The sequence below is a fragment of the Streptomyces sp. NPDC005648 genome (assembly GCF_040605395.1).
Classification (GTDB): Bacteria; Actinomycetota; Actinomycetes; order Streptomycetales; family Streptomycetaceae; genus Streptomyces.
In genome coordinates this window covers 1-51,439 of the sequence record NZ_JBEXCS010000073.1, presented here as the reverse complement: position 1 = coordinate 51,439, position 51,439 = coordinate 1, and the positions used below count along the sequence as shown (strand labels likewise).

Genomic DNA, 51,439 nt, shown 5'->3' with positions numbered 1-51,439 from the left:
GTCGACGGTGGAACGCCGGTCCGCCCTGGCGGCGAACCGGCTCTTCCTGCCCTGCTCCGCAGGAACTTCGCTCCCTCCCCCGGCTGAAGCCGGGGGTATCCACGAAGGAGAGACCCGATGAGCCGCTCGCCCGCCCGTGCCGCGACGGCCCGGCCGGTCTTCGTCGACCCGGTGAACATCACGAAGTCGGCGTGGTCCACGACAGCCCGGCCGGTGGCGCCGGCCCCGGTGACGACCTGGAACACGTCCTTGGGCCAGCCGCACTCGCGGGTCATCTTCTCCATGAGCAGCGCGGTCAGCGGCGTGCACTCGGAGGGCTTGAGGACGACCGCGTTGCCTGCGGCCAGGGCGGGGATGGCGTCACCGAAGGAGTTGATCAACGGGTTGTTCCACGGACCGATGACGCCGACGACGCCGAGCGGTACGCGGCGGGTGTACATGCTGCGCCCGAGTACAAACGGCGAGAGTGAACGGATCTTCGTCTCTGCGAGGTGGTGCCGTGCGTGCTTGGCCCAGTAGGCGAAGGCGCTGACGCAGTAGACGATCTCGACGATCGCGTCCTCTTCCGCCTTGCCGTTCTCCGCGACGATGGAGTCCGTGACCTCCTGCCTGTGGGTCAGCAACCACTGACGGCCACGTGCGAAGAGGTCCGCGCGGCTGCGGGCACTCAGTGCCGCCCAGCCCGGCTGCGCCCGCCGGGCTCGTGCGACCGCCTGCGCCACCTCTTCCGTCGACGCGTCGGTGACGTGGCCGACCACTGCTGCGGTGGCCGGATTGTCCACTGCGATGTGTGCGTCCGGCCGGGCGCCGTCTGGTGGGAGCGATCGAGTCTGAGCCACGGAAAAACTCCTGCCGGAACGTTGACTTCGGTTCGCCCAGAATGAGACGGTCGCCCGTACAAGTCAAGCGTCCTGTACAAGCGTCCAACTCTTGGGAACCCCAGGGCGAACCGTCACCGAGGAGCAGCTGGATGAAGCGGACGACATCGGTCGCGTTGAGCGGCTTCGGTGTTCCCGAGTCCCTGCGCTGGCATCAGGGGGCCCTGTGGTTCTCCGATCTGGCGCACGGCACGGTGCACCGCTGGGACGGCGACGGGGAAGCCGAGACGGTGCTCAAGGTCCCTGGCCGGGCCGGCGGGCTCGGCTGGCTTCCGGACGGGCGCATGCTCGTCGCTTCCATGGACGGAGGCGTCGTGTACCGGCTGGAGGCGGGCGGCGAGCTCGTCGAGCACGCGGATCTGCGGCACCTTGTGGGCGGCCCGGTCAATGACATGCTCGTCGATCCGCTGGGGCGCGCGTACGTCGGCAACTTCGGCTTCGACTACCACGCGTTCGCCCGCGAGCACGCGAACGCCATGCTCTACGCGCCGCCCGGTCCACCGAAAACACCGATCGCCTGCCTGGCCCCGGACGGGACCCTGCTGGGCGTGACGCGGCCGGTGCTCTTCCCCAACGGATGTGTCCTCACGGCCGACGGCGCCACCCTGGTGGCGGCCGAGACCCTCGCCATGCGACTCTCCGCCTTCCCCGTGCTCCCGGACGGCAGACTGGGCGAGCCCCGACCCTGGGCCCCGCTGATCTCACCGTTCCTGTGGCGTGCGGTGAACGATCCGGGACCGCTCGGCAGGATCACCCGGCGCGTCTCGGCACTCCTGGACCATCCGGCCATCGCCAAGCGCTCCGCCTCACCGATCGCCCCCGACGGCATCGCCTGGCACAGCGACGGCGCGACGATGTGGATCGCGAACGCTCTGCGCGGCGAATGCGTGCGCGTGGCCGAGGGCGGCCGTGTCCTCGATCGCGTCGCGACCAGCCAGAACACCCTGGGCTGCCTGGTCGCGGGGCTCGACGGTCGCACCCTGTTCGCGGCGACCGTGCCGACCGACGATCCCGTGCGCGCCGCCGAACTGAGCGGCGGCCGCATCGAGATGTTCCGCCTGTGAATCCCTCGGTGACAACCGGGACCGATTTTTATGTTGGACGATTGACTTGGACATACGACCAGGAGACTCTGTGGCCATGAGTGGAACGCCTCGAAACAGCCGGGTCCTTCTCGTCACCGGTGCGGCCTCCGGCATCGGCGCCGCGATCGCGCAGCTGGCGGTGGCACGCGGTCACCGGGTGATGCTGACCGATGTCGACGAGCAGGCCGTGCAGGCCCGCGCGCTCAGCCTGGGCGGCCGGGCCGCCGGCTGCGTACTGGACATCCGCGATCCGGCAGCCTGGGACAAGGCCTTCGAAGCGGCGGAGGCCGCGTTCGGTGCCGTAGACGTCCTGGTCAACAACGCGGGCATCACCCACACCGGCCACGCGCGAGACCTCAGCCCCCGGCAGCACCGCGACATCGTCGAGGTCAACCTGCTCGGCACCATCACGGGCACCTGCACGGCGATCGAGCGGATGACCGCGAAGGGCCACGGCCACATCATCACCGTCTGCAGCATGACGGCGTTCCTCCCGCTGCCCGGATACGCCACCTACTGCGGCTCGAAGTACGGGGTGCGGGCCTTCCACCACAGCGTGGCCCTGGAGGAACGCGACGGGCCCCTCAACTTCACGATCATCCATCCTCCGTCCACGCGCACGGGCATGCTCGACCAGGAGATGGCCGACCCCGCTTGTGCCATCTCCTTCGCCGAGAAGTCGTACGCCCCCGAGGACATCGCCGAGACCGTCGTCGACGCGATCGTCTCCAGACCGGTCGAGGTGGTGTTCCCGCCGGTGGGCGGTCGGGTCCAGCGGATCGCCGGTGTCTTCCCCCGCCTGATGCGGTGGGTGATTCCGCTCGCCGAGGCCAGGGGCAGACGGCACCGGGAACGCCTCATCGCCGCCAAGGCGGGCGCCCGCCGGCCCGGCACGGCACGGCCTTCGGACCGGTCCACCGTCTGACCCTCGCGGATTCCGGCCGCCGCTGACCAGGCCGGTCAACGTCAACTACCGAGAAAGGGTGCGGATGTGAGCGCACATGTGGTGTCCGGGCCGGACATGAAATCGGCCGCCTCTGCCCTCGCCGGACTGAGCGAGGTCCGGATGGCCCAACTGAACCGGGCCACCGAGCACTTGGATCCGCCGTTCGCCGTGGTGGACCTGGACGCCTTCGACGCCAACGCCGAGGATCTGACGCGCCGGACGGGCGGGCTCGCCACCATCCGGGTGGCGAGCAAGTCGCTCCGCAGCCGCGAGTTGATCCAGCGGGCCGCCCAGCGGGACGGCTACCACGGCATCCTCGCCTTCACTCTGCCCGAGGCCCTGTGGCTGGCAGAAGACCACGAGGACGTGGTCATCGGCTATCCGACCGCGGACCGCACCGCGCTGCAGCGGCTCGCGAAGGACGAGCGTGCGGCCGCCCGCATCACCCTCATGATCGACTCCGTGGGCCAACTGGACTTCATCGACCATGTGGTGGGCGCTTCCCGGCCCGAGCTGCGCGTGTGCATCGACCTGGACGCCGCGCTGGAACTGGCCGGCGGCCGCATCCACCTGGGCCCGTACCGCTCCCCCGTGCACTCCCCACGGCAGGCCGCGGCGCTCGCCCGGGAGATCGAGGGCCGCCCCGGGTTCCGCCTGGCCGGAGTGATGTCCTACGAGGGCCAGATCGCCGGCCTCGGCGACAACCAGCCCGGCTCCCCGCTCAAGCGGGCAGCGCTCCGCGCCATGCAGCGCCTCTCCGCCCGCGAGCTGGCCGACCGGCGCGCCGCCGCCATCGCCGCCGTCGAGGCCGTCGCACCGCTGGAGTTCGTCAACGGCGGCGGCACCGGCTCCATCGAACAGACCGCGTCCGAGCACGTCATCACCGAGATCGGCGCCGGATCAGGCCTGTACGGACCGGGGCTGTTCGACTTCTACCGGCGTTTCCGTCCGCGGCCCGCCGCCTACTTCGTCCTGTCGGTCGTACGCCGCCCGACCGACAGGATCGCCACCGTGCTCGGGGGCGGCTGGATCGCCTCCGGACCGACCGGCCGTGACCGTCAGCCCACCCTGGCCTGGCCCCAGGGCCTGCGGACGAACCCCCTGGAAGGCGCGGGAGAGGTGCAGACGCCGGTGCTCGGCACGGCAGCGCACGGACTGCGCCTCGGGGACCACGTGTGGTTCCGGCACGCCAAAGCCGGCGAACTGTGCGAGCGGGTGAACACCCTCCACCTGGTGTCAGGAAGTGAGCACGTGGGCCAGGTCCTCACCTACCGGGGCGAAGGACACGCCTTCCTCTGACCACTCCCCCGTCCTCGGCCCAGTCTCCCGGAGGCCCGATGCTCCCCGACTTCGACTCCCCCGCTCCGGCCCTTGCGGGCTCCGTCGGCCAGGCCGTCGCCCATGGACCGGCCGAACCCGTCACCCGTCGCTGGACGACGCTGTACGGCCTGGTCTGGTTCGGCTTCTGGATGGCGAATCTCGTCCCTCTCCAGCTTCTGCTCCCCCAGCAACTGGAGACGATCGACCCGCCCTCCAAGGTCTACGACTTCGCCGTGGTCAACGGTGTCTCCGGGCTGGTCGCGCTCATCGCCCTGCCCCTGTGCGGCGCCCTGTGCGACCGTTCCCGCAGCCCCTTCGGCCGACGCAGACTCTGGCTCGCCGCAGGCGCGATCGCCTTCGCCGCCGGACTGATCGTCACCGGCGCGCAGACCACCGTGACGGGTGTGGTGGTGGCGTGGGCTGTCAGCATGATCGGGCTCAGTGCGGCCACCGCCGGGCTCACCGCCGTCATCGCCGACCGTGTTCCCGAAAAGCAGCGCGGCATGATCTCCAGCGCCATCTACGGTCCCCAGGCCCTCGGTGTGGTCGTCGGCATCGCCCTCGTGTCGGCCTTCGGGCTGTCTCCCCTGTCCGGATTCGCGGTCATCGCGGCCCTGTTGATCGTCTGCATCGTGCCGTTCCTGACCGCTCATCGCGACACCGCTTTCCCGGTCGAGGCGCCGCTCAGCATCCGAGAACTGGTCGCGTCCATGGGCAGCTCACTCCGGAACCGGGAATTCGCCTGGGCCTTCGGCGGACGGCTCCTGGTGAATCTGGCCAACTCGCTGGGCACGTGCTACACGCTCTACTTCCTCACCGACGGCCTCAAGGTCTCCGATCCGGACGGCAGCCTGCTGGCCTGCACCGTGCTCTATCTCCTCGCCGGCCTGGTGGCCACCACTGTCGCCGGTGTGCTGTCCGACCGCCTCGGTCGACGACGTATCTTCGTCGCTCTTGCGGCGCTGCTCCAGGCGGCTTCCGGCTTCCTGCTGGCGAGCGCCCCGAGCCTCACCGTCATGCTGGTGGCATCCGCTCTCATGGGTGGTGGCTTCGGTGCGTACATGGCCGTCGACCAGGCCTTGATCACACAGGTTCTCCCCGATGCCGAGAGCCGGGCCAAGGATCTCGGCATCATGAACATCGGCTCGGTCGTGCCCCCCGCCATCGCTCCGCTGATCGCCGGCGTGGTCATCAGCTCGGACCGCGGCTACCCGCTCCTGTTCGCCCTCGTAGGCGCGGCCGCAGCCGTCGGAGCGCTCCTTGTGTACCGCATCCGTTCCGTCCGCTAGACGTGCGGAAGGCCCCCTCCGATGTTCTGTTCTGCACACATTCCTGAGACCCAGTTCTCCTGAGACCCAGTTCTAGGGACGGATCATGTCGCAAGTGCCGTCGGCTTCCGGTTCGCGCCCTGAGCCCGCGCTGGCCGTCCCCTGGGGGGTACGGGTCGCCGCTGAGGTCGGCTGGCGGCTGCTGGTGCTCGCCGGGACCGTGTGGGTGCTGATGCGGGTCGTCGGTGCGGTCCAGCTGGTCGCGTTCGCCTTCGTCGTAGCGCTGCTGCTGACCGCCCTGCTCGAACCCGCCGTCGCCCGGCTGAAGCGGACAGGGGTGCCGCGCGGGCCCGCGACCGCGCTCACCGCGATCCTCGGGTTCGCCGTCATCGGCCTCCTGGGCTGGTTCGTGATCTGGCAGGTCCTGGAAAACGTCGACAGCCTCTCCGAGCAGGTCCAAAGCGGTATCGAGGATCTGCGCCGCAGGCTGCTCGACGGCCCCTTCCACGTCACCGACAAGCAGATCAACGGCGTCGCTCAGAGCCTGGCCGATGCGGTCGGCGCGAACACGGACGCCATTACTTCGGTCGGCCTGGAGGGCGTGACGGTCGTCGTCGAGGCCCTCACCGGCATCCTGCTCACCTTCTTCTCCACCCTTTTCCTGCTCTACGACGGCAAGCGGATCTGGGAGTGGACCCTCAAGCTGGTGCCCGCGAACGCCCGGCCGGGCGTGGCCGGCGCCGGGCCGCGGGCGTGGGCGACGCTCACGGCGTATGTGCGCGGCACAGTGGTCGTGGCGCTGATCAACGCCTTCTCCATCGGCATCGGCATCTACTTCCTCGACGTCCCGATGGCTGTCCCGCTCGCCGTGTTCATCTTCCTGTTCTCCTTCATCCCGCTGGTCGGCGCTGTCGCCTCCGGCGCGCTGGCCGTGGTCATCGCGCTGGTCACCCACGGCGTGTTCACTGCCGTGATGACACTGGCGGTGGTACTGGCCGTGCACCAGATCGAAGGCCACATCCTGCAGCCGTTCATCCTCGGCCGCGCGGTACGCGTGCATCCTCTGGCCGTGGTGCTGGCGGTGGCCTCCGGCGGCATGACCGCGGGCATCGGCGGCGCGGTGGTCGCCGTACCGCTGGTCGCCGTCACCAACACATTCGTCGGTTGCCTGAAGGCATACTCCCAGGATCCAGCCCTACACACGCCCGAGGGCTCACACAGGGCGTAGCCCTGCCCGGCACGGATGCTCGTGCCCATGGGTGCCGGCCATCCTCACCCGGCTCGACGAAAGAGACAGGGGCACCCCCCGCCACACCCCCCGCCGCCGCGGAGCTCGCCTCCGCCTTCCCTTTCGCCCGTGGGATGTGTCGCGCGGTCCGCTCAGTGGAACAGGACGTGACGGGCCTTTGCTCACCCGCCACATTGCTCACGGGCACCCGTGCACGGCAGACCACCGAATGTACGGGGACCTTCGCTGATCGTCGGAAACTGGGGGAACGGCACATGGGCGTTGAGGGCAGCACCGACACCGCCGCGGCCGGGTCGGTCATCTCGTTGCCCAAGGGGGGTGGCGCCGTGGGCGGGTTGGGGGAGAAATTCTCGCCCGACCTGTTCACCGGGACCGGAAACTTCTCGATCCCGATCACGCTCCCGGCCGGACGCGGCGGTCTGCAGCCCCAGTTGACGCTCGCCTACAGCACCGGCAGGGGCAACGGACCCTTCGGACTCGGCTGGCAGCTCTCCCTGCCGGGCGTGTCCCGGAAGACCTCGCGGGGCCTGCCCCGTTACACCGATGCCGATGTGTTCGTGCTGTCGGGTGCGGAGGATCTGGTCGCCGTCGTGGGCGGCGCTCCGGGGCGGGTGCGCTACCGGCCGAGAACCGAGGGCATGTTCACCCGGATCGAGCACGTCGCCGACGCCACCGGCGACTACTGGGAGGTCCGCGGCAAGGACGGCTCCCGCACCAGGTACGGCACCCCGCGGCCGGCCGGCGCACCGGACGGCTGGCGGGACCCGGCCGCGGTCGCCGACCCCGAGGCGCCGGGCCATGTCTTCGGCTGGCGGATCACCGAGACCACCGACGCCCTCGGCAACCTGATCAGGTACTCCTATCTGCGCGATCTCGGTCGGGAACCGGGCCGGGTCTGGGACCAGCCGCTGCTCGCCCGGATCGACTACGCGGACTACGGCGACCGGACCGACCCGGCGTTCCTGGTCACGGTGGACTTCGACCACTCCCAGCGCCCCGACCCGTTCTCCGACTACCGGGCCGGTTTCGAGGTCAGGACGTCCCTGCGCTGCGACACGATCCGGGTGAGCACGCACGCGGCCGACGGGGTGGCACGGGTCGCCCGCGAGTACCGCCTCCGCTACGACCAGGCCGCCTTCAACGGCGTGTCCCTGCTGACCGACGTGACCTGCGTCGGCATCGACGAGGGGACCACGGACAACTCGACGGGCACTCCGGGGACGGGAGGCACCGGGTCGGGCGGGCCGGGGCCGGGGGACGGCCCGGGCGGGCCCGCGTCAGGCGGCGAGCCCTTCGCACCGACCACTGCACAAGCCGCGCCCGACGAGAACAACACGGTCACCCCTGCCGCCGCAGCGCCCGCCCCCGCCGAAGAGTCCCTCCCGCCCCTGGCGTTCGCCTACACCGACTTCGACCCGGCGAGCCGCGCCTTCGCCCCCGTGACGGGCCCCGGTCTCCCGGCCGGCGCGCTCGACAACCCGACATACGCGCTCGTCGACCTCCGCGGCGTCGGCCTGCCCGACGTCGTGGAACTCGGCGCCGCGCAACGCGTCTGGCGCAACGCCGGGAACGGCCGCTTCGAGCTGCCCAGGACACTGTCCGAGGCCCCGCCGTTCCGGCTCGGAGCGTCCGGTGTCTCGTTCCTGGACGCGGACGGGGACGGGCGTGCCGACCTGGTCGTCTCCCCCGCCGCCACGCCGGGCGCCCGCTCGGCCGGGGGCAGCGGCCCCACGGGGTATTTCCCGACGACGTTCGCGGGCGGCTGGTCACGGCATTCCTTCCGGCCCTACCGGCAGGCACCGAGCGTGAGCCTGGCCGACCCGAACGTGAAACTGGTCGATCTCGACGGTGACGGGCTGACGGACGTACTGCGTTCGGGCAGCCGCCTGGAGGCCTGGTTCAACGACCCGGATCCGCAACTGGCTTGGCGGGCCACCGCGGAGAGCAACGGCAGCGGGCCCGGCGTCGACCTGTCGGATTCCCGGGTGCGGCTCGCGGACATGACCGGCGACGGTCTCCAGGATCTCGTGCTGCTGCGCAACGGCAACATCTCGTACTGGCCGAACCTCGGCTACAACCGCTGGGGCGCGCAGGTGACGATGCGCGACTCGCCGCGGCTGCCCGACGGATACGACCCGCGGCGGGTGCTGCTCGGCGACGTGGACGGCGACGGCATCGCCGACCTGGTCTACGTCGACCGCGGCCGGGTGTCGCTGTGGGGAAACCGGTCGGGCAACGCCTGGACCGCCGAGCCGGTCACCGTCCACGGCACCCCGGATCTCGTCGGCTCGGACTCGGTCCGGCTGTCCGACCTGTATGGCACCGGCATGGCCGGGCTGCTGTTCAGCCGTTCGGCGGGCGGCCCGGGACGGAGCGGCGCGAACCTGCGCTTCCTCGACATCACCGGTTCCACCAAGCCGTACCTGCTGACCGGCATGGACAACAACCTGGGTGCGCTCACCCGGGTGACGTACACGCCTTCGACCCGGGAATACCTGCGGGACCAGGCCGATCCCGCGACCCGCTGGCGGACCACGCTGCCCTTTCCCGTGCAGGTGGTGACGAAGGTCGAGGTCGACGACCGGATATCGGGCGGCCGGCTCAGCACCGAGTGCCGCTATCACCACGGCTACTGGGACGGCGTGGAGCGGGAGTTCCGCGGCTTCGCGATGGTCGAGCACCTCGACACGGAGGTCTTCGGCGCCGCGCCCACCGGGACCCGCGCGGTGCCCTCCGAGCACTACTCGCCGCCCACGCTGACCAAGAGCTGGTTCCATCCCGGGCCGGTCGCCGCCGACGAGGCCGGCGACTGGACCGAACTCGACCTGCGGCACGAGTACTGGGCCGGCGACGCGCCGGTGCTGTCCCGCCCGGCCGCGCAGGACGCGTTCTTGGCCGCCCTGCCGCGCGACGCCCGCCGGGCCGCGCTGCGCGCGCTTCGCGGGCAGGTGCTGCGCACGGAGCTGTACGCCCTCGACGACACCGCCCGCGCGAGCCTCCCCTACACGGTGACCGAGACGCTCTCCGGGGTACGCGAGGAGTCCGCCCCGACCGCCGGCGAGGACCCGCGCCGGGAACGGATCTTCTTCCCGTTCACCCTCGGCAGCCGGACCACCCAGTGGGAACGCGGCACCGAACCCATGACGCGGTTCACCTTCACCACCGGCTACGACGCGTACGGCTTCGCTACCGGCGAGCTCGCCGTCGCGGTGCCCCGGGGCCGCGACCCGCTGGCCACCGCCCCCTCCCCCCAGCCGTACCTGGCCACCTTCACGACCACCGAATACGCCCGCCGCGACGACGCCGGCCACTATCTCGTCGACCGGATCGCGCGGACAACCGGCTACGAGGTCGTCAACGACGGCCGACCGTCCGTTTCCGACCTGCGCTCCGCCGTCCTGACGGAACTCGCGCAGGCCACCGCGGACGGCGTGTCCCTGCAGGTCATCGGCCACACCCGGACGTTCTACGACGGCGACGCCTACCTCGGACTGCCGCTGGGCACGCTCGGCGAGTACGGCCTGCCCACCCGCACCGAGTCGCTCGCGTTCACCGACGCCTTCCTCGACACGCTCCACCCCCCGGGCGACCCCCGGCCCCCGTACCTCGTGCCGGGCGGGGCTGCCTCCTGGCCGGCCGACTACCCGCCGGAGTTCCAGCGCCTGCTGCCACCGCTGGCCGGCCACGCCCACTACACCGACACCGACGTACCCGGATCGCCCGGCGGCCACTACGTGATCGGCGCGCGCCACCGCTACGACGTCCACGTCGCAGGAAGGGTGCCGCGCGGACTGCCGGTCGCGTCGCTCGACCCGCTGGGCGCCGAGAGCCGGATCGACTACGACCGGCACGACCTGCTGCCGGTGCGCGCGGTCGACCCGGCCGGGCTGGAGATGGCCGCCGCCTACGACTACCGGCTCCTGCAGGCCCGGGAGACGACGGACGCCAACGGAAACACCTCGGCCGTGGTCTTCTCCCCGACCGGACTCGTCACCGCCCACCTCGTACGCGGCAAGAACGGCGAAGGAGACCGCGACGCACCGAGCACCCGGATCTCCTACGACCTGCTCGCGTTCGCCGCACGAGGAGAACCCGCCTCGGTGCGCAGCACCCGGCGAATCCACCACGACGGCGACACCGGCGTCCCCACCGCCGTACGTGACGAGGTGATCGTCTCGGTGGAGTTCTCCGACGGATTCGGCCGGGTGCTGCAGTCCCGCGCTCAGGCCGAGGACACGCTGTTCGGCGACCCGGCGTTCGGCGGCGGCGTCATACCGGCCGGAGATCTGGCACCGGTCGGAGACACCACGGGGCGCACCCGCGGTCCGTCCGACCCGGACAACGTGATCGTCTCCGGCTGGCAGATCTACGACAACAAAGGCCGGGTCGTGCAGAAGTACGAGCCGTTCTTCTCCACCGGTTACGACTACGCGCCGACACCGGACGCCCAACTCGGCCAACGGGCACGCGTGTTCTACGATCCGCGCGGGCAGGTCGTCAGGACGCTGAACCCGGACGGCAGCGAACACCGCGTCCTGTTCGGCGTCCCCGCCGACCTGAGTGACCCGGACCGGTACACGCCGACACCGTGGGAGTCGTACACCTACGACCCCAACGACAACGCCGGCCGCACCCACCCGGACACCAGCGCCGCCTTCCAGGGGCACTGGAACACCCCCGCGAGCGCCGAGTTCGACGCGCTCGGCCGCACGGTACGCGCGGTCGTCCGCAACGGAACCACCGGCGGCGACCTGCTGACCACGGTCTCGGCGTACGACATCCAGGGCAACCTCGTCTCGGTCACCGACCCGCTGGAGCGCACCGCCTTCGCCTACACCTACGACCTCGTCAAGCGATGCTGGCGCGCCGACGGCATCGACGGCGGCCGACGCGACACCGTGCCCGATGCGCTCGGCAGCCCGGTCGAATCCCGCGACGCCAAAGGGGCGTTGACGCTCGCCGCCTTCGACGCGCTGCACCGGCCGGCCCGCGTCTGGGCCCGGGACGACGCGTCGAAGGCGGTGACACTCCGGCAGATCGTCGAGTACGGCGACGCCGGCACGCCGGGCCAGCCCGCCGCCGAGCGCGCCGCGGCCCGCGCGGCGAACCTGCTCGGCAGACCGGCACGCCATCGCGACGAGGCGGGCCTGGTCACCACCACCGCCGTCGACTTCAAGGGCGGCGTACTGGAATCCGCCCGCCGGGTGATCGCCGACGGCCCGGTCCTCGCCACCTACACCGCCGCGGCGGCGAACGGGTGGCGGGTGGCACCGTTCCAGGTCGACTGGACGCCGGCCGCGGGCCAGGACCAGGCCGCGCGGGACGCCGTACTGCTGGAACCGGCCGACTACGTCACCACGACGAGTTACGACGCGCTGGGCCGGGTCGTGTCGCGGCTGCTGCCGGCCGATGCCGAAGGCCGCCGCCGGGAGGTGCGGCCCGGCTACAACCGCGCCGGGGTGCTGGAGTCGGTCGCGCTGGACGGCGCCGCCCACGTGCAGCGGATCGCCTACGACGCCAAGGGCCAGCGGACCCTCATCGCCTACGGCAACGGCATCATGACCAGGTACGCCTACGACCCGCACACCTTCCGGCCCGTCAGGATGCGAAGCGAGCCCTACACGCTCGCCGACGGAGCGACGTACCGTCCGGCCGGAGCCGCGCTCCAGGACCACGGCTACGACTACGACGTCGTCGGGAACATCCTCGCGCTCCGCGACCGTGCGCCCGGCAGCGGCATCCCGGGCAACCCCGAGGCCCTCTCGACGACCGACCCGGCCCTGCGCGCGCTGCTCGGCAGCGGCGACGCCCTCAACCGCAGGTTCTCCTACGACCCGGCGTACCGACTGCTGTCCGCGACCGGACGCGAGCACCAGGCGCCCGCTGCCGGCGACCCGTGGTCCGGCCTGCCGCGCGGCACCGACGTGACACGGACCCAGGCGTACACCGAGACCTACGGCCACGACGCGGCCGGGAACCTGCTCGCCCTGTCCCACACCGGCACCGGAGGCTTCACCCGCGCCCACACCGTCGCCGCGGGCAGCAACCGGCTCCAGCGGACGACCGTGGGGAGCACACCGTACGACTACGCCTTCGACCCCAACGGCAACCTGCTGTCCGAGACCACGTCCCGGCACTTCGGGTGGGACCACGCCGACCGGCTGACGGCGTTCGCCACCCAGACCGCGGGAGCCGAACCCTCCGTGCACGCCCAGTACTTGTACGCGGCGACCGGCGAGCGGGTGAAGAAGCTGGTCCGGCGGCAGGGCGGGGCCGTGGAGGTCACGCACTACCTCGACGAGACGTTCGAGCACCACCGCTGGGCGACCGGGACCCCGAGCGCGGCCCAGAACAACCACGTCCACGTGATGGACGGGCACCAGCGCGTCGCCCTGGTCCGCTTCGGTGCGGCCCACCCCGACGACCGCGGCCCCGCCACCGCGTACCACCTGCCGGACCACCTCGGCAGCAGCACCGCCGTCCTCGACGGCACCGGCACCCTCACCAACCGCGAGGAGTACACGCCGTACGGCGAGACCAGCTTCGGCGGTTACACCGGCAAGCGGTACCGGTTCACGGGCCGGGAACGCGACGAGGAGAGCGGGCTCGCCCGTCACGGCGCGCGCTACTACGCCCCCTCGACGGCGCGTTGGGCCTCGTGCGATCCAACCGGCCCGGCCGGCGGTGTCAACCAGTACGCGATGTGCGGCGGTGATCCGGTCAACCGGACCGACACCCGCGGCACGGACTGGGAGTTCACGTGGGATCCACGGGAATGGGCTCCGCTGGAGTTCGCCAAGGAGGAGATCGCCCCCAGAGCGGCGGGCGCCGCCAAGGTGGTGGCCGGCGCGGGCGCCTTCGTCGCCGGAGCGGCGCTGTGCGAAACAGGGGTCGGATGCATCGCCGGCGGCCCGCTGATGGTGATGGGCGCCGACGTGGCCGGCTCGGGGGCCGTCCAGACGGTTCGAGGCGCGCCCGCACCCACCGCGTTGGGCACACTCGCCGGTCCTTCGGCCCAGCAGTTCGAGGAGAACGTGGTGGCGGCCGCCGGATTCGCTCATATGGCCGCACAGGGCTATGCGATGTGGCAGACCGGCCGGCCGCTCGGCCCCCCGTCCGCGCCGCCCCGGCCGGGCCCCGCACCGAGACCGACGGGAACAGGCGGCGGGAAACCGAGTGCCGGCGCCCGGCCGCCGGCCGGGCCACCCGCGGAGCCCACCTTCCTCAAGTCCAAGGCCCCCGAACCCGCCGCCCCGGCTCCCAAGGCGCCCCGCGCCGAACCCCCTCAGACTCCACGCTTCCGCATCGGTGAGGGGGTACGCAGGTCGGTGGCCCATCGGGAACTGGGCATGCCCTCCGTCGAGGCGGTCCACTCCACCACCCGTCAGCCCCTGGGCCGGATCCCCCTCGACCAGTTGCTGTCGCCGAAGCCGTCCGTCGCAGCGGACTCCCGGTACCTGGACATCCTCCGAGGCGTCGGCGGCGGCAACCCTCCGGGCGTGCCGGGCCCACCGCCCATCGCCGTGGAACCGGTGGCGCCGATGGCCGACACGAGCAACCTCACCCCCGTTCCGCAGGTGCGCCTCACCCGACCACGGTGAATTCGCAGGTCCTGTCCCTGCCCGTGCGACACGACGGCCAGCAGCCGAAGAAGAAGCCCCAAGACCGGATTGGAATTCTCGTGAGCGTCAGCGAATCCCCAGCCCCGGGCGGTGCCACCGAGCCGGCCCTGATCACCCAGACGATCCCCAAGGCGCCCCCGGAAGTCTTCCCGTCGGTGACCATCACCCCGATCACCGCCCGTGTGGTGGCGGGAGTCGCGACCGCGGTCACGGTGAACGCCGACCGGGGCACGCACTGGGTGTGGCTGTCCGGGGACCTCAGCTGGAACGACGAGCCGATGGTCACCTTCCAGGAGACCAGGATCAGCGTCGACGGCGTCCAGGTCATCGCCGACCACCGGGGAGGCGGCGGCACCGAGGCGGTGACCTTCCAGACCCCCGGCACGCACACGCTGGTGGCGTCCGCGGTGACCACCGACGGGACCGTCTACTCGTCGGCCCCGATGAGCGTGCGGGTCTACGCGGCCGGGCCGCCCGCGTTCACGGTGGCGGCACCCACGGCCGGCACGACGGTCAACCTGGACGAGGCCGGCAAGGACATCACCGTCCAGGTCACCACGACGAGCGACCAGTACCTCCCGCTCAACGTCAGTGTCACCTGGGACGACAAGGTGACGACCGGTCAGATACCCCTGGGCACCACCCAGTTCCAGACGACGATCCGTCTCGCCCCGATGCCGCTGGGAACACGGACCATCTCGGTCACCGTCGCGGATCCCGACGGGGCCGGCTCGACCAAAACCACCTCGGTGACCTGCAAGGACGTCTCCCCGGCGCAGGTGCTTGTCGACTATCCGCCGCAGAACGGCAACATCGTCGGCGACGACACGGGCGCGGCGACCGTCCCCATGCACGGCACGGCGACGGACCTCCAGAGCGGCATGGTCGGCGGCAGCGCCTCGGTGGCCTGGGCCCTGACACCCACCGGAACCAGGACGACGGCGACCCCGGCGGCCGCCGGGGACTTCAGGAACTGGACCGCCTCGGTGCCGCTGACGCCGGCCGGGTTCGGCGCGCACACGATCTACGTGTGGGCGACCGACTCCGCGGGCAACACGATGGCGGCCCCGCAGACCGTCCCGGTGACGGTGATCAGCTCGTACACCCCCAAGACGCTGGACGAACGGCTCAACGACCGTGAATACCTTGCCGCGTTGCTGTCGTTCACCCAGGAGCAGGTGACGTTGCCGGGGACCCCGCCGACGCCGCTGGACACCCACACCCTGGTCGGCGCCCTGCTGCAGCCCGTCGACCGTTTGAGCCAGCCGCTGTCGGCGGCCGTCGACCAGGGAAACCGCCAGATCAACCAGTTGCGGGTCCCCATCGAGGTGCTCCGCTCCTACATCGCCGCCACGAACACCTCCACCACACCGGGTGCGAACGGGGACCGGGCCTATCGCATCGCCGCGTACACGGCACTGCTCGCCGCCGCCGGGACCTCGTACACCGAACTGCGCCTGGCCCGGGGCGCCGACCCGGCCTTCCGGCAAGCCCTCGCCGCGCGGCTGGGCATCCGGCTGTCGGCGACCTCGCCCGACGAGCTCGACCTGTTGCTGCTGGACGCCACGGGTCCGGCCGAGTCGGTGCTGGAGACCGTCTTCGGACTGCAGGCGACCACCGGCGCCGACCCGCTGCGGCTGCCGTCGACGCCCTGGCTGCTGACGTGGCGACAGACCGCGCTCGCGCTGACCTGGGCCGAACAGGACCAGCACCCGACCGTGCCACCGGCCTACCGGGTGCTCGCCGACCCCGACGTGATCGCCGCCACCGACATCGTGGCCGGCCCCAACGGCGACCGTGTCCGTACGCTGCTCGGCTCCCGAACCCTGCTGCTCACCCTCTACCTGGCACAGCTCAACGACGCCCGGACGAAGGCCGCCGACCCCGTGGCCGGCCTCGCGGCGATGCAGAACCTGGCGCTGCCCGGCGTCGACCTCGCGGCCCTGGAGGCCAGGGACGGACGCGGCGAGGACATCAGCGCCGCCCTCACGGCGGCGGGGCTCACCCGCGGCGGCTTCCTCCACCTGCGGAAAGTGAGCAGGCTCGCGGCCACCGGGACCGTCACCACGGCCGAGTGGGGCGACGCGACGGCCGTGCTCGTCGGCGCGCACAAGGAGACCCTCTACGCGAGCTGGCGGGCACAGGAGTCCACGTTCGTGCTCTCCCCCGACTTCTTCGTGCTCACCAGCGCCACCGGGCCCACGGTCAGCCCCTACCGTGTCGACCCGCGTGCCCGCACGGACTGGCAGTCCACGCTGCGCGCCCGAATCACCCAGCGCCAGGACCTGACCGATGCCAACGACCAGGCCGTCGCGTCCGCCGAACGGGCCGCCCTGCCCATCCTGCGCGACGCCCTCCTGGCGGACCTCGCCCCCTCCACCACCGGCAACATCGGCGAGGAGATGTCGGCGCGGTTCTTCATCGACATCCTGGCCGGCGGCGCACTGCGCACCACCCGCATCCGGCAGGCCATCGAGAGCATCCAGTCCCTGCTGTCGGCCAAGCGCTCCGGCGAGCTGCCGGCCAACCATCCCGCGGCCGCCTGGATCCTGGGCGGCGCCTCCTTCACCGGCGCGTGGACGTGGATGGGCGAGAAGGAGAGCTGGCAGGCGGCCACCCTGGCGTTCCTGTTCCCCGAGCGCCATCTCGACCCGGCCCTGCTCGTCCCGGCCGCCGGGCCGCTGCACGACCTCTTCGAGACCGTACGCGGCGCGAGCGTCTTCAACGGCTCCGTGGCCGCGCAGGTGGCGAAGGACTATCTGAAGGCGATGAACAGGACCTTCGGCTACTTCGACCCGGGACTGAGCACCGCGCAGCGCCCGCCGGAACCGGACAACACGCAGATCTTCTGGACCGTACCCCTGCTGCTCGCCCAGCGGCTGCAGGCGTCCGGCGACTACCAGGCCGCGCTCGACTGGTACCGGCTGATGTACTCGTACGACGTCTACGACGCCGGGAAGCCCGTGTCCCTCTACGACCGGATCAACACCGAGAAGGTCTTCCGCCCCGACCTCAGTTTCCCGCCCGGCTGGACGACCGCGCTGGACCCCTTCACGCTCGTCGCCAAGCGCCCCGCGCCCTACACCCGCTACACCCTGCTGTCCGTGATCCGATGCCATCTCGACTACGGCGACGCCCAGTTCACCCGGGAGACCGACGAGTCGGTGGCGCACGCCCGCACCCTCTACGTCACCGCGCGCCGCCTGCTCCAGAACCCCGCGCTGCAGCCGCAGCTGCCGCTGACCTCCGGCGAACCGGCCCTGCCCATCCCCGACCTGGAGGTGCTGCGCAACCGGGCGGAGGTACAGCTCGCCAAGATCCGGCAGGGGCGGAACATCGCGGGCCTGCCCCGCGCCCAGGACACCGAGGCCGCGACGGTCGTCCAGCCGACCCCCTACCGGTTCAAGACCCTCCTCGAACGGGCCAGGCAACTCGCCGCCCAGGCAGCCCAGATGGAAGCCGGCTTCCTCGCCGCGCTGGAGAAGTACGACGACCGGAGCCTGCGCCTGTACGACGCGGTCAAGGGCATCGACATCACGGCCGCGCAGGTCGGCGTGGCGACGAGCCGGGTGCGGGAGGCCGCCGACGCCGTCCTCGCCGCGACGGCGCAGAGGACCAAGGCGGACACGATGGTCACGTCCTACGCGGCGGCCATAGACGCACCGCCCAGCCGCTACGAGCAGGAACTGCTCGCCAACTACGCCGACATGCGCGACATCAAGGACCACATAGCCGAGGCCGACACGGCGATCGCCATCGCGCAGGCCGCCTCCGCCGGGGCCAGCTTCGCCGACGCGATCTTCAGCGGGGGCGCACGCCAGGCCCTCGCGATCGCCATCGGCGCGACCGCCGCCGTCAAAGGCGCCTTCGAGCTGCAGCAGAACTCCCTCGAAGCGCAGATGCAGGCCAACCAGCTGCGGGCCGGCATCGAGCAGCGCAAGGACGAGTGGCGGCTGCAGCAGGTCGCCGCGCAGCAGGAGTCACTCGTCGCCGCCGCTCAGGTCACCACGGCCCGCGACCAGGTCACGATCGCCGTCCAGGAGCAGGCCCTGGCCACGCTGCAGCACGACCAGGCCGTGGCCACGCTCAAGTTCCTGGGCGAGCAGTTCACCAACGCCGACCTGTATCTGTGGATGAGCAACACCCTGGGCGGCGTGTACCGGTCCTTCCTCCAGCAGGCGACCGCCACCGCCCGGCTCGCACAGGCCCAACTGGCCTTCGAGCGGGCCGAACCGGCACAGACCGTGATCCGCAACGACTACTGGCAGTCGCCTGCGGAGCTGACGGCGAACACCGCCCAGGCCGACCGGCAGGGTCTGACCGGCGCGGAACAGCTCACCGCCGACCTGGCCCGGCTCGACGACTACGCCTTCAACTCCGCCCGGCGACGCCTGAATCTCTCCCAGACGTTCTCGCTGGCGCGTCTGATGCCGGTGGAGTTCATGGAGTTCCGCCGTACCGGGACGCTCGCGTTCGCCACACCGATGTCCCTGTTCGACGCCGACTTCCCCGGCCACTACCTGCGCCTCATCCGCCAGGTGCGCACCAGCCTCGTCGCGCTCGTACCGCCCGACCGGGGCATCCGCGCGACCCTGTACTCCAACGGCATCTCCCGGGTGACCACCGGATCGGACGGCACCTTCCAGGACGTGACGGTGCGCTCCGATCCCGGAGTGATCGCCCTGACCTCACCCGTCAACGCCGGCGGGGTGTTCGAGCTCGACGTCCAGCCGGACCTCCTGCTGCCGTTCGAGTCCAGCGGCGTGGACACCACCTGGGAGTTCCAGCTCCCGCCCGCCGCGAACCCCTTCGACTTCTCGAGCATCGCCGACGTACTGCTGACCATCGACTACACGGCCGCGTACGACGACACCTACCGCAGGCAGCTGCTGACCCGGCTCAACGCCGACCGCAGCCGCGGCGCGGACTGCGTGTTCAGCCTGGCCCGCGACTTCCCCGACCAGTGGTACGACCTCAACAACCCCGCCGACCCCAAAGCCCGTACGGTGGCCGTCCCCTTGCGGGACATCGACTTCCCGCTGGGAGTCGGCTCCCTGTCCACCGCCGCCGTGGCCGTACACCTCTCCAGCGGCGCCGCGGTGCCCGACACGGCGGTCACCCTCACCCACGGCGCGAGCGGAGGCACAGCCACCACCACGAACGGCATCGCCAGCACCAGGCGAGGCAACGCGACCGCCTGGACACCGCTGTGCGGCCCGAGCCCCACCGGAACCTGGCAGCTCACCTTCGGAAGCGACGCCGCCCCGCTGTTCGCCTCCGGCGCCCTCGACGACATCGTCCTCGTCATCGGCTGGACCGGCCAGGCCCCCACCTGGACACCGTGAACCGACCCGGTCCCCTCTGTCTCATGCGCTCCCCGCGGACACGCTGCCGTTCTCGGGAAGCAGGTGGGTGCGGCGCTCCTCCGCCGTCAGCGAGCGGAAGATGCGTTCACGAGCCGCCGACAGGAGCGCGGTGACGTCTCCCTCGGCAGCCCAGACCCGGGTGGTGCGGTCCTCGGAGCCGGAGACCACCCGACGGCTGTCGGGAAGCCAGGCGACGGAGGAGCATCGGTCGCGGTGGATGCCGATCACCCTGCTCTCGCCGCCGTCCAACGGGTTCCACAGACGGACCGTGTGGTCGTCCGAGCCAGTGGCGATACGGCTGCCGTCCGGCGACCAGGCGAGTCCGCGGACACGGGCCTCATGGCCCTTCAGGAGGTGCTGGAGCCCACCCGTCGCGGTGTCCCAGACGCGTATGGTCCAGTCGCCGGAACTGGTGGCGAGCAGGGCACCGTCAGGAGACCAGGCCACCGCGTCGACCCAGCTCTGATGGCCTTTCAGACGGTGCAGGAGACGGCGATCCGATACGTCCCAGATCTGCGCCGTGTGGTCGTCCGAACCGGTCGCCAGCATCGTCCCGGTCGGTGACCACGCCAGCGCGCAGACCCATTGGGAGTGCTCTCCGTACTGTCCGAGGTCCGCGCCGGTCGCGGCGTCCAGCACGGTGGCACGGTGGTCGCGTCCGGCGACGGCGAGTCGAGTGCCGTCCGGGGACCAGGCCACGGCCTCCACCGTCTCGTGGCCGGTGAACAGCGTCCGCTGCTCGTCTGAGTCGAGAGCCCCCCAGATCCGCACGGTGTTGTCGTCGGCACAGCTTGCCAGCCGGCGCCCGTCGGGGCTCCATCGCAGATCATTGACCACCGCGGTGTGGCCGGTGAGGGTCTTGACGCTCTGCCCGTCGTCGGTGCGCCGGACACTCAGGTCGTGGCCGCTGCCTACGGCGATGTGACCGCCGTCGGGGCTGACTCCGACACAGACCACGGGGCCGGGATGACCGGCCGTCTGGCGCAGTTCGGTGCTGCGTGTCCCCATGGTCCAGATCCGGGCCGTGCCGTCCTCGGAGCATGTGGCGAGGCGGCCTCCGTCCGGTGACCAGGCCAGGCCCTGTACGCGGTCGGTGTGTCCGCACAGGCGGACGAGTTCCCCGCCGTGGTCGAGGGAGCGTACATGGACCTCGGGTCCCCGTGAGGAGACGGCGAAACTGTCGCCGCGAGGGGAGCATCGCAGATCGGTGACCAGCTCGCTCAGTTCGGGGAAGGTCCGTCTGACCCGACCGGTCCTGGAGTCCAGGACACTGATCCGGTGATCCACCGCGCTGACCAGGCAGCTGCCGTCAGGCGTCCAGGACACGGGCGTGGCGTGATTGTTGGAGCGTTCCAGAACCTGCTCCGGGCGCCCCGTTTCCATGGTCCACACGATGCAGGTCCGGTCGTAGGCGGCGGAGACGAGCCGCGTGCCGTCCGGGGACCAGGCGAGCCGGTAGATCTCGTTGCGGTGGTCGGACAGCTCCTCCGTCTGCTGCCAGCTCGCCGTGTCGAAGAGCCGGATGCGCCGGTCGCGCGAACAGGTCGCCAGCCGGGTGCCGTCGGGAGACCAGGCGACCTCGCGGACCGTGTCGCCGAACGCGGTCAGTACGGCGACGGCCTGCCCGGAGAGGGCTTCCCACACCCGCGCCGTTCGGTCGCGGGACGCGGTGGCCACGTGCCGCGAGTCCGGCGACCAGTGCACGCCGACGACCCCCGACGTGTGGCCGGTCAACACGGCGGCGGGCGCGCCCGTCGCGGCGTTCCAGATGCGGGCGGTCCCGTCCAGCGACCCGGTCACTATCCATGTCCCGTCGGGCGACCACGCGATGGCACGTACACCCGCCCTGTGGCCGGTGAGCACGGCCTGGGTGTGGTTGTGCGCGAGCGCGGCCATCAGGGCCCGTACCGCCGTGGCAGTGGGCGGGCACTCGGCCAGGACCGTCGCCGCGAGCAGGGTGCCCAGTTCCGGGTCGCGTTCGGTGTTGGTCAGGACGTAGCGGCCGACCGACTCGGAGACCTGGTGCAGAAAGGCCCGGTCCCGGCTGCGGGAGGCCGTGACCAGTTCCCGCATGTCCGAGGTCGCTTCTCCCGCGGGCTCCAGGGCGGACAGCCAGCGCCGGGCCAGGGCGAGTCTGTCCCCGGTGAGGAGGTAGTCCGGGCTGCGTCCCGAGGACCGCCAGTCGGCCGCCCAACGCTCCAGCTCGCTGCGGCTGTTGAGCCGTTCGGCGCGTACGGCGACCTGCTGGTGCAGGGGCGGCCACTGACGGAACAGGGCCTCGTGAGCCACCTGCACCATGGGGACGGTGTCGACCTGGGCGACGACGAGCAGCCGCGCTTTGTCGAACGGGCGCAGAATCTCCCGGTCCTGGTCCGACAGGGCCGTCAACGGCACACGGCGCTTGACGGGTTCGCCCGCCTCCATGCCCACCAGGCGCAGCAGCACACCGAGGACGCTGTCCGCGCCGTGTTGGTCGACGACGGTGGCGAAGACCTCGTCCGCCTGGCAGGCCAGCGCGCCGGCCACGCCCCCGAGGGACAGGTAGCTCTCCTTGGTGGCCACACGGGAGTCGCCGATCGACAGATAAAGCTCCCGCAGGAGGTAGCCGAGCAACGGCAGCGCGTCCGCGGTGCCGGTGTCGTCGACGATCCGCGCGACCAGTCCCGGCTCGAACGTCACACCGGCAAGGCGGGCGGGCTGCTCGACAGCGGCGACGAGTTCGGCGGTGGACATGGCGCCCAACGCCATCGGCGAGGCGAACAGCTGCGGCTGACCACAGGTCAGGAAGTCCTGCAGAAACTCCACTCGCAAGGTGGCCACGACCCACAGGCGACGGTCGTGCGCGAGTGCCGCGGAGACGGCCGCGAGGAACGCCTCCCTGTCGGCGTCGGGGGCGAAGGTGATCAGCTCTTCCAACTGGTCGATCACCAGGAGCGTACGCCCGGACAGCACGCTGCCAGGGGTACGCGTCCCGCGCACACCCGCGAGGTCACCCGCCCGCAGACGACGCACGGTCTCCGCACGTTCCCGCCCGTCCGGCTGCGTCAGACTGTCGGCCAGGCGTTCCAAGGGCTCGGGACCGGGCACGACGGTCGGCAGGACGGTCCATCGCGACCTCAGCAGGCGTGGCAGGACTCCGGCGTGCAGCAGCGAACTCTTGCCGCTTCCCGACATCCCCGTGACGCATACGAACCTCTCCCGAGGGTCCGTCGCGGACGTGTTGAGCCGCCGCACGATCTGGCCGACCTCTGCTTCCCGCCCGAAGAACACGGAAGCGTCCTGCCGGCCGAAGGCGGCGAGCCCGGGGTAAGGGGTGGCCTGCGGATCCCAGGCAGGTCGTGGGGCCGGGGGGTGCGTACGTCGGTGAACGACCACCTGGCCCACGATCACCACGCTCAGCAGCACCAGCACCACCAGAGGCGCGATGCGGCTGAGGACACGCGCACCGGGCGACTGGATGGCGTTCGCCGCGAAGTTGGCAGCGACCTCCAGGAACGTCGCCGAGACCAGGACAGTGATCTCCAAGGCCCGAGGTGAGCGTTGTCGCATCAGCTTCCCCCTAGTCGCTAGGTGCTGCCCAACCACCGACCTACCGAAACCGACGAAAGGCGACGTTCCTGACCGAGACGGCCCCTCCGTCACCGGAACCCGATCATGAATGGCTTACCCACGGTAAGTGGTCCTTCAGGTACAGGCGGGAGCGGGGCCGACAGGGCACTGGACAGCACGTCCGAGCGTCGACATGATCGCGCTCATGACACCCGAGGACGCCATTGTCGTCACTGCCGACCGGATCGCGGAGCTGCTGCGGGCAGGGGCCGACCCGCACACGCCGCTGCGGGGCGCGGAGTGGACGGTGGGAGAGGCGGCGGCACACCTCGCGCTGGCTGGGGAGCTGATGGCGGACATCGGGGCGGGCGAGGACCGCCCCTACGGCAATGGGACGCCGGGCGGCCTCGCGGCGGCCAACCGGGCGGCGCTGGCCGCCTTCCCGCAGCGGGATCCGGCGGTCCTCGGCACGGAGATCGCGGACAAGGCCCGGGCCTTCGTCGCGGCCGCGGCCGGCCGCAGCCCGCGGGAGGCGGTACTGACGCCGATGGGGCCCATGAACCTGGCCACCCTGGGCTCGTACGTGCTCACCCACCTGCTCGGGCACGGATACGACATCGCGGTCGCGCTGCGTGGGCCCCACATGGTCGACCGGGAAGTGGTCGCGTTCACGCTGCCCTTCATGCGACTGGCCATGCCGCGTGTAGTGAACGCCGGCGCGGCCGACCATCGTGCGTGCTACGTGTTGCGGATCGGCCGCGACCGCTTCGCCGTCACCTTCGCCAACGGGGTACCCATAGTCACCGACTCCCCGCCCCGGCGGCCTGACTGCACGATAGCCATCGACCCCGTCGCCTTCCTCCTCCTCGCCCTGGGCCGCTGGACCGCCCCCACCGCCATGGCCCGCGCCAAGGTCGTCGTCTGGGGCCGCAAACCCTGGCTGGGCCTGCGCTTCCCGCTGCTCTTCACGGCGCCATAGCCAGCGGACCACAGGGCGACGAGCTGCCATTCCTGGTTGGTTCCGCCCGTGTTGGGCGATTGAGCAGTGTGCATCGTGGAAACTGCGTGTCGGATGGTCTGGTGGGCGTGGGCGTGGGGATGCCCGGCCAGGTCCGGGGCGGTAGTCCAGCGACAAGATCGTCGGTCATCGGGCAACTTCCTTGTTCGTGAGGAGCAGCAGGGCCCGCACCAGCGCGGTCGCCCACTTCGGATCTGTGCGGCCCTTGCCCAGGACGCGCCGGTTCTTCAAGTGCGCGAAGCCGTGCTCGCCCGGGGCACGCACCGCGGCCAGTGCTGTGTCGGACAGCTTCTGGCAACGGGTCAGGGGCCGGTTCCGGGCGGCCTTGTAGCCGGTGATCACCGCCAGTTCGGTGTCCGGGCCGCTGTCGTCGAGGGCGACGAAGTGCAGGTCGGCGAAGCGCGCAGTGAGCCGTCGGCCGGGTCGTCGTAGCCGACGTCGGTCATGAACATGGGCGGGTTGACGGGTTGCCCCAGGGGCTGTCAGAGGCGCGGGAGTTGTTGAGCGCGCTGAGCACAGCCTCCGTTCCGCCGGCGGCCTTGCGGATGTCGTCGATGTCGGCGGGCGTGCCCTGGATCAGTTCGAAACGCCGGCCGGGGCCTGGAGGGCGTCGGGGTTGCGTACGAGCGGGCGGACGCGGTGGCCGCGCCGTGCGGCCTCGTTGAGGACCAGCCACACTCTTATCGGAGCCACACCTCTATCGGAGGTAGTCGAGGAGATGGATGACAGTGTCCGAACCCGCGCCGGATGAAGCCGCCCCCTCTTACCTCGCCTCCCCTGAACCGGTCGTGGCTGGCGGCGCGAGAGCAGACCAACCGCGGAACGCTCCGGCACCGGCCGGCCCGGAATCGCCCGCCGCGGGGCCGTCGGGGCGGCGGCGGCCGGTGATCCGTCCGGTGAGCGTGGTGGGCGTGTCTCGGCTGGCCCCGCGGCTGGTGTCGGTGCTGCTCGCCGGCCCCGCATTGGACGGGTTCTCCCTCGAGTCGCCGACCGCGCACATCAAGGTGTTCCTGCCCGCGCCCGGGCAGCAGGCCCCGGCGCTGCCGGAGTTCGGCTCCGACGGGCTGGTCTGGCCCGAGCCGGCCGCCCGACCGACCGATCATCCGCACCTACACCCCACGCCGATACGACCCGGCCGCCGGCATCCTCGAAGTGCAGTTCGTTCTCCACGGCACGGGAGCGGCGTCGGCGTGGGCCGAACAGGCAGCAGTCGGCGACCAGATCGCCGTCGCCGGCCCAGGCGGCCGGTTCCGCCTCGACCCGCAGGCCCAGCACTGGTGGATCGGCGGCGATGAAAGCGCCCTGCCGGCGATCGCCATCGACGGGCGCCCTGCCCCAGCTGTACGCGGCGACCGCGCCCACTGTCGAAGGGGGACAGTTCCTCGGCCCCCACGGCTTCCGAGAGCTGCGGGGACATCCCACGATGGTCCGTCCGGACCCCGCGGCCGAGGACTCGGAGACCGCGCGGCGACTGTGGCAGCTCTCGGAGGACTTGACCGGCGTGTCCTATGCGGCCACCTTGTCGGCCTGACGCGACGCCGACACAGAGTGCTCCACAACAGCCAGGAGCGTGGACAGACAATGCCGGTAACGCCGGAGGTGCCGCTGCAGATGCGGCGCAACGGCTTCCACCCGGTCGAGGAACTGGCCCAGGCCCGCGACGGCGAAGGCGTAGTGCGGATGATGGCGCCGTTCGGCGTGCCCGCGTATCTCGTTCTTCCCTACGAGAATGTACGCGAGGTGCTGTCGGACCCGCCCCGGTTCAGCAGTACCTTCCGTACGGGCGGCACACCTGGTGGCTCGACCCGGGTGAGCGCGGAGGAGCGGAGGCGATACGGACCGGGAACCTGATCGGGCTCGGCACGCCGGAGCACACGCGGTTGCGCCGGATGCCGACCCCGGAGTTCACGGTGCGCCGGATGCGCCGGCTTCAGCCACGGATCACCGAGATCGCGGATTCGGCGCTGGACGACATGGAACGAGCCGGCAAGCCGGCCGATCTGGTGTCGAACTTCGCGCCGCCGGTGCCGTCCTTGGTGATCAGCGAGCTGCTGGGGGTGCCCTACGCCGACCGCGCCGAGTTCCAGGACCGCTCCGCTCACCGGATACCTCCGAGGATGCCCCGGCCTTCAGGCCGGGGAGGAATCGGAACCCTGCGGAGCAGGGCAAGGAAAGAGTAATCGCCCTCAGGGCGATTGGTCGTCTGCCGAGGTGCCGCCGTGCCCGACCTCAAGCCGGTGCAGGATCTCGGAGTTGAGGGACCTGCGGGCGGACTTGGCCTGAGCGACCAGCCACTCATGCAGGTCAGCGGGCAGCCTGAGCGTGATGCGAACTTCATGATCCATGCCTCAACTGTAGTGGTAGAATGGTGGCATGACGACACCACAAATATCGGAGGGCGCCGGGCATGCCCGGTACACCTACCGGCTCCGCGTGTCGTCCACCGCCCGCACGGCGCTCCTCGCCGAATGGAGCAAGTGCCGGTGGGTGTGGAACGAGGCCGTCGCCAAGTCCCGCCAGACACACGCCCACAACCGGGCCAACCCCGGCGACAAGCTGACGTGCGGCCCGGCGCAGCTCGACAAGATGCTGACCGAAGCCCGCGCGAAACTGCCGTGGCTCCGGGAAGGCGCGTCGGTGCCGCAGCAGCAGACGATCCGTGACTTCGCCAAGTCCCGTGCCAAAGCGCGGAAGGACATCAAGGACCGCCTCCCGGTCAAGCAGCGCGCGGGCATGCCGAAGCCGAAGAAGAAACGCGAGGCGCAGCCCACGCTGAACTACACGCAGCGCGGGTTCCGCCTCAAGGACGGGCGTCTCCACGTCGCGGGCGGCATCGCCCTGACCGTGGTGTGGTCGCGTGAACTCCCGGCCGTACCCTCGTCGGTGCGTGTGTACCGAGACGTGGTGGGGCACTGGTACGCGTCGTTCGTCGTCGCCATCGAGGTGCATCCGCTCCCCGAGACCGGCGCCGTCCTCGGCGTCGACTGGGGCGTCAAGGAAACCGCCACCACCACATCCGACGCCCACGACCTCCCGCACCCGCAGCACGGCCGCAACGCCCAGGGCAGGCTGACCCGGTACGACCGGATGGTGGCGCGTCGCAAGCCGAAGAAGGGGCATGCCGCCTCGAAGGGCTACCGCGAGGCGAAGAAATGGCGGGCGAAGACCTACGCGAAAATCGCCCGGCAGCGGCAGGACACGGCCCGCAAGTGGGCCAAGCGCGTCGTCCGCGACCACGACGCCATCGCCGTCGAGGACTTCCGTGCGAAGTTCCTCGCGAAATCGACCATGGCCCGCAAAGCCGCTGACGCGGCGATCGGCGCCACGAAGACGGCCCTGATCGAAATGGGCCGCAAGCACGGGCGGGACATCCGTCTCGTGCACCCCGCGCACACCACCATGGACTGCGCGTCGTGCGGAGCGAGAACCAAGCACGCACTCCCTCTTTCGGAACGCACCTACGCCTGCACCGCGTGCGGAGTCGTCTCCCCCCGGGACAAGAACTCCGCGCGCGTGATGCTCGTCCGGGCTGGTCTCAACCCGGCTGGTGTCGAGGGCGTAAGACCTCCGGGAGCGCTGCTCCCAGAGGCAGCCTGAGCCAGGAATCCCCTCCCCTCAGGGAGCGGAGGATGTCAATGAGGTCGACTCCTCGCACTCACTTGGTGATGCACGCCCACCCGAACGAGACCGTCAAGGTGATTCGCGAGGCGCGCGCGTCCGTGACGGTTTGAGAACGCGAGTACCTGATCGAGCGCTCGGAATCGACGTGCGTGAGGAGCGCCCCGTGAACCCATTGGACGACCCGTTGACGGCGATTGTGTCCGCCTATGCCTCAGTCTTCGAGGACCTGGCCGCTGCGACTACGGGGCGCACCCGAAGAGGCCCGCAGGGCACCGTGCTCGCGATCTCCGGGGCGCCGATTGCCCAGCGGCGTCCCCGCTTGAGTCGACGGGGGCGCCGAAAACGTGAGGGCGCCGCGGAGTCCGGAGTCGTGGAGTTCTGGTTCGTTTGTTCGTTGCGGTGTGTCATGTGGGCTCCTGGGGTCGTGTCCCGTGTCGTGGTGTAAGGGATCAAGCCTTACTCGTTCCGGCACGAGGCCCCTGACGATCTCCGGACGGCAGCCCGCGAGGCGCCCCCGCAGAGGCGCGTTGAACATCCGGTCCGGCGGAGTCACCCTCCCCGAACTGCGGATTCCGGACACTTGATCCGCTACAACACCCAGCGGGACACCATCCTGGTCAGAGCGGTTCGCCTCGAACTGCTGAACATGCCGCGCGAGCAGGTTCCGGGGCAGACCATCGCCGAAGCTGCCGGTGCCCTCCGCACCGGCCCCGGCGCAGAGTCCCCAACTTGCGGGCCCTGGTGCACAGTTGCCCGTATCCGACCACCCCGGCCGGGGCGGTCTGAACCGCAATGGCGCTGTGATGGCGCCTGGTTGACGGCAAGGCCCCTATGGGAACACGCCCTGCGACTCGGTGACGGTGGCACCATCCCGTGGCGGCAGCCGACAAGTCCCGCACAAAACACTTCGGTCGGACCCCCGCGGGCGAGGTCTGGCATTCGGGCTCGGCTACGCGTCGGGGTCCACAGCCGGGCTGCCGACCCAGGCGGTGCACTGTGTCCAGGCGCCGCACCAAGAGCGACGCCCGTACTGTGCGCAGTCAGCCCACAGGAGCAGGTTCAGAGCTGGCGCAGTCCGATCAGCACTCTCTCCATCAGTGCTGTGGTCGGGGCGTCGCCGGCCTCGGTCGCCGCCTCGTGGACGATGATCATCCCGCGATCCGTCATGTCACCAAGGAGGACCTTGGCCACCCCCAGCGGCACCCCGACGAGCGCCGCCACCTCGGCCACCGACCGTGGTTCCCGGCATAGATCGAGCACCGCGTGGTCCCACTGGGTGGCAGCGCCGGAGACGCTGCGCGGACCGGCGGCAGTGACGAGGGTCTCGACCGCGAAGTGATGGTGCGAGCTGGTACGGCCGGCCGTCCAGGCGTAGGCGCGGACGAAGGACGCCGGTGCTTCCGGCTCCACGTTCGGCTGTGGGGCGGACGGCGGCGCGGCTTCGCTCTCGTCGTGCGTCGTGTCCTTCGGCGTGCCACGCGTGCCGGCCGACTTCCACCGTCGTCGTCCGGTGCCGAAACTGAACGCGTTGAGCACGTCGGCGAAGGTCTGTTCGTCCTCCGCTTGCTGGTCTCTTCGAAAGCCGGACGGGCCTTCACCGGTGCTCATGGTCTCTCCGTCGGGCTATCGGGCCGCAGCCTGCTGGAACCGCTGCAACTCCGTACGGAGTTCCGGAGTCAGCATCTCGCCGACCTGGTCGACGAGCACGGTCATCTCAAAGGCGATCTGGCCGATCTCGCAGTCCGGCGCCGCCAGGGCCACCAGACACGAGCCGTCGCGGATCGACATCATCAGCATGTTGCCGTGCTCCATCTGGATCACCGTACGCAGCGCGTACCCGGTGTCCATGCAGTCGGCGGCGGCCTGGATCAGGCTGATGGCACCCGCCGCGATGGTGGAGAGCTGCTCGGCACGGTCATCCGCCAGCTGGTCCGAGGCGGTGAGCAGCAGCCCGTCGGCCGAGATGACCACGGCGTGCGCTACATCGGGCACTCGCTCCGTGAAGTTGGTGACCAGCCATCCGAACTGGCTCACCTCCGTGGAGTGGGTTGGTGTCATGGGTTTTTCCTGCCCGTCGCCGATGGATTGTGCGTCTGGTCGGGTTGCGCCCGACGGATGCCCGACTGGTAGCTGCTGAGGAAGCTGTGGGTGCGGCGGGCGTGCTGGCTCGCGGCGGCTTCGTCCCCCGAGGGGGATTGCTCGCTTCGGGCCGGAGCTGGTCGCGTACGCGGAACCCTCTTGGGCAACCCGGCCGCGGTGATGCCTGGCGACTGGTCGGGCTCCTTCGCGGCCCCTGACGCGGATGCGTCCACGGTTTTGCCGGCGCTGCCGGCTGCCGTCGCCGCTGCGGTGAGGGCGAAGGGCCGCTGCGGCGGGCCCGACGCCGTGTCAGCGCCGTTCGTCCGGCCGCCCTCGGCCCGCCCGCCGCTCGACCGGCCTCCTCGCGTCCGCGTCGGAAGCGGGGCGGCGGGGCGTTCGGCCATGGTGCCCGGCTGGTCCGCGCGGGCCGGCGCCTGCGCCGTGACCAACTTGACCGGTACCAGCACACGAGCCCGCAGTCCCGGGACGCCCGGTTGCGCGCTCAGGTCGACGGCGATGCCGTGCCGGCCGGCCAGGCGGCCGACCACGAGCAGCCCCAGCTGCCGTGACGCGGGCGCGTCCGTGGCGGCGGCCGTCGCCACGCGCCGGTTGGCCGAGGCCAGGTCGCGCTCGCTCATCCCGATCCCCCCGTCCTGGATCTCGATCAGCAGCGAGCCGTCGGACTGGCGGGTGCCGCCGATGACGACCCGGCTGTGTGGCGGGGAGAACGTGGTGGCGTTGTCGAGCAGTTCGGCCAGGAGCCGCACCAGGTCACCGGCCGCATACCCGATCACCTCGACGGGAAGGCCAGGCTGAACGTGCACGCGCTGATAGTGCTCGATCTCGGAGACGGCGCCCCTGAGCACGGTGTCGAGCGCCGCGGGGTGGGTGGAGCGCACCAGGGTGCTGCCGCACAGGATCATCATGTTCTCGTTGTTGCGCCGCATCCGCGTCGCCAGGTGATCGAGCGTGAAGAGGCTGGCCAGTTGCTCCGGGTTCTCTTCGTGCCGCTCCAGCTGTTCCATCAGCAGCAGCAGCCGGTCCACCAGGCTCTGGCTGCGCCGGGAGAGGTTGACGAGGGTGTTCCTGAGGTCACCTCGCAGTGCGGCCTGCTCCGCCGCCAGACGTACGGCCTGGGCGTGCATGGTGTCGAACGCCCTGGCGAGCTGACCGAACTCCTCTGTGGTGTGGACGGGTACGACATCGACCACCGTGTTGGCCTGCCTGCCCTCGCGCATGCTCTCGACCGCGGCCGGCAGGCGGTGTTCCGCCACCTCGAGTGCCGTCGAGCGCAGGACGGTCAGCGAGCGCAGCAGATGCCTGCCGATGCCGAGACCGATGGCGAGGGCGAGCAGGAGCACGGCGAAGAGGATGACGGACGCCATGCCCGCCTGGTTGCTCGTCCGGTCTTGCAGCTGGGCCGCCGATGTGCGCAGCTTGGAGAGGAATCCGTCCGACACCTTGTCGATGAGCGTCGCGGTGGTCTGCGAGTCGCGGTTCCAATTCTCGACCGAGGTCGGCAGCAAGCGGGTGTTGTGCTTCTTCGCGCCCGACGCGACGGGCGTCGCCAGCACGGCGCTCACCACGTGCGCACGGCGGCTGACGGCGGGGCCGGTGACTGTCCGCTGGTATCCGCTCAATTCCGTGGCGGTGGCCAGGGCCTGGAAGTCACCGCGCCTGTCCCGCAGTCGTATGTCGGCCTCTTGCAGTGCCTTCATGAGCGTCGGGGTCGTCGGACGGCCTCGGCCGGCTGTCTGGAGCAGAATCGCGTGTTCGAGGTGGACCTGCTCCTCGCCGGCCTCCAGGTCGTACAACGCGGTCGCATACCTGGTGAGTTGGGGGGTGTCAAACTTGCTGACGAGCGCCTGGTCCAGATGGAGCAGCCCCGTGATGATCGTGCCGTAGTCGTTGAGCGCGGTCCAGGAACCGATACGTGCGGACGTGACCTGGGTGCGCAGGGCGGGCAGGCGGTCCAGGAGGCCGACGGTCTCGCGGTAACGATTCGCCGCAACGCCCGCCAGGTCGATGTCCAGTTTCCTGGTGTGGGCGACGGTGGTGCGGGCACGGTCGACGCTGCGCTGCTGCTGCCGCAGATCAGCGGTATCGTCCACGGCTCGGGCGTGCTGGGCACTGAGTCGTTCGACGGACATCGTGCGTTCCCTCTGCAGGGAGTCCAGCAGAGTCCGCAGCTGGCCGCGCATGGTGACCAGGCGTTGCATGTCCGCGTAGGAGTTGGCGCGGGTGACGTCGTCATGGATCTGGACGACGCCCAGACCGACGGCGAGCAGGACGGGCACGACCAGCACCGCCGCCAGCTTCACCAGCAGCGGCCAGTTGCGCCACTGCACGAGCGAAGCCCCTCGCGACGGCCGTACCGGCCGCGTCGCCGCGTGCCTGGCCGCGGTCACGACAGGAGCTCCGCATTCGGAACTGCTTGCTCGCACGTACCAGTCACGATGCTGTTTTCTCCCGGGTTTTCACCTGAGCACAACGGGGACGCCCGCATTTCAAAAGCTGTTCCATCTCCAGGTTCCCGAATGCGAACCGATGCCGGGCATCGGGTGCCCACCCGCCAAGTGCTGTGGAACCCAGGTGAGTTTAGAACAGCGAGGCCAACGGCAACAATGCGGCTCCGCATCCATCGGCCAGGGCGAACCAACCCGTTACTCACACGTCCCGCACATTCGGTGGGCCGGTGGGCCGCGCCGTGCCCTCAAGACTCAGTTCGGTGAACGGTGAGCAAAGAAAGGATCAAGTCGCCTTCGGTTGGCGACTGCTAGGGGCATTGAATGGTCTCGCTCGCCGCAGAGGCACACGTGTGCCCTCCTGCCCGAATACCCAGGAAGAGGAACGTGACCAGACCGGCGGGGCCGCCCACCTCCCCATTGTCCGAGCGGCCTGCCCGACGGGAGTTCAACGACCCCCGTCGCGACGGCGAGCCCAACTACCCGGAGATCCAGCAGAGCGAGGAGTTCGCCCGGCTGCGCAGACGGCTGCGGCTGTTCGTCTTCCCGATGAGCGCGCTCTTCTTCCTCTGGTACATGACGTTCGCGCTGCTTTCCGCCTACGCCCACGGGTTCATGGGCCGCAAGGTCGCGGGCGAGATCAACGTGGGTACTGTCCTCGGTCTGATGCAGTTCGCGTCCACGATCATGATCGTCCTGGCGTACCGGCGCTTCGCCGGGAAGAAGCTCGATCCGGAAGTGGACAGGATCCACGAACTGGCGGGAGTGGAAAAGGAATGACACGACAGATTGCCGCCGACTCGACCGGCAGTCCCATGCTCAATCTGAGCGTGTTCCTGATATTCGTCGCCATCACTCTGTTCATCGTCTACAAGGTCACCAACAGCAATCAGACGGCATCCGACTACTACGCCGCCGGCGGCGCCTTCACCGGTGTGCAGAACGGCATCGCGCTGTCCGGGGACTTCCTCTCCGCGGCTTCCTTCCTGGGAATCTCCGGGGCGATCGCCGTCCATGGTTACGACGGATTCCTCTACTCCGTCGGATGGCTGGTCGCCTGGCTTGTCGCTCTCCTGCTCATCGGTGAACGGCTGCGCAACACCGGGCGGTTCACCGTGGGTGACGTGATGGCCTTCCGCATGAGACAGCGCCCGGTGCGGGCTGCTGCGGCCAACGCCACCCTGGTGATCACGTTCTTCTACATGCTCGCCCAGATGGCCGGAGCGGGCGGGCTGATCGCGTTGCTGCTGGGCGTGCACACCAGGGGCGGGCAGGCCCTCCTCATCAGCGGCGTGGGCGTCGTCATGCTCCTCTATGTGCTGGTGGGCGGCATGAAGGGCACGACCTGGGTACAGATCATCAAAGCCGGTCTGCTCCTGGTCTGTGTGACCTTCATGAGCGTATTCATCATCGGCAAGTTCGGTTTCAGCTTCTCGGCGCTGCTGCACCAGGCCACGCAGAACAGCCCGTTGGGCGAGCGACTGCTCAATCCTGGCAGCCTTTACGGCCACAACGCGACGAGCCAACTCGATTTCGTCTCATTGGCCCTCGCCCTGGTCCTCGGCATCTCCAGCCTGCCGCACGTGCTGATGCGCTTCTACACCGTGCCCGACGCCAAGGAGGCGCGCAGATCGGTGGTGTGGTGCTCCTGGTCGATGTTCACGTTCTACCTGGGAATCCTGGTCGTCGGTTACGGCGCCACCGCCCTGGTCGGTTCCGACGCGATCGTCCACGCTCCCGGCGGGGAGAACTCTGCGGCGCCTCTGCTCGCCTTCCGTGTGGGTGGAGTCGTACTCCTGGGCGTGGTCTCGGCGGTGGCCTTCGCCACGATCCTGGCGGTCGTGGCCGGTCTGACCCTGGCGGCTTCGGCTTCCTTTGCCCATGACGTCTATGCCAACGTGATACGGCAGGGCAAGGCCGATCCCCGCTCCGAGATCCGGGTGGCCCGACTGACAGCGGTCGTGATCGGTTTCCTGGCCATCATCGGCGGCATCGTGGCCGACGGCCAGAACGTCGCCTTCCTCGTCTCACTGGCCCTCGCACTCGCTGCCTCCGCCAACCTGCCGACGATGCTCTACACGCTGTACTGGAAACGCTTCAACACCTCGGGGACGCTGTGGAGCATTTACGGCGGTCTGGTGTCCTGCCTCGCGCTCATCGTCTTCTCGCCGGCGGTCTCGGGTACCCCTACGTCGATCATCAAGAGCGTCGACTTCCACTTGTTCCCGCTCATGAATCCCGGCATCGTGTCGATTCCGCTCTCGTTCCTGTGCGGATATCTCGGCACCATGTTCAGCAGGCGCCCCGCGGATCCTGACAAGCAGGCGGAGATGGAGGTCCGGGCACTGACCGGAATCGGTGCTCAGCTGTAGCCGATCACGCTGGACCTCCAGGACGCGCCCATCAGACCCCCTCCGAGCCTCTCGGCACGGAGAGCCCTTCCGCAAGCAGGCTCCTGCCCCCGCGCGGCCGCCACTCGATGCGCGTCCGAGGAGAGCAGGGCGCACGCGTGCGAGGAACCGGAGCAGTTCGCCGCTCGCCCACGTCACTTTCCAGTCATGTCCGCCGTCGCCCGGCAGCGGCAGGGAGGCGACGCGAGCCGCCACCTCGGACGCCCCGTAGCGGGCGGCGTCGAGGGCCGGCAGATCGCGGCGTAACCGAGCGTCGGCGTCGCGGTGCAGATGCGCCGACTCCCGGTACACCGCCGCCGTCAGCCGGCCGGTCGGCCCCGAGGCGACATCCAGCAACGCCTGCCCCCGCGCCGGATCGGCATGCACCAGGAGCCCGGGATCGGCCGACCCCACATCCATCACCACGCAATCAGCCTCAGAGACATCGGGAATCGGACCGTCAGACATGGCCGCACCGTAGAGGGGCGCACTGACACGCGTTCCGACAGGCCCATGTGAGGTGGCGCGTCAGAGGTCCGTGGCGGCGAAGGCGAGGAACTGGGTCGTCTGGATGGAGGAGAAGTTGTCGTCGGAGACCAGCAGCACGGTACGACGGCCGTCCGCAAGACGCGGGCCCAGGGTGATGCCTTCGATGTTGTCGACGCGCTGCAGACCGGGCACGTCGGACAGGTCCGTGACGAGCGTCTTGCGGACCGGTGTCACCGGGCCGTCCGTCAGGGAGTCACGGCCGAGGACGTCGGTCGCGTTGTGCAGGTCGACGAGGTAGATCCGGACCTTCCAGTCGTTGGCGCTGAAGATCGAGGCGCGTTCCAGCAGCAGGAAGCGGTCATGGCCGAGTGCGACGAGATCGCTGACTCCGTTGGTGTCGGTGCTGCCGGCAGGAGGAGTCGCGAAGAGCGGTTCGAGGGGGTAGGCGTACTGCGCCGTCGGCCGTCCGGTGCGGGCGTCGTGGACGGTGAGGCGGGTCAGGGCGCCGTGGGCGGGGGTGGGGTCGGCGCCGTCCTGGTAGAGGGGGTCTTCCATGGCCGTGACGATCCGGCGGCCGTCCGGGGTGAAGGTGACCCCTTCCAGTGTCTGGTTGCGACGGGGGCCGACGGGCTGCGCGTTCATGTGCAGTTGCGGTGGCAGGGGGAGCGCGCCGATGTCCTGGCCGGTCACGGTCGCCCGTCTGATCGCCGGGTCTCCGAGCACGGCGGGGGCGTCGGCCGGGACGATCCGTTCGCCTTCGCTGGTCCACACCAGACCGCCGCCGCGCGGGTCGACGGCGATGCCCTCGGGGTCGGGAGCGATGGTCGCGGGCTGGCCTGCGGGGGTGGAGGTCGGCGGGTAGACGCTGCCGTCGGGGCGCAGCCAGGGGTGGGTGCCGGTGAGTTCGACTCCGCTGAGGCGTCCGTGCGCGAACACCGCGCGGGCCGTGTAGAAACGGGCCGGGCCGGTCGCCGAGCGGTCGTCGCTGATCAGGTAGTAGGAGCGGGTTGCGGCGTCGTAGCTGATGGCGGACAGTCCGCCGACGGTGGTGCCCTGGAAGGACAGCGCGTTCGGCAGATCCTGTTCGCCGATGAAGTCCAGGCGGGGAACGGGAGTGGTGGTTCTGGGAGCGGCCGCGGTGAGGGCCGGCAGTGTCGCGAGGGTGAGGAGCGACGCGATGAACCGGCCGCGGGCAGTACGCAGGCGCATGAGGGTGAGTGCTCCTTGACGGGGCCCGGGGCCCCGGTCGGCGTGGTCAGGCTTTGGCGGGAGACGGGATCGCGTCCCCGGTGGGGGCGGGCCGTCGGCGGCGGTGGGCGAAGACCGCCAGGGCCAGCAGGGTGAAGGCGTACGGGAGCGCGGAGACCAACTGGGACGGCACGGAGAGGTTGCCGAGCTGGACGGCGAGGGCTTCGGCGGCGCCGAAGCCGAGTGCGGCCAGGAACACGCCCCAGGGGCGGAGCATGCCGAGGTAGACGGCGGCAAGCGCGATGTAGCCGCGGCCGGCGGTCATGTCGGTGACGAAGAAGGAGACCGCCCCCATGCTCAGGAACACCCCGGCCGCTCCGGCCAGGGCGCCGCTGAGTGCCAGGGCGATGAACCGGACCCGGCCGACGCGGATGCCGACGGACCGTGCCGCGTCCGGGAATTCGCCGACCGCGCGCAGATGGAACCCGAACCGGGTCCGCAGCAGCAGCCAGGCGACCGCCGGGGCCGCCGCGACGGCGATCCAGGTCATCAGGTTCTGGCCGTCGACCACGGTGCCGAGGCCTGGGATGTCACCGAGCAGGGGCAGGTCGAGGGTGGGCAGGGTGCCGCTGTGCAGCCGGCTGGTGCCGCCCTTGTCACCGAGCAGCGCGTACACGGCGTAGGCGGTGGCGCCGGACGCCAGCAGGTTGATCCCGATGCCCGCGATGATCGCGTCCGCGCCCAGCTGCAGGTGCAGTACGCCCAGTAGCAGGGCGAGCAGGCAGCCCGCCGCGATCCCGCACAGGGCGCCGGCCCACACCGAGCCGCTGTATCCGGCGACCAGGGCGCCGGTACAGGCGGCCGAGAGCATCGAGCCCTCCAGCGCGATGTTGGGCACACCGGCCCGTTCGGCGATCAGACCGCCCAGGGCGGCCAGCACGTACGGTGTGCAGACCCGCAGCACCGCGGCGAGGAACCCGGCGCTGAACACGACGTCGAGAACCGGACCCATCAGCGGGCCCCCTTCCGCGCGAGATACCGCTTGACGAGGTCGGGCAGCGCACGCGCCGTGACCAGGAGGACGATGACGGCCTGGATGATGATCACCGTCTCGGAGCCGACGTCCGTCTGCTGTTCCATCACGTCACCGCCGACGCGCAGATACGAGTACAGGAGCGCGGCGCCGACCACCGCGATCGGGTTGTTGCGGGCGAGCAGGGCGACGACGATGCCCTCGAAGGCGAGGCCGCCGGCCATGTCCGGCTGCAGCCCGCCGTAGATGCCGAGGACCAGGTGCGCGCCCGCGAGCCCGGCCAGGGCGCCTCCCAGGACGAAGCTCCACTCGATGGTCCGGGGCACGTCGATGCCGCCGTACCGGGCGAAGGACGGGTTCGAGCCGGTCATCCGGATGCGATAGCCGAGCGGGGTCCTGGCGAGCAGGAACCATACGGCGGCGGCGATCGCCAGCATGCCGAACAGGCCGACGTTGGCCTGGTCGAGCGGGACTCCGAAGATGTTCGTGAGGAGAGGCAGGGCCGCGTCGGGGCGGATCGGGGCGGACTGGACGGCAGCGCTGGACGGCGCCTTCAGATGGTTCGTCAGCAGCCAGTCGAAGACGCGAACGACCACGGCGTTGAGCATGAGGGTGGCCACGATCTCGTTGGCGCCGAGGCGCGCCTTCATCACCCCGGGCACCGCGCCGAGCGCGCCGCCGACGAGGGCCGCCGCCGCGAGCGGGACGAGGACCGCGAGGACCGGCGGGAGGTGGAGGTTGATGGCCACCAGGGCCGCCGCCAGCGCGCCGGTGTACACCTGGGCCTCCGCGCCGAGGCTGATCTGCCGGGCGCGGAAGGGGATGGCGACGGACAGGCCGAGCAGGGCGAGCGTCGTGGCGTCGGCCAGCCAGCGGCCGATCCGGGGCGTGCGCTCCAGCGGGCCGGTGAGCAGTGCGTCCATGGCGCCGGAGGCGTCCTTGCCGGTGGCCAGGACCACCAGGAAGGCGATCAGGACGGCCGCGACGACGGTGAGCACGGTCATCGACAGTTCCACCACCGCCGAGCGTCGCCTGGCGGTGAGGAAGTCGCGGCGGCCCTCCTGTTCCGTGGCGGGCGTGGACTCGGCGAAGGCGCGGTGGTCGTCGGACGCGTTGCGGGGAACGGTGGTCATGGGGTGCCTGCCGGGGTGAGTCCGTGGGCGATCCGCCCGGCCGGGTGGTGTTCGACGCCGAGCATGTAGAGGCCTGCCTGCTCCTCGGTGAGGTCGGCGGGGTCGTCGAACCGGGCGGTCAGGCGGCCGTCCTTGATGACCAGGAGCCGGTCCGAGAGAGCGAGCAGTTCGCCGAGGTCGGCGGAGACGAGGAACACGGCGGCGCCCGCGTCGCGGGCCTCGATGAGCCGTTCGTACATGAAGTGCATGGCGCCGATGTCGACGCCCCGGGTGAGCTGTGCGGCCAGCAACACCCGTGGCCGGGCGGACAGTTCACGGGCGACGACCACCTTCTGCAGGTTGCCTCCCGACAGCGCGCCGACCGGTACGGCGGGGTGCGGGACCCGGATCGCGTAGCGCTGGATCAGTTGCTCGGCAAGCCTGCGCGCCCTGCGCGTGTGCAGTCGGCCGTGGCGGGCGAGCGGGGGACGGTCGTGGCGGTCGACGATCAGGTTGTCGGTGACGGACTGGTCCAGGGCCGCGCCGTTGGCGAGGCGGTCCTCGGGGACGTGGGCGATGCCGGCCGCGCGGTGGGCCGCGGCGTCGAGCAGGGTGACGTCGGTGTCGTCGACGGTCACGGATCCCGTGGTGGGGCGCCGCAGTCCGGCGAGGATCTCGACGAGTTCGGTCTGTCCGTTGCCCTCGACGCCGGCCAGGCCCACGATCTCGCCGGCGGCGACGTCGAAGGAGACGTCGTGCAGGGGCTGCCCCTCCCCCGGCCCGGAGCCCAGGGAGCGTACCCGCAGGACCGGCGCGCCGGGACGGGCGTGCGGCTTGGACACCTCCAGGGACAGCTCGCGGCCCACCATCATCGACGCCAGCTCGGCGGGCGTGGACTCCTCGGTGCGTACGGTGCCGGTCACGCGCCCGGCGCGCATGATGGTGACGCGGTCGCTGATCTCCCGTACTTCCTTGAGCTTGTGGGAGATGAACAGCACGGTCATCCCGCCGTCGCGGAGCCGGCGTACGGCCTCGAACAGGTCGGTGGTCTCCTGTGGGGTGAGCACCGCCGTGGGCTCGTCGAGGATGAGGATCCGGGCGCCCCGGTGCAGGGCCTTGAGGATCTCCGCCCGTTGCCGCATGCCGACGCTCACCGACTCGGCTCTCGCGTACGGGTCCACCGCGAGCCCGGCCTCCTCGGCGAGGGCCGCGGTGCGTTCCGCGGCGGCAGCCCGGTCGACGCGGACCGCGGGGCCCGGTTCCACACCCAGGACGACGTTCTCGGCGAGGGTGAACGACGGCACCAGCATCAGGTTCTGGTGCACCATGCCGATGCCGAGCGCGATGGCGTCCTGGGGAGTGGAGAGCCTGACCCGCTCACCGCGGACGCGGATCTCGCCGCTCGACGGCTGCTCCAGCCCGTACAGCAGTTTCATCAGCGTCGACTTGCCGGCGCCGTTCTGTCCGACGATCGCCCGTATCTCGCCCCCGGCGACCTGGAGGTCGATGTCCTGCACCGCCCGGGTGCCGTTGGGATACGTCTTGCCCAGGCCCCTGACGTCCAGGGCGAGCGGGGGTTGCTGCTGGTCCACGAGGCTCCTTCCGGCCGGAGTCGTTCTCAGAAGGCCGACGGGACCGTGACCGCGCCGGACGCGATCTTCGCCGCCTGGTCCTTGAGCTCGGTACGCAGGGCCGACGGCACCAACTTCTCGAAGTTGGCGTTGTCGACGTAACCCACGCCGTTCTCGGTGAGGCCGACCGAGGCCGGCTTGCCGTAGGCGAGGCTGCCCGCCTTGTTCTGCTTGGCCGCCAGATACAGGGCGTTGCCCGCGTTCTTGAGGATGGAGGTGACCACGGTCTGCTGCTGGGCGGGGTCGGTGAGGGTCTTGTACTGGTCGGAGTCGACGCCGAAGGTGTACCGCTTGGCGGCCACGGCGGACTCGAACACGCCCAGGCCCGAGGATCCGGCCACCGGCCACACCAGGGCGGCGCCCTGCTCGTACATGGACGAGGCGATCTCCTTGCCCTTGGCAGGGTCGCCGAAGGGGTTCTGACCGCCCACGTACTGGACCAGGACACCGGAAGACGGGTTTCCGCCGGCCGCCTTGAAGCCGGCCTTGAAGCCCACGACGAAATCCTCGATGACCGGGATCTGCACGCCGCCCATCACCCCGACCTTGGTGTCGCCGGCGGCCCCGGGAAGGGATTTCCCGGCCACGAGCTTCTCGGCGAGGAATCCTGCCAAGTAGGCGGCCTCGTTCTGCTTGAACGTGACCGAGTACACATTTGCGCACTTGTTGGAGCAGCCGTTCTTGCCCGTGTAGTCGACGGTGGAGTCGAAAAGCCAGAACTTCTTGTCCGGGTACTCCGGGGCCAGCTTGGATATGAAACCGGCGGTGTCCACGGTGCCCGCCGCCAGGACGTCGTAGTCGTCGCCGGACGCGGCGTCCTCGAACCCGGACTGCCACTTCGTGCGGTCGCTGCCCAGCTCCACCACCTTCAGCGAGTAGCCGAGGGCCTCCGCCTTCTTCAGGCCCGCGTACGCGGAATCGAAGAAGGAGCGGTCGCCGAGGGTTCCGTTGATCACGAACTTGATTCTCGGCTTCCCGGAATCCGAGCCGCTCGACGCGGTGTCGGATCCGGAGGAGGAACCGCATCCGGCGAGAACGGCAGACAGGGCCGTGACGGCCGCCAGAATTCTGATCTTGTTCATGTCCGGTATTCCTTGCTCATCGAGGGGACTTCGAGGGGGCTTTCGGGCATTGCGTGCGGCTGGCCGAAAAGCTATGCAATGCAAAACGTTTTGGCTATGTCTGCCCTTGCTACGAATGTGTTTCGGCCGTGACCGTGAGCGCGGTCGCCGCAATGGTCACGGCGCGGTCGAATTCCGCCTCGCGCTCCTCGGGTGTGAGCGTCTCCTCGTGGCGGACGTGGTCGGTCACCGTCAGGACGGCCAGGGCCCGGCCGCCCTCGGCGGCGGCGGTCGCGTAGAGGCCGGCCGCCTCCATCTCGACGGCCAGGGTCCCGTGCGCCGCGAGCCGCTCGAACAGTTCCGGCCGCGGGAGATAGAAGTGGTCGCTGGTGAGGACGGCTCCGATGTGCACGCCCCCGCTCTGCCCGGCCGCGGCCTCGCTCGCCGCCGCGACCAGCTCGAACGTCGCCGTGTGGCTCAGCTGCACACCGGGAATCCGCTGTGCGCTCATCGCGGAGTCGGTATGCGCGGCGGTGGCCACGACCACGTCCCGCAGTGCCACCGAGGACGGGATCCCGCCACAGGTGCCGACCCGGGCGATGGCGCGCACACCGTAGAGGCGGAAGAGCTCGGTGGCGTAGATGGTGATGGAGGGCATGCCCATGCCCGAGGCCAGCACGGACAGCGGTCGCCCGAGCCAGGTGCCGGTGTATCCCTCGATGCCCCGCACCTCGGTGACCAGCCGGGCGTCCTCGAGGAACTCCCTGGCGATCCGGCGGGCCCGGCGCGGGTCGCCCGGCATGAGGACCTCGGGCGCGAAGTCGCCCGGGGCGGCGGAGATATGGGCCGTGGCCATCAGACGGGCCGCCTCTCCCGCACGGAGGCGGCCATGGGCGGGGACTCGGTCTTCCCGCTCAGCCAGCGCACCAGCCGGTCCCACAGCAACGGGTAGCCGTCCCACGCGAGGAATTCCGGCGGGGCCCAGTGGGGCGCCAGGTCGGAGGTGAAGGCCGCGGACCTGCCCGCCCCGTACCGGCCCACCACCAGCAGAGGATGGCCGGCGCAGTCGGCGAGCAGGTCGGCGCCCTCGCGCACCGCCACCTCGTTGAGGCCGAGCAGATCAGGCCAGCGCTCCCCCAGCCCCTCGACCACCGGATGCGGCGAGACCACCCTGGGCGCGGCCCCGGCGGGCAGCTCCACCCGGTCGTCCCGGTCGTACAGGTCAACCGGCAGAGCGGCCGCCAGCGGTGTACGCCCCCAGCGCGCCTTGGCATCGATCCCGGTGAAGGTGAGATAGCCGCCGACCATCAGCAGCCCCCCGCCGCCCTCGACGTAGGCCCGCAGCAGTTCCGTGCGGTCCGGCGTGGGCAGGGAGTGGGCGAAAGTGGGAGGTGTGAGCTGGAAGCTGTTGGCCCCGACATCACTGATGGCCACGGCGTCGTACGCGGCGAAGCCCTCGACCGAGTCGGGCACCTCCCTGTCTATCCGGTGCGCCGGCACATACGTCACCCGGTGGCCACGGTCACGCAGCGCGTCGAGGAAGACCGCCGCTCCTTCGACGTACTCACTGGTGTGGAAGGAGTCGAACCCCTTCTGATGGACGGAGTGGGTGAACCATGACTCACCCACGACGAGGACATGCGGCATCGTGACTCCTTGCTCGGTGTGCGGTGGTGGTGTGAGGGAGGGCGGGGCGGGTCAGCGCACCGCGGCCGTGCTGGCGCGCTGTTTGAGCCGCACGGGCAGGATGTGGCGGGAGGCGGGCGGGACCTCGCCCCGGTGGACGTACTGCAGCAGCTGCGCCGCAGCGGTCCGGCCGATGTCGTAGGCCGGCTGGTGGACCGTGGTGAGCGACGGGTGCACCCGGCCGGCGAGCATGATGTCGTCGAAGCCCGCGACGGACACGTCGTCGGGGACGCGCAGCCCGGCGTCCTCCACGGCCGCGACCGCGCCGAGGGCCATGAGGTCGTTCGCGGCGAACACCGCGGTGAAACGCCCTCGCCGGCCGGCCTTGCGCAGGGCGTCGGCCACCGTGTCGTAGCCGGACCGCTCGACGAACGCCCCCTCCACCTCGGTGACCCCGTCCGCGCCGAACGCCTCCTTGAAGCCGGCGATCCGCTCCACGCTGCTGACCAGGTCCGCCGGACCGCTGACCGCCAGCGCGCGACGGTGGCCCAGTTCTCCGAGGTGCTCGCCGATCAGCTGTCCGCCTCTGCGGTGGTCGGCGGTGACCAGGATCGTCTCGTCCTGCAGGCCCGGCACCACCTCGTCGGCGAGGGCTATGGGGAAGCGGCCGAGCAGCGAGGCCAGTCGGTCCCGGGAGGGCATCGAGCCGGCCGCGTACACCATCCCGTCGATGAACCGGTTGCGCAGCAGCTGCAGGTAGTGGTCCTCGCGGGCGGGGTCGAACTCGGTGTTGCACAGGATGACCCCGTAGCCGAGGTCGTGCCCGGCGTCCTCCACCCCCTTGGCGAGTTCGGCGAAGAACTGGTTGGTGATGTCGGGGACGAGCAGGCCGATGACGTTCGTGGCACCGGCCTGCAGACTGCGGGCCGTGGACGCCGGGACGTAGCCGAGCCGGTTCACCACGGCCCGCACCCGCTCCGCGGTCTCCTCCGCGACCGGCCGGTTGCCGCTGAGCACGTGGGAGACGGTCGTGGGGCTCACCCGGGCCGCCGCCGCCACGTCCTTGATCGACGCGGGCCGCCGTCTGCGCCGCCCGTCCTCGTCCTCCGGCTCACGGGTCATAGTGCTGCACCGCCCGTCCGTGCGAGGTGTCCACGAGCGCGGGCACCCTCGCCTCGATCCCGGCCAGCAGGGAGGGCACGTCCGCCGTCAGCAGGCGGCGATCGCGTACGACGATCCGCCCGTCCACCACGACGTCGCGCACGTCGCTCGCCCGGACGCTGTAGACCAGTGCGGCGGCCGGATCGTGCAGCGGACGGCAGTGCGGGCCGCGCAGGTCCACCAAGACGATGTCGGCCGCCCTGCCCACCTCCAGCGCACCGATCCGGTCCCCGAGACCAAGCGCCCGCGCCCCGCCCCGCGTGGCCACCCGGATGGTGTCCGAGACCGTCATCCAGGTGGCGTCCCGTTCCGCCTGCTTCTGCGTCAGCGCCACCAGGCGCATGGCCTCCCACACATCCAGCGTGTTGTGCCCCGCCGCGCCGTCCGTGCCGGCGGCGACGGGCACCCCGGCGGCCAGCAGATCCCGTACCGGGGTGAGCGGATGCAACGCGTGCTTCAGATACACCTTCGGACAGCAGGCCACGGCCGTACGGTCCCGGTGGGCCGCGAGGCGGGGTAGGTCCGGCTCGGTGATGCCGCACCCGTGGGCGATCAGCGCCCCGGCGTCGAGGACACCGGTGCGCTCCAGCACCTCGATGGGCGTGACACCGAGCCGGGCGAGACTCGACGTCGTCTGCTCCAGGTGCTCGGCCGCGTGGATGTGGACGCGCAGTCCCGCCTCCCGGGCCAGGTCGGCGATGCGCGCGAGATCGTCGTCGTTCACGGTGTACGGCGCGTGCGGCCCGAGCGAGGCCCTGACCCGTCCGCCGCCCGCACCGTGCAGGGCGACGGCGGTCTCGGCGGCGCGCTCCAGGGCCTCCCGGCCGCTGCTGCTGAAGTAGGTGGGGGCGATGTCGGCCCGGATGCCGGTGGCGACGGCGGCCTCGGCGATGCGCTCGGCGTGGAAGTAGTGATCGGCGAACGCGGTGACCCCGGAGAGCAGCATCTCCGCGCACGCCAGTTCGGCGCCCAGCCGGACGTCGTCCGGGGTGAGGTTGACCTCCATCGGCCATACCCGCTCGTTGAACCACGCCTCGACGCTGACGTCCTCGGCCGCTCCGCGCATCAGGACCATCGGGCCGTGCGTGTGGGCGTTCACCAGACCGGGTACGGCGAGCAGACCCGACCCGTCCAGGATCTCGGCGTCGGCGCGCCGGGGGCCCGAGCCAGCGGGCCCGATCCAGGTGATGTCTCCGCCCTCGACGAGGATGTCCTGGTCGTCCCGCACCCGGCAGGGCCCCTGCTCGGGCACGTCGAGCACCGAGCAGGACGTCACCATCAGTCGTCGCATGCCGCCTGTCCTTTCGTTGGCAGCAGACGCTAAGGACCCAAAACGTTTTGCACAACCGCCCGTCGTCCCGGCCACGCCGGCCGGTGCGCAAAGGACCACAGCGGGGCTCCTCTCTGACCCCGGCGACCACCTCCGACGGCGCGCCGCGTGAGGCTGACGTCCGCGTTGTCAGCGGGAGCAGGGATGATGCGCTGCATGATCGATGAGCGATACGCCCGGCTCGCCGCCGAGCACCTTCCCGGCGATCTTGCCGAGCGCTGGACAGCGCTTCTGCGGCCCTGCATACGCCTTCGTCGGACGGCGGACGGCGAGCAGACCGTGGCCGCCCTCGGCGGGAGCCCGGAACTTCCGGCGGGGGTCGGCTGGCCACAGTGGCCCGGTCACGGGCCGCTGTCCTTCGTGGCTTCGGTGCGGTGTGCCGCGCTCCCCCGCGAGGGACTCACCGAGCGGTTCCCGCAGGACGGGACGCTGCTCTTCTTCCTTTTCGACGGTCAGGTCGACGACGTCTTCGTGTCGGCTGACGACCCCGAAACCTGGGCCGGGGCTCAGGTGTTGTACGTCCCGGAGAACACCCCCGTCTTCCCGGCGGAGGCGCCCCCGGCGTTGGACGCGTTCTCACGGGTGGAGTTGTCCGCGGACACGGAGCAGAGCGCTCCCGACCTGTGGCTGCCCCAGGTCCGGCAGGCCCTGCTCGGCGATACCCGGCACTGGCCCCACCCCCGGGAAACCCCGGCTGAACTCAAGTCGTTCCTCCGTGCCTTCGGCCGTCTGCGCACCCGCATCGGTCACCAGATCGGCGGCCACGCCGTGCCCGTCCAGGGCCCTGTGGAGTACGACATCGCGAACGCGGCACTCGGCGGGACGCATGCGTGGGGCGCTGAGCCCCTGGACCAGGAAGCCGAGCGCTGGATCCTGCTCGCCCAGTTCGACAGCGACGCGGACGCGAAGACCGTATGGGGCGACGAGGGCACCCTCTACTGGCTCATCCGCCCCGAGGACCTCGCCACCCGACGCTTCGACCGGGCCCGACTCACCGCGCAGGGCTAGCTGTTGAAGGCGATGGCCACCAGGGTCGCGCGCCGGCGGTGGAACAGTTGAGGCCGGACAGCGGGCTAAGGGCTGCCCCGCGGTCAGGCCGACTCGGAGCTCCCGCTCGGGATCTTGAACATCATGACACCAGGTCACGCAGCCGGACATGCGTTCGGTATGTTGATCAGGGAGACCGACAGCAGGGGGTACCCAGGATGCGGCCGGAGGCCTTCGAGGCGTTTCAGCATGCCGCCGACCGCTTGGCCGGACCGGACATCGCTGTCCACCTCGCTGCGTTGCGGGAGTTGGAGGCATTGGCCCAGGCGCATCCCGCGCAACGACGACCCGTGGCCGACACCGTCTGCGCCTACCTGCGCGCCCTCGGGCACGCCTCGGACGGTTCTGTCGGCCTGCGGTCGGCCGCGGCCGCCACGCTCGCGGCCGTGGCACGCCGGCATCCGGCCACAGACCAGGTCCCGGCCGGTGCCGGGTGTGGTGCCGGCTGCGCGGACTGCCTCGACATCGACCTGACCGGCGCCGTACTGCCGGACGTCGACTTCAGCGGCTGCCGTTTCGGCCTGGCCCGCTTCGCGGACACCCATTTCCGCGGCAACTGCGTCTTCGACGGCGCCCATTTCGCCGGGGAGGCGCTGTTCCAGAGGGCGGTCCTGGAGAACGACGCGCACTTCACCGGCGCCTTGTTCGGCGACAGCGCCGTGTTCGGGCGTACGAGGTTCCGGGCCGGCGCCGACTTCTCGGGCGCCCGCTTCCAGGAGATCGCCTGGTTCGGCCGGGGTGAGGAGGCACTGCCGGAGGACGATCCGGCATGGGAGGAGATCGAGGCCTGGCGTGCCGTCGCCCGGGACGAGCCAGGCGAGGACGACCCGCTCTGGCCCCTGGCCGTAGTGGAGGACGACTACCAGAGCTGGGAGGAAGGCGGCGACGGAGCACGTTTCCACGGCAGAGTGTCCTTCACCCACGCCCGGTTCGACAGCGCCGCCTGGTTCTGGAAGGCGCGCTTCGGCAGCGAGGCACTGTTCCACCAGGCCGTCTTCGGCGGACGAGTCCATCTCGTGCAGCCCTCGGCCGACCTCGCCGGCGCCAGGCTCTCCCCCACCGCCCACACCGAGGAACAGGTCTGGCCCCTCGGCTGGACCGCGGCCGCGCCGGATGCCGACACCGGGAGCTACGAGCACCTGATCCCCGACGAGTCCGTCGCGCCGTACCACGGTCAGCTCGCCGACCCCGACCCCGAGGTGCGCCTCACCGGCCTGCGCATCCTCGGTGAACTCGGGGACGCACAGCCCGAGTTCAGGCAGCGTGTGGTGGACACCGTATGCGCGTATCTGCGTACGCCGCCGGCCTTCGACGTCACCGCCGACCTCTTCGCGCTCACCCCCTGGCAGTTCGGCGAAGCACGAACGCGGCGGCACGCCCAACAGCTGCTCGCCGACCGTACCCGCCCCTCCACCGACCGGCCCATCTGGGAGGACATACACCTACGCCTCTCCGGAGCCACCCTGATCGACTTCGACGTGAGCGGATGCCGGCTGGCTCACGGGGACTTCACGGGTACCCAGTTCCACGGGAGAACGACGTTCGCGGGCGCGTCCTTCTCCGCTGTGTCGTTCACCCTGCCCTATACGCGCGACGGGCGCGCTTCCTTCCACGGCCCAGCCGATTTCTCCGACGCCCGGCTCACCCGACACACACTGCGGCACTGCCTCTTCCACGCAGACGACTCCGTACGCGCGACCGGAACCACTCAGGACCTGGTACGGATGCTGTTGGGAGCCAGGGGTACCTCGTCCCCCGCCGACTTCACGACCGGATTCCGCACGGCGCTGCTGACAGCCGCCTCGGACACGCCCGACAACCTCGCCTGCGCCCAGCACGTGGAGTACGGCACGGTCTCGGGCCCTTCGTACGCCCCTGAACAGGAGAGGTCCGGACTGAAGATCACCGGCACCGACATCCTCGTCTCCGACCTGGCATGGCGTATCGAGGACACCCCCATCCCCGACTCCATCGCCCAGAACCTTCCCGAACTCACCCCCGAGCAATGGTCCGCCGCCACCCGCGCCATCACCCTCCTTCTGGGCGCACTTGACGATTCCTGAGGCTAGTGGCGGTTGGTGCGGCGGCGCCTTGATCTCCATCTACCCAAAGTCAGGGTGCTGCATCACCCCGAGCGATGCCGGTCAAAGGCGAGGCCGGTTCAACAGGCGGGAGAGCACGATGGCGCTCTCGGTCCGTGTCACTGGCGCGGTGGCGCGCACGCGCTGGATGGCCTCTTCCAGGTGGGGGATGTCTCGGGCCAGCATGTGAACGACCGCGTCGGCGGCGCCGGAGACGGTACAGGCCTCGACGACCTCGGGGATGTCCTCGAGAGCCTGACGCAGTTCGGCGGGCGTCGGATTGCCGCTGCAGTAGACCTCGACGAACGCCTCGGTGTGCCAGGCCAGCGCCTGAGGATCGACGAGGGCGGTGAAGCCGCGGATCGCGCCCGTCGCCACCAGGCGGTCCAGCCGGCGCTTCGCGGCGGGCGCGGACAACCCGGCCGCCTTGCCGATCTCGGCGTACGTGGCACGCGCGTTGCGCAGCACGCACCGGATGATCGCCGCGTCGATGGCGTCCATGGGCTCACTCCCGATGTTCGGAGGCCCGGGCAAGGCGCAAGGATTCGCCACGAGCCCCACATCATTGCAAGAAAATGATAGGCCCCGGCAGCAAATGGCGATTGTTTGCGCTGTCCGACCGACCGTAGTCTCCAGCCTGACCTGATTCTCGCCTGCCCGAGGGAGACACTTTCGATGACAGCACCCCTGAGCGATGTGGAAGCCTCGGCACTGGCCGCGGTGGACGAGCCGGCCATCGCCCGGATGCTGCTGGAAGTCCTCGCCGTTCCGAGCGTGACGGGCAGCGCCGCGGAGTCCGAGCTCCAGCACCTCCTGGCCAGGCATCTGGAGCGCATGGACCTCGAGATCGACCTGTGGTCCATGAACCTGCCCGAGCTGCGTGCCCATCCCGGCTTCCCGGGCAGCGAGGCGCCGCGCACCGAGGCCTGGGGCCTGGTGGGCGCCACGCCTCACCTCGGCGACGGGCCGAGCCTGGTCCTCCAGGGTCACGTCGACGTCGTACCTCCCGGAGACCTGACGCAGTGGAAGGGTGACCCCTACCTGCCCCGGGTCGCCGGGGACGTGGTGCACGGCCGGGGAGCGTGCGACATGAAGGCCGGCGTGGTGGCGATACTCGCCGCGCTGGCCGCGATACGGGACGCGGGAGCGAGGCTGCGCGGCCAGGTGTCCGCGCACTTCGTCGTCAGCGAGGAGGACGGTGGGCTCGGCGCGTTCGGCACTCTGCAACGCGGTCACACCGGTGACGCCTGCATCATCACCGAACCGACCAGCGGCGCGCTCATGACCGCGAACGCCGGCGCCCTGACCTTCCGTATCGAAGTGCCCGGCCGGGCCACCCACGGCAGCACCCGGTACGCCGGGGTGAGCGCCATCGACGCCTACCTGCCCCTGCACCGCGCGCTCGCCCGCCTGGAAGCCCGCCGCAACACCGGCCCCGACCCCCTCATGTCCGAATACCCCATCCCCTACCCGCTGTCCGTCGGCACCCTTCAGGCCGGCGACTGGGCCAGCAGCGTGCCGGACCTGCTGGTCGCCGAAGGGAGACTGGGCGTCAGACTGGACGAGGACCCGGCCCAGGCACGCATCGATCTGGAGACGTGCGTGGCCGAAGCCTGCGCCGCCGACCCCTGGCTGCGCTCCCACCCCGCTACGGTCACCTGGCCCGGCGGCCAGTTCGCCAGCGGACGCCTGCCGTCCGGACACCCCCTTGCCACCCTGGTCGCCGACGCTCACACCGACGTCACCCGCGGCCCCCGCCCCGCCGAACGTGGCGCCCCCTACGGCAGCGACCTGCGCCTGTACAGCGGCGCGGGCATCCCCACCCTGCAGTACGGCCCCGGCGACGTCCGGCACGCACACAGCCCACACGAACACGTCCGCCTCAGCGACATCACCACCATCACCCGCACACTCGTACTCGCCACGCTCCGCGCCGTCGGCACCCGTTGAGTTGATTCCATCCGGAAGTCGCCGGCCACGGGGCTGGTGTGGCGGTCCGGATGGGGTGCTCGGGCTGGTCGTGGTAGTGAGCGGCGCCGGGAGATCGTTCGCCAGCGCGACGGAACCCATCCGCGCCGCCCCGCAGCCTTACGCATAGGGGCCGGTGAGCCTGGCTGCGGGCAAGCGGCCCTGTTCCACGTCCGACCGGGCGATGCGGATACCCAGGATGTCGCCGACGGCCTGCCACACCAGGCCGCGCAGACTATCTCCCTGCGCGTCGAGAAGGGCATGCCATTGCGGGATTGTGCATCCCTCGGGGTAGATGGCCCCGGCCTGTTTCAGTCCCTCGGCGAGGGCGGCGAGCTTGCTGCCTTCCACGGCATGCGGGTGGTGCGTCAGATCGTCGCCGCAGTTGTTCAGGTACACGTGTCCGTCGCCTGGCGCGTAGACGAGATAGCTCGGGTTGACCGCTACATTCGCGTTCAGGCAGATCAGCTCCTGCCCGGGCGTGGGACGCATCTTCTTCTCGTCCTCGAAGAACCATTCGCACCAAGTGCACGAGCCTCGGTCTTCCAGAACGTATGCCCACTCGCCGGACGTGCCGTACATGCAGGGTGTCTCCCGGGACGAGGGGAAGTCCCGGTACGGGATAGCGCTCTCTATGTCCTCCTCATTCGCGCCCAGCCTGAGCAGCAAATCCCGGACAGGGACCCCGCGCATTGCCGTCATGGAGATCCCGCCGAGCATTCCCTCAGCCGTCGGTTTGTCGAATGCGTGCCGCCCAATCCATTTCAGGCCTTCCGTCACTGCGCTGCGTCTCCTTGGTGTCGTTGGATGGCGATCGTCATGATGCCCCGGCCCCGCATTCGATCCGGGGCCGGGG

General features: G+C 70.5%; 33 protein-coding genes and 2 pseudogenes. 17 read left to right on the top strand and 18 right to left on the bottom strand.

All coding sequences use genetic code 11. From position 1 onward, the window contains the following. A partial coding sequence (locus ABZT17_RS32655; protein ID WP_356354189.1) for an aldehyde dehydrogenase family protein occupies window positions 1-839 on the bottom strand: 839 nt, incomplete at its 3' end. A gap of 131 nt (window positions 840-970) precedes the next feature. Between ABZT17_RS32655 and ABZT17_RS32650 the strand changes: the two genes are divergently transcribed. The 7 genes from ABZT17_RS32650 to ABZT17_RS32620 all read left to right on the top strand — a co-directional run bounded on the left by ABZT17_RS32650 (window position 971) and on the right by ABZT17_RS32620 (window position 19,713). Next, entirely contained in the window at window positions 971-1,942 is a 972-nt protein-coding gene (locus tag ABZT17_RS32650) for an SMP-30/gluconolactonase/LRE family protein (RefSeq protein ID WP_356354187.1), read from the top strand. A 76-nt stretch (window positions 1,943-2,018) separates the two neighbouring features. Continuing rightward, window positions 2,019-2,888: an SDR family NAD(P)-dependent oxidoreductase gene (locus ABZT17_RS32645; RefSeq protein WP_356354185.1), complete on the top strand. Its 870-nt coding sequence runs from the start codon at window positions 2,019-2,021 to the stop codon at window positions 2,886-2,888. A 96-nt stretch (window positions 2,889-2,984) separates the two neighbouring features. Next, on the top strand, window positions 2,985-4,208 hold the full coding sequence (locus ABZT17_RS32640; RefSeq protein ID WP_356354191.1) for an amino acid deaminase/aldolase: 1,224 nt from the start codon (window positions 2,985-2,987) through the stop codon (window positions 4,206-4,208). A 38-nt stretch (window positions 4,209-4,246) separates the two neighbouring features. After that, complete coding sequence (locus ABZT17_RS32635) at window positions 4,247-5,518, top strand: MFS transporter (protein WP_356354183.1); 1,272 nt, start codon at window positions 4,247-4,249, stop codon at window positions 5,516-5,518. Window positions 5,519-5,603: 85 nt separating this feature from the next. Beyond that, window positions 5,604-6,725: an AI-2E family transporter gene (locus ABZT17_RS32630; RefSeq protein ID WP_356354181.1), complete on the top strand. Its 1,122-nt coding sequence runs from the start codon at window positions 5,604-5,606 to the stop codon at window positions 6,723-6,725. A 275-nt stretch (window positions 6,726-7,000) separates the two neighbouring features. Then, entirely contained in the window at window positions 7,001-14,347 is a 7,347-nt protein-coding gene (locus ABZT17_RS32625; RefSeq protein WP_356354179.1) for a SpvB/TcaC N-terminal domain-containing protein, read from the top strand. Between the two features lie 80 nt (window positions 14,348-14,427). After that, window positions 14,428-19,713: a neuraminidase-like domain-containing protein gene (locus ABZT17_RS32620; RefSeq protein ID WP_356354177.1), complete on the top strand. Its 5,286-nt coding sequence runs from the start codon at window positions 14,428-14,430 to the stop codon at window positions 19,711-19,713. Window positions 19,714-19,734: 21 nt separating this feature from the next. Here ABZT17_RS32620 and ABZT17_RS32615 read toward each other — a convergent pair whose 3' ends face one another. After that, the gene (locus tag ABZT17_RS32615) at window positions 19,735-23,259 is read right to left on the bottom strand and encodes a WD40 repeat domain-containing protein (RefSeq protein WP_356354175.1); all 3,525 of its coding nucleotides are present in this window, start codon (window positions 23,257-23,259) and stop codon (window positions 19,735-19,737) included. A gap of 229 nt (window positions 23,260-23,488) precedes the next feature. On the opposite strand from ABZT17_RS32615, the gene ABZT17_RS32610 reads away from it, so the two are divergent. After that, window positions 23,489-24,262, top strand: a complete 774-nt coding sequence (locus ABZT17_RS32610) for a maleylpyruvate isomerase family mycothiol-dependent enzyme (protein ID WP_356354174.1) — start codon at window positions 23,489-23,491, stop codon at window positions 24,260-24,262. A gap of 165 nt (window positions 24,263-24,427) precedes the next feature. Here ABZT17_RS32610 and ABZT17_RS32605 read toward each other — a convergent pair whose 3' ends face one another. Further along, the gene (locus ABZT17_RS32605) at window positions 24,428-24,643 is read right to left on the bottom strand and encodes a hypothetical protein (protein ID WP_356354172.1); all 216 of its coding nucleotides are present in this window, start codon (window positions 24,641-24,643) and stop codon (window positions 24,428-24,430) included. A gap of 380 nt (window positions 24,644-25,023) precedes the next feature. On the opposite strand from ABZT17_RS32605, the pseudogene ABZT17_RS32600 reads away from it, so the two are divergent. The 3 genes and pseudogenes from ABZT17_RS32600 to ABZT17_RS32590 all read left to right on the top strand — a co-directional run. Next, window positions 25,024-25,338 (top strand): annotated as a pseudogene (locus ABZT17_RS32600) (siderophore-interacting protein); the annotation flags it as partial. A gap of 544 nt (window positions 25,339-25,882) precedes the next feature. Next, window positions 25,883-26,152 (top strand): hypothetical protein, encoded by a 270-nt coding sequence (locus ABZT17_RS32595; RefSeq protein WP_356354193.1) that lies wholly within the window; start codon window positions 25,883-25,885, stop codon window positions 26,150-26,152. Between the two features lie 14 nt (window positions 26,153-26,166). Continuing rightward, window positions 26,167-26,397, top strand: a pseudogene (locus tag ABZT17_RS32590) (cytochrome P450); the annotation flags it as partial. Window positions 26,398-26,487: 90 nt separating this feature from the next. On the opposite strand, the gene ABZT17_RS32585 reads toward ABZT17_RS32590, so the two are convergent. Then, complete coding sequence (locus ABZT17_RS32585; protein WP_356354170.1) at window positions 26,488-26,646, bottom strand: Arc family DNA-binding protein; 159 nt, start codon at window positions 26,644-26,646, stop codon at window positions 26,488-26,490. A gap of 28 nt (window positions 26,647-26,674) precedes the next feature. Here ABZT17_RS32585 and ABZT17_RS32580 point away from each other — a divergent pair, with 28 nt between their 5' ends. Continuing rightward, window positions 26,675-27,898, top strand: a complete 1,224-nt coding sequence (locus tag ABZT17_RS32580; RefSeq protein ID WP_356354168.1) for a transposase — start codon at window positions 26,675-26,677, stop codon at window positions 27,896-27,898. Window positions 27,899-28,981: 1,083 nt separating this feature from the next. Here the strand turns inward: ABZT17_RS32580 and ABZT17_RS32575 are convergent. The 3 genes from ABZT17_RS32575 to ABZT17_RS32565 are packed head-to-tail and all read right to left on the bottom strand — an operon-like array spanning window position 28,982 to window position 32,349. Continuing rightward, complete coding sequence (locus tag ABZT17_RS32575; RefSeq protein WP_356354166.1) at window positions 28,982-29,530, bottom strand: DUF742 domain-containing protein; 549 nt, start codon at window positions 29,528-29,530, stop codon at window positions 28,982-28,984. Between the two features lie 15 nt (window positions 29,531-29,545). Beyond that, window positions 29,546-29,980: a roadblock/LC7 domain-containing protein gene (locus tag ABZT17_RS32570; RefSeq protein ID WP_356354164.1), complete on the bottom strand. Its 435-nt coding sequence runs from the start codon at window positions 29,978-29,980 to the stop codon at window positions 29,546-29,548. Continuing rightward, window positions 29,977-32,349: a nitrate- and nitrite sensing domain-containing protein gene (locus ABZT17_RS32565; protein ID WP_356354162.1), complete on the bottom strand. Its 2,373-nt coding sequence runs from the start codon at window positions 32,347-32,349 to the stop codon at window positions 29,977-29,979. The genes ABZT17_RS32570 and ABZT17_RS32565 overlap by 4 nt, the downstream gene beginning before the upstream one ends. Before the next feature lie 504 nt (window positions 32,350-32,853). Here ABZT17_RS32565 and ABZT17_RS32560 point away from each other — a divergent pair. After that, window positions 32,854-33,246 (top strand): DUF485 domain-containing protein, encoded by a 393-nt coding sequence (locus ABZT17_RS32560; RefSeq protein WP_356354160.1) that lies wholly within the window; start codon window positions 32,854-32,856, stop codon window positions 33,244-33,246. Next, on the top strand, window positions 33,243-34,838 hold the full coding sequence (locus ABZT17_RS32555; RefSeq protein ID WP_356354158.1) for a cation acetate symporter: 1,596 nt from the start codon (window positions 33,243-33,245) through the stop codon (window positions 34,836-34,838). Before ABZT17_RS32560 ends, ABZT17_RS32555 begins: the two co-directional genes overlap by 4 nt. A 546-nt stretch (window positions 34,839-35,384) precedes the next feature. Here ABZT17_RS32555 and ABZT17_RS32550 read toward each other — a convergent pair. The 9 genes from ABZT17_RS32550 to ABZT17_RS32510 form a co-directional block, all read right to left on the bottom strand. After that, the gene (locus ABZT17_RS32550; protein WP_356354156.1) at window positions 35,385-36,554 is read right to left on the bottom strand and encodes an esterase-like activity of phytase family protein; all 1,170 of its coding nucleotides are present in this window, start codon (window positions 36,552-36,554) and stop codon (window positions 35,385-35,387) included. 46 nt (window positions 36,555-36,600) lie between these two features. Beyond that, window positions 36,601-37,545 carry an ABC transporter permease gene (locus ABZT17_RS32545; protein WP_356354154.1) on the bottom strand — a complete coding sequence of 315 codons (945 nt, stop codon included), beginning with the start codon at window positions 37,543-37,545 and terminating at the stop codon, window positions 36,601-36,603. After that, window positions 37,545-38,699: an ABC transporter permease gene (locus tag ABZT17_RS32540; RefSeq protein ID WP_356354152.1), complete on the bottom strand. Its 1,155-nt coding sequence runs from the start codon at window positions 38,697-38,699 to the stop codon at window positions 37,545-37,547. The genes ABZT17_RS32545 and ABZT17_RS32540 overlap by 1 nt, the downstream gene beginning before the upstream one ends. After that, a complete protein-coding gene (locus tag ABZT17_RS32535; RefSeq protein WP_356354150.1) occupies window positions 38,696-40,270 on the bottom strand; it encodes an ABC transporter ATP-binding protein in 1,575 nt (524 codons plus the stop codon). Before ABZT17_RS32535 ends, ABZT17_RS32540 begins: the two co-directional genes overlap by 4 nt. Window positions 40,271-40,296: 26 nt before the next feature. After that, window positions 40,297-41,391, bottom strand: a complete 1,095-nt coding sequence (locus ABZT17_RS32530) for a BMP family ABC transporter substrate-binding protein (RefSeq protein WP_356354148.1) — start codon at window positions 41,389-41,391, stop codon at window positions 40,297-40,299. A gap of 109 nt (window positions 41,392-41,500) precedes the next feature. After that, window positions 41,501-42,226, bottom strand: coding sequence for a purine-nucleoside phosphorylase (gene deoD, locus ABZT17_RS32525; protein WP_356354146.1), 726 nt, complete (start codon window positions 42,224-42,226; stop codon window positions 41,501-41,503). Further along, window positions 42,226-43,017 carry a glutamine amidotransferase gene (locus ABZT17_RS32520; protein ID WP_356354144.1) on the bottom strand — a complete coding sequence of 264 codons (792 nt, stop codon included), beginning with the start codon at window positions 43,015-43,017 and terminating at the stop codon, window positions 42,226-42,228. Before ABZT17_RS32520 ends, deoD begins: the two co-directional genes overlap by 1 nt. A gap of 51 nt (window positions 43,018-43,068) precedes the next feature. Beyond that, window positions 43,069-44,118, bottom strand: a complete 1,050-nt coding sequence (locus tag ABZT17_RS32515; RefSeq protein WP_356354142.1) for a LacI family DNA-binding transcriptional regulator — start codon at window positions 44,116-44,118, stop codon at window positions 43,069-43,071. Beyond that, window positions 44,108-45,448: an amidohydrolase gene (locus ABZT17_RS32510; RefSeq protein ID WP_356354141.1), complete on the bottom strand. Its 1,341-nt coding sequence runs from the start codon at window positions 45,446-45,448 to the stop codon at window positions 44,108-44,110. Before ABZT17_RS32510 ends, ABZT17_RS32515 begins: the two co-directional genes overlap by 11 nt. Before the next feature lie 195 nt (window positions 45,449-45,643). Here ABZT17_RS32510 and ABZT17_RS32505 point away from each other — a divergent pair, with 195 nt between their 5' ends. Then, complete coding sequence (locus ABZT17_RS32505; RefSeq protein ID WP_356354139.1) at window positions 45,644-46,495, top strand: YwqG family protein; 852 nt, start codon at window positions 45,644-45,646, stop codon at window positions 46,493-46,495. A gap of 329 nt (window positions 46,496-46,824) precedes the next feature. After that, a complete protein-coding gene (locus ABZT17_RS32500) occupies window positions 46,825-48,597 on the top strand; it encodes a pentapeptide repeat-containing protein (protein WP_356354137.1) in 1,773 nt (590 codons plus the stop codon). A gap of 81 nt (window positions 48,598-48,678) precedes the next feature. Here ABZT17_RS32500 and ABZT17_RS32495 read toward each other — a convergent pair whose 3' ends face one another. Next, a complete protein-coding gene (locus ABZT17_RS32495; RefSeq protein WP_356354135.1) occupies window positions 48,679-49,116 on the bottom strand; it encodes an Lrp/AsnC family transcriptional regulator in 438 nt (145 codons plus the stop codon). 174 nt (window positions 49,117-49,290) lie between these two features. Here ABZT17_RS32495 and ABZT17_RS32490 point away from each other — a divergent pair, with 174 nt between their 5' ends. Beyond that, complete coding sequence (locus ABZT17_RS32490; RefSeq protein ID WP_356354133.1) at window positions 49,291-50,565, top strand: ArgE/DapE family deacylase; 1,275 nt, start codon at window positions 49,291-49,293, stop codon at window positions 50,563-50,565. A gap of 138 nt (window positions 50,566-50,703) precedes the next feature. On the opposite strand, the gene ABZT17_RS32485 is transcribed toward ABZT17_RS32490, so the two are convergent. Beyond that, window positions 50,704-51,363, bottom strand: a complete 660-nt coding sequence (locus ABZT17_RS32485) for a hypothetical protein (RefSeq protein WP_356354131.1) — start codon at window positions 51,361-51,363, stop codon at window positions 50,704-50,706. Window positions 51,364-51,439 lie beyond the last annotated feature (76 nt).

Excerpts from the sequence above, each read along its gene's own strand:
- ABZT17_RS32575 (WP_356354166.1), bottom strand. The coding sequence starts at position 29,530 with ATGAGCACCGGTGAAGGCCCGTCCGGCTTTCGAAGAGACCAGCAAGCG.
- ABZT17_RS32520 (WP_356354144.1), bottom strand. The coding sequence starts at position 43,017 with ATGCCGCATGTCCTCGTCGTGGGTGAGTCATGGTTCACCCACTCCGTC.
- ABZT17_RS32570 (WP_356354164.1), bottom strand. The coding sequence starts at position 29,980 with ATGACACCAACCCACTCCACGGAGGTGAGCCAGTTCGGATGGCTGGTC.
- deoD (WP_356354146.1), bottom strand. The coding sequence starts at position 42,226 with ATGGCCACGGCCCATATCTCCGCCGCCCCGGGCGACTTCGCGCCCGAG.
- ABZT17_RS32555 (WP_356354158.1), top strand. The coding sequence starts at position 33,243 with ATGACACGACAGATTGCCGCCGACTCGACCGGCAGTCCCATGCTCAAT.
- ABZT17_RS32645 (WP_356354185.1), top strand. The coding sequence starts at position 2,019 with ATGAGTGGAACGCCTCGAAACAGCCGGGTCCTTCTCGTCACCGGTGCG.
- ABZT17_RS32550 (WP_356354156.1), bottom strand. The coding sequence starts at position 36,554 with ATGCGCCTGCGTACTGCCCGCGGCCGGTTCATCGCGTCGCTCCTCACC.
- ABZT17_RS32630 (WP_356354181.1), top strand. The coding sequence starts at position 5,604 with ATGTCGCAAGTGCCGTCGGCTTCCGGTTCGCGCCCTGAGCCCGCGCTG.
- ABZT17_RS32610 (WP_356354174.1), top strand. The coding sequence starts at position 23,489 with ATGACACCCGAGGACGCCATTGTCGTCACTGCCGACCGGATCGCGGAG.
- ABZT17_RS32625 (WP_356354179.1), top strand. The coding sequence starts at position 7,001 with ATGGGCGTTGAGGGCAGCACCGACACCGCCGCGGCCGGGTCGGTCATC.
- ABZT17_RS32545 (WP_356354154.1), bottom strand. The coding sequence starts at position 37,545 with ATGGGTCCGGTTCTCGACGTCGTGTTCAGCGCCGGGTTCCTCGCCGCG.
- ABZT17_RS32650 (WP_356354187.1), top strand. The coding sequence starts at position 971 with ATGAAGCGGACGACATCGGTCGCGTTGAGCGGCTTCGGTGTTCCCGAG.
- ABZT17_RS32490 (WP_356354133.1), top strand. The coding sequence starts at position 49,291 with ATGACAGCACCCCTGAGCGATGTGGAAGCCTCGGCACTGGCCGCGGTG.
- ABZT17_RS32580 (WP_356354168.1), top strand. The coding sequence starts at position 26,675 with ATGACGACACCACAAATATCGGAGGGCGCCGGGCATGCCCGGTACACC.
- ABZT17_RS32540 (WP_356354152.1), bottom strand. The coding sequence starts at position 38,699 with ATGACCACCGTTCCCCGCAACGCGTCCGACGACCACCGCGCCTTCGCC.
- ABZT17_RS32640 (WP_356354191.1), top strand. The coding sequence starts at position 2,985 with ATGAAATCGGCCGCCTCTGCCCTCGCCGGACTGAGCGAGGTCCGGATG.
- ABZT17_RS32495 (WP_356354135.1), bottom strand. The coding sequence starts at position 49,116 with ATGGACGCCATCGACGCGGCGATCATCCGGTGCGTGCTGCGCAACGCG.
- ABZT17_RS32515 (WP_356354142.1), bottom strand. The coding sequence starts at position 44,118 with ATGACCCGTGAGCCGGAGGACGAGGACGGGCGGCGCAGACGGCGGCCC.
- ABZT17_RS32530 (WP_356354148.1), bottom strand. The coding sequence starts at position 41,391 with ATGAACAAGATCAGAATTCTGGCGGCCGTCACGGCCCTGTCTGCCGTT.
- ABZT17_RS32510 (WP_356354141.1), bottom strand. The coding sequence starts at position 45,448 with ATGCGACGACTGATGGTGACGTCCTGCTCGGTGCTCGACGTGCCCGAG.
- ABZT17_RS32635 (WP_356354183.1), top strand. The coding sequence starts at position 4,247 with ATGCTCCCCGACTTCGACTCCCCCGCTCCGGCCCTTGCGGGCTCCGTC.
- ABZT17_RS32585 (WP_356354170.1), bottom strand. The coding sequence starts at position 26,646 with ATGGATCATGAAGTTCGCATCACGCTCAGGCTGCCCGCTGACCTGCAT.
- ABZT17_RS32505 (WP_356354139.1), top strand. The coding sequence starts at position 45,644 with ATGATCGATGAGCGATACGCCCGGCTCGCCGCCGAGCACCTTCCCGGC.
- ABZT17_RS32595 (WP_356354193.1), top strand. The coding sequence starts at position 25,883 with ATGCCGGTAACGCCGGAGGTGCCGCTGCAGATGCGGCGCAACGGCTTC.